The 57,671-nt window shown below is 52.0% G+C and carries 46 protein-coding genes (1 of these 46 running past the window's edge); 11 read left to right on the top strand and 35 right to left on the bottom strand.

Annotation, left to right across the window (positions count from 1 at the left end; translation table 11 throughout):
• Nucleotides 1–989, top strand: partial view of a dicarboxylate/amino acid:cation symporter gene (locus tag HMPREF3201_RS10965; protein ID WP_369794849.1) — the 3' portion only. 277 nt of this gene lie to the left of the window's left edge; only the last 989 of its 1,266 coding nucleotides appear in the window; its start codon lies off the left edge, out of view; the stop codon is at nucleotides 987–989.
• Nucleotides 990–1,102: 113 nt separating this feature from the next.
• Here the strand turns inward: HMPREF3201_RS10965 and HMPREF3201_RS10960 are convergent, their stop codons facing one another.
• From HMPREF3201_RS10960 to HMPREF3201_RS10920, 9 genes are all read right to left on the bottom strand, one after another.
• On the bottom strand, nucleotides 1,103–2,245 hold the full coding sequence (locus HMPREF3201_RS10960; RefSeq protein ID WP_062413099.1) for an acyl-CoA dehydrogenase family protein: 1,143 nt from the start codon (nucleotides 2,243–2,245) through the stop codon (nucleotides 1,103–1,105).
• 259 nt (nucleotides 2,246–2,504) lie between these two features.
• Nucleotides 2,505–3,287 carry a tryptophan synthase subunit alpha gene (gene trpA / locus HMPREF3201_RS10955; RefSeq protein ID WP_062413098.1) on the bottom strand — a complete coding sequence of 261 codons (783 nt, stop codon included), beginning with the start codon at nucleotides 3,285–3,287 and terminating at the stop codon, nucleotides 2,505–2,507.
• Nucleotides 3,280–4,464, bottom strand: a complete 1,185-nt coding sequence (gene trpB, locus HMPREF3201_RS10950) for a tryptophan synthase subunit beta (protein ID WP_062413097.1) — start codon at nucleotides 4,462–4,464, stop codon at nucleotides 3,280–3,282. Before trpB ends, trpA begins: the two co-directional genes overlap by 8 nt.
• Before the next feature lie 4 nt (nucleotides 4,465–4,468).
• Nucleotides 4,469–5,071, bottom strand: coding sequence for a phosphoribosylanthranilate isomerase (locus HMPREF3201_RS10945; protein WP_062413096.1), 603 nt, complete (start codon nucleotides 5,069–5,071; stop codon nucleotides 4,469–4,471).
• The gene (trpC, locus tag HMPREF3201_RS10940) at nucleotides 5,064–5,852 is read right to left on the bottom strand and encodes an indole-3-glycerol phosphate synthase TrpC (RefSeq protein WP_062413095.1); all 789 of its coding nucleotides are present in this window, start codon (nucleotides 5,850–5,852) and stop codon (nucleotides 5,064–5,066) included. Before trpC ends, HMPREF3201_RS10945 begins: the two co-directional genes overlap by 8 nt.
• A gap of 12 nt (nucleotides 5,853–5,864) precedes the next feature.
• Entirely contained in the window at nucleotides 5,865–6,887 is a 1,023-nt protein-coding gene (gene trpD / locus HMPREF3201_RS10935; RefSeq protein ID WP_062413094.1) for an anthranilate phosphoribosyltransferase, read from the bottom strand.
• Nucleotides 6,888–6,918: 31 nt separating this feature from the next.
• Complete coding sequence (locus HMPREF3201_RS10930; RefSeq protein ID WP_062413093.1) at nucleotides 6,919–7,485, bottom strand: anthranilate synthase component II; 567 nt, start codon at nucleotides 7,483–7,485, stop codon at nucleotides 6,919–6,921.
• Entirely contained in the window at nucleotides 7,482–8,951 is a 1,470-nt protein-coding gene (locus tag HMPREF3201_RS10925; RefSeq protein WP_062413092.1) for an anthranilate synthase component I family protein, read from the bottom strand. Before HMPREF3201_RS10925 ends, HMPREF3201_RS10930 begins: the two co-directional genes overlap by 4 nt.
• A 417-nt stretch (nucleotides 8,952–9,368) precedes the next feature.
• On the bottom strand, nucleotides 9,369–10,664 hold the full coding sequence (locus HMPREF3201_RS10920; protein ID WP_172980560.1) for an SLC5/6 family protein: 1,296 nt from the start codon (nucleotides 10,662–10,664) through the stop codon (nucleotides 9,369–9,371).
• Between the two features lie 598 nt (nucleotides 10,665–11,262).
• On the opposite strand from HMPREF3201_RS10920, the gene HMPREF3201_RS10915 reads away from it, so the two are divergent.
• Nucleotides 11,263–12,183: a LysR family transcriptional regulator gene (locus HMPREF3201_RS10915; protein WP_072272091.1), complete on the top strand. Its 921-nt coding sequence runs from the start codon at nucleotides 11,263–11,265 to the stop codon at nucleotides 12,181–12,183.
• A gap of 476 nt (nucleotides 12,184–12,659) precedes the next feature.
• Here HMPREF3201_RS10915 and nifJ read toward each other — a convergent pair whose 3' ends face one another.
• From nifJ to clcA, 9 genes are all read right to left on the bottom strand, one after another.
• The gene (nifJ, locus tag HMPREF3201_RS10910) at nucleotides 12,660–16,169 is read right to left on the bottom strand and encodes a pyruvate:ferredoxin (flavodoxin) oxidoreductase (protein WP_062413091.1); all 3,510 of its coding nucleotides are present in this window, start codon (nucleotides 16,167–16,169) and stop codon (nucleotides 12,660–12,662) included.
• A 436-nt stretch (nucleotides 16,170–16,605) separates the two neighbouring features.
• Nucleotides 16,606–17,151 (bottom strand): glutathione peroxidase, encoded by a 546-nt coding sequence (locus tag HMPREF3201_RS10905; RefSeq protein WP_044505394.1) that lies wholly within the window; start codon nucleotides 17,149–17,151, stop codon nucleotides 16,606–16,608.
• Nucleotides 17,152–17,173: 22 nt separating this feature from the next.
• On the bottom strand, nucleotides 17,174–17,626 hold the full coding sequence (locus HMPREF3201_RS10900; protein ID WP_062413090.1) for a desulfoferrodoxin family protein: 453 nt from the start codon (nucleotides 17,624–17,626) through the stop codon (nucleotides 17,174–17,176).
• Nucleotides 17,627–18,079: 453 nt separating this feature from the next.
• Entirely contained in the window at nucleotides 18,080–19,099 is a 1,020-nt protein-coding gene (locus tag HMPREF3201_RS10895) for an MBL fold metallo-hydrolase (RefSeq protein ID WP_062413089.1), read from the bottom strand.
• 61 nt (nucleotides 19,100–19,160) lie between these two features.
• The gene (gene pth, locus HMPREF3201_RS10890) at nucleotides 19,161–19,727 is read right to left on the bottom strand and encodes an aminoacyl-tRNA hydrolase (RefSeq protein WP_062413088.1); all 567 of its coding nucleotides are present in this window, start codon (nucleotides 19,725–19,727) and stop codon (nucleotides 19,161–19,163) included.
• Nucleotides 19,728–19,745: 18 nt separating this feature from the next.
• On the bottom strand, nucleotides 19,746–20,711 hold the full coding sequence (locus HMPREF3201_RS10885) for a ribose-phosphate diphosphokinase (protein ID WP_062413087.1): 966 nt from the start codon (nucleotides 20,709–20,711) through the stop codon (nucleotides 19,746–19,748).
• A gap of 75 nt (nucleotides 20,712–20,786) precedes the next feature.
• Nucleotides 20,787–22,160 (bottom strand): bifunctional UDP-N-acetylglucosamine diphosphorylase/glucosamine-1-phosphate N-acetyltransferase GlmU, encoded by a 1,374-nt coding sequence (glmU, locus tag HMPREF3201_RS10880; RefSeq protein WP_062413086.1) that lies wholly within the window; start codon nucleotides 22,158–22,160, stop codon nucleotides 20,787–20,789.
• Between the two features lie 142 nt (nucleotides 22,161–22,302).
• Nucleotides 22,303–22,866 carry a peptidoglycan-binding protein gene (locus HMPREF3201_RS10875; protein ID WP_082709441.1) on the bottom strand — a complete coding sequence of 188 codons (564 nt, stop codon included), beginning with the start codon at nucleotides 22,864–22,866 and terminating at the stop codon, nucleotides 22,303–22,305.
• A gap of 259 nt (nucleotides 22,867–23,125) precedes the next feature.
• The gene (gene clcA, locus HMPREF3201_RS10870) at nucleotides 23,126–24,709 is read right to left on the bottom strand and encodes a H(+)/Cl(-) exchange transporter ClcA (RefSeq protein ID WP_062413084.1); all 1,584 of its coding nucleotides are present in this window, start codon (nucleotides 24,707–24,709) and stop codon (nucleotides 23,126–23,128) included.
• A gap of 199 nt (nucleotides 24,710–24,908) precedes the next feature.
• Between clcA and HMPREF3201_RS10865 the strand changes: the two genes are divergently transcribed.
• The 5 genes from HMPREF3201_RS10865 to HMPREF3201_RS10845 all read left to right on the top strand — a co-directional run bounded on the left by HMPREF3201_RS10865 (nucleotide 24,909) and on the right by HMPREF3201_RS10845 (nucleotide 30,738).
• Complete coding sequence (locus tag HMPREF3201_RS10865; RefSeq protein WP_062413083.1) at nucleotides 24,909–26,099, top strand: M20 metallopeptidase family protein; 1,191 nt, start codon at nucleotides 24,909–24,911, stop codon at nucleotides 26,097–26,099.
• Between the two features lie 70 nt (nucleotides 26,100–26,169).
• Entirely contained in the window at nucleotides 26,170–27,144 is a 975-nt protein-coding gene (locus tag HMPREF3201_RS10860; protein ID WP_062413082.1) for an AEC family transporter, read from the top strand.
• Nucleotides 27,145–27,417: 273 nt separating this feature from the next.
• Nucleotides 27,418–28,830, top strand: a complete 1,413-nt coding sequence (locus tag HMPREF3201_RS10855; RefSeq protein ID WP_062413081.1) for an ammonium transporter — start codon at nucleotides 27,418–27,420, stop codon at nucleotides 28,828–28,830.
• Nucleotides 28,831–28,841: 11 nt separating this feature from the next.
• Complete coding sequence (locus HMPREF3201_RS10850; RefSeq protein ID WP_062413080.1) at nucleotides 28,842–29,207, top strand: P-II family nitrogen regulator; 366 nt, start codon at nucleotides 28,842–28,844, stop codon at nucleotides 29,205–29,207.
• 250 nt (nucleotides 29,208–29,457) lie between these two features.
• Nucleotides 29,458–30,738, top strand: coding sequence for an MFS transporter (locus HMPREF3201_RS10845; RefSeq protein WP_062413079.1), 1,281 nt, complete (start codon nucleotides 29,458–29,460; stop codon nucleotides 30,736–30,738).
• Nucleotide 30,739: 1 nt separating this feature from the next.
• On the opposite strand, the gene HMPREF3201_RS10840 is transcribed toward HMPREF3201_RS10845, so the two are convergent.
• Complete coding sequence (locus HMPREF3201_RS10840; protein ID WP_062413078.1) at nucleotides 30,740–31,633, bottom strand: LysR family transcriptional regulator; 894 nt, start codon at nucleotides 31,631–31,633, stop codon at nucleotides 30,740–30,742.
• Nucleotides 31,634–32,026: 393 nt separating this feature from the next.
• On the opposite strand from HMPREF3201_RS10840, the gene HMPREF3201_RS10835 reads away from it, so the two are divergent.
• From HMPREF3201_RS10835 to aroD, 4 genes are all read left to right on the top strand, one after another.
• On the top strand, nucleotides 32,027–34,033 hold the full coding sequence (locus HMPREF3201_RS10835) for an oxidoreductase (protein ID WP_062413077.1): 2,007 nt from the start codon (nucleotides 32,027–32,029) through the stop codon (nucleotides 34,031–34,033).
• A 143-nt stretch (nucleotides 34,034–34,176) separates the two neighbouring features.
• Nucleotides 34,177–35,055, top strand: coding sequence for a shikimate dehydrogenase (locus HMPREF3201_RS10830; protein ID WP_062413076.1), 879 nt, complete (start codon nucleotides 34,177–34,179; stop codon nucleotides 35,053–35,055).
• Nucleotides 35,056–35,081: 26 nt separating this feature from the next.
• Nucleotides 35,082–36,290, top strand: a complete 1,209-nt coding sequence (locus HMPREF3201_RS10825; RefSeq protein ID WP_062413075.1) for an MFS transporter — start codon at nucleotides 35,082–35,084, stop codon at nucleotides 36,288–36,290.
• Nucleotides 36,291–36,302: 12 nt separating this feature from the next.
• Complete coding sequence (gene aroD / locus HMPREF3201_RS10820; protein WP_062413074.1) at nucleotides 36,303–37,049, top strand: type I 3-dehydroquinate dehydratase; 747 nt, start codon at nucleotides 36,303–36,305, stop codon at nucleotides 37,047–37,049.
• 90 nt (nucleotides 37,050–37,139) lie between these two features.
• On the opposite strand, the gene HMPREF3201_RS10815 is transcribed toward aroD, so the two are convergent.
• The 16 genes from HMPREF3201_RS10815 to HMPREF3201_RS10735 form a co-directional block, all read right to left on the bottom strand.
• Nucleotides 37,140–37,643 (bottom strand): shikimate kinase, encoded by a 504-nt coding sequence (locus tag HMPREF3201_RS10815; protein WP_062413073.1) that lies wholly within the window; start codon nucleotides 37,641–37,643, stop codon nucleotides 37,140–37,142.
• Nucleotides 37,633–38,466: a shikimate dehydrogenase family protein gene (locus HMPREF3201_RS10810; RefSeq protein WP_062413072.1), complete on the bottom strand. Its 834-nt coding sequence runs from the start codon at nucleotides 38,464–38,466 to the stop codon at nucleotides 37,633–37,635. The genes HMPREF3201_RS10815 and HMPREF3201_RS10810 overlap by 11 nt, the downstream gene beginning before the upstream one ends.
• Nucleotides 38,467–39,318, bottom strand: a complete 852-nt coding sequence (pheA, locus tag HMPREF3201_RS10805; RefSeq protein ID WP_062413071.1) for a prephenate dehydratase — start codon at nucleotides 39,316–39,318, stop codon at nucleotides 38,467–38,469. It abuts the gene before it with no gap.
• Entirely contained in the window at nucleotides 39,318–40,409 is a 1,092-nt protein-coding gene (aroC, locus tag HMPREF3201_RS10800) for a chorismate synthase (RefSeq protein WP_062413070.1), read from the bottom strand. Before aroC ends, pheA begins: the two co-directional genes overlap by 1 nt.
• A gap of 1 nt (nucleotide 40,410) precedes the next feature.
• On the bottom strand, nucleotides 40,411–41,697 hold the full coding sequence (aroA, locus tag HMPREF3201_RS10795; protein WP_062413069.1) for a 3-phosphoshikimate 1-carboxyvinyltransferase: 1,287 nt from the start codon (nucleotides 41,695–41,697) through the stop codon (nucleotides 40,411–40,413).
• Nucleotides 41,694–42,767 (bottom strand): 3-dehydroquinate synthase, encoded by a 1,074-nt coding sequence (aroB, locus tag HMPREF3201_RS10790; RefSeq protein ID WP_062413068.1) that lies wholly within the window; start codon nucleotides 42,765–42,767, stop codon nucleotides 41,694–41,696. Before aroB ends, aroA begins: the two co-directional genes overlap by 4 nt.
• Nucleotides 42,748–43,635 (bottom strand): prephenate dehydrogenase, encoded by an 888-nt coding sequence (locus HMPREF3201_RS10785; RefSeq protein WP_062413067.1) that lies wholly within the window; start codon nucleotides 43,633–43,635, stop codon nucleotides 42,748–42,750. The genes aroB and HMPREF3201_RS10785 overlap by 20 nt, the downstream gene beginning before the upstream one ends.
• Before the next feature lie 17 nt (nucleotides 43,636–43,652).
• Nucleotides 43,653–44,675, bottom strand: coding sequence for a 3-deoxy-7-phosphoheptulonate synthase (gene aroF / locus HMPREF3201_RS10780; RefSeq protein ID WP_062413066.1), 1,023 nt, complete (start codon nucleotides 44,673–44,675; stop codon nucleotides 43,653–43,655).
• A 424-nt stretch (nucleotides 44,676–45,099) separates the two neighbouring features.
• Nucleotides 45,100–46,005, bottom strand: a complete 906-nt coding sequence (locus HMPREF3201_RS10775; protein WP_062413065.1) for a polysaccharide deacetylase family protein — start codon at nucleotides 46,003–46,005, stop codon at nucleotides 45,100–45,102.
• A gap of 4 nt (nucleotides 46,006–46,009) precedes the next feature.
• Nucleotides 46,010–46,798: a selenium cofactor biosynthesis protein YqeC gene (yqeC, locus tag HMPREF3201_RS10770; protein ID WP_062413064.1), complete on the bottom strand. Its 789-nt coding sequence runs from the start codon at nucleotides 46,796–46,798 to the stop codon at nucleotides 46,010–46,012.
• Nucleotides 46,799–46,820: 22 nt separating this feature from the next.
• Nucleotides 46,821–47,630, bottom strand: a complete 810-nt coding sequence (locus HMPREF3201_RS10765; RefSeq protein ID WP_062413113.1) for an FAD binding domain-containing protein — start codon at nucleotides 47,628–47,630, stop codon at nucleotides 46,821–46,823.
• A gap of 20 nt (nucleotides 47,631–47,650) precedes the next feature.
• Entirely contained in the window at nucleotides 47,651–48,379 is a 729-nt protein-coding gene (locus tag HMPREF3201_RS10760; RefSeq protein ID WP_062413063.1) for a suppressor of fused domain protein, read from the bottom strand.
• A gap of 568 nt (nucleotides 48,380–48,947) precedes the next feature.
• Nucleotides 48,948–49,832 carry an L-serine ammonia-lyase, iron-sulfur-dependent, subunit alpha gene (gene sdaAA, locus HMPREF3201_RS10750; protein ID WP_062413061.1) on the bottom strand — a complete coding sequence of 295 codons (885 nt, stop codon included), beginning with the start codon at nucleotides 49,830–49,832 and terminating at the stop codon, nucleotides 48,948–48,950.
• 10 nt (nucleotides 49,833–49,842) lie between these two features.
• The gene (sdaAB, locus tag HMPREF3201_RS10745; RefSeq protein ID WP_062413060.1) at nucleotides 49,843–50,502 is read right to left on the bottom strand and encodes an L-serine ammonia-lyase, iron-sulfur-dependent subunit beta; all 660 of its coding nucleotides are present in this window, start codon (nucleotides 50,500–50,502) and stop codon (nucleotides 49,843–49,845) included.
• Between the two features lie 14 nt (nucleotides 50,503–50,516).
• The gene (addA, locus tag HMPREF3201_RS10740; protein ID WP_062413059.1) at nucleotides 50,517–54,158 is read right to left on the bottom strand and encodes a helicase-exonuclease AddAB subunit AddA; all 3,642 of its coding nucleotides are present in this window, start codon (nucleotides 54,156–54,158) and stop codon (nucleotides 50,517–50,519) included.
• Nucleotides 54,145–57,552, bottom strand: a complete 3,408-nt coding sequence (locus HMPREF3201_RS10735) for a PD-(D/E)XK nuclease family protein (protein WP_062413058.1) — start codon at nucleotides 57,550–57,552, stop codon at nucleotides 54,145–54,147. The genes addA and HMPREF3201_RS10735 overlap by 14 nt, the downstream gene beginning before the upstream one ends.
• Between the last annotated feature and the right edge of the window lie 119 nt (nucleotides 57,553–57,671).

Raw genomic sequence — 57,671 nt, 5'->3', positions numbered from 1 at the left:
CCGCCATCGGTTTGGCACTCTACATCTGGATCGCTCCGGGCAATCTGCCCATGGAAATGATCAGCTCCGGCGTTTCCAGCGTTCCGCAGAAACTCGAATCGGTCACCTACTACGATCATTTCCTGTCGGTTATCCCGAATAATATACTCCAGCCCTTCTTATCGGGCAACGTCCTTTCGGTCATGCTCATCGCAGCTGCTGTGGGCCTCGCTTTAGCCTTCATGCCCAAGACCGAAAACCGCGCCGTCCTGCTCAAAGGCCTCTTAGGCCTGCAGGAAGTCCTCTTCGCCCTGATTCGGGCCCTGCTTTGGATCTTACCGCTCGGCATCCTGGCCTTTTCGGCTCAGCTGTCCGCACAGATTGAAGCCGGCATCATCGTCAGTGCCTTGGGGAAATACACCTTGGTCATCCTCGGCGGCAATCTCATTCAGTTCTTCATCGTCCTGCCGATTTTCTTGGCCGTCCGCGGTTTAAACCCCATTCACGTCTTCCGCAAAATGGCTCCGGCCATTGCCGTCGCCTTGTTCACCAAGAGCTCTGCCGGCACCCTGCCGGTCACCCTGGCCTCGGCTGAACAGCGCCTCAACGTTCATCCTCAGGTATCGCGCTTCGTCCTGCCGATCTGCACGACAATCAACATGAATGGCTGCGCAGCCTTCATCCTGGTCACGTCCCTGTTCCTCATGCAAAACGGTGGTACGGAATTGACCATGGGTACGATGATTGCCTGGCTCTTCATCGCCGTTTTGGCAGCCATCGGCAACGCCGGTGTTCCTATGGGATGCTACTTCCTGACCTTGTCCCTCATGTCCAGTATCGGAGCTCCGATCGGCATCATGGGCATTATCCTGCCGATTTACACCATCATCGATATGGTCGAAACGGCAGAAAACGTTTGGTCTGATGCAGCTGTCTGCGCCATGACTGACCATGACCTGGCACACACTCTCGACGCCAACGCCAAAGAAAGCGTCGTTGCCGGTCACTAAGATTCTTTAAAAACCTTATATAGTACCTAAAAAGGGAGACTGATCCGATAGCCGTGCTATCGGTCAGCCTCCCTTTTCCTATGATGGTTTCATAACTTTTCAAAAAACGTATCTTATCGGAATAAGCCGCCGGAAATGACGAGTTTTTGAATTTCATTGGTCCCTTCGTAAATCTGGGTAATCTTGGCATCGCGCATCATGCGTTCAACATGGTATTCTTTCATATAGCCGTTGCCGCCCAGCATCTGAACGCATTCCGTCGTCACTTTCATGGCCACATCGGTGCAGGTCAGTTTCGCCACAGCCGCTTCCATCGTAAAGGGTTTGCCTGCTTCTTTGAGGCAGGCTGCCTTATAAAGGACCAGGCGTGCCTTTTCAATGTCGGCGTAGAGTTCGGCCATCTTAAAGGCCAGGTACTGCTGCTTATACAGCGGTTTACCGAACTGTTCGCGTTTTTTCAAGTGTTCGACAGCGATGTCAAAGGCCCCTTCTGCCAGGCCCAAAGCCTGAGCGCCGACGCCGATACGGCCACCGTCGAGGGTCTTCATGGCCAGTTTAAAACCTTCGCCGGGCTTAGCAATCATGCGGTCGGCTGAAACGCGAACGTTCTCTAAGACCATTTCCGAAACCTGGGCCGAACGGATGCCCATCTTATTTTCCAGTCGGCCGATGTGGAAGCCTTCCATCCCCTTTTCCAAGACGAAGGCGCACATGCCCTTGATGCCGAGTGCCGGGTCAGTCAGGGCATAGATGACCGTATAATCGGCAATAGGGCCGTTGGTATTAAAGATCTTAGTGCCGTTTAAGATATAGCCGTCACCGTCTTTGGTGGCAATCGTCTGCTGGCCGGCAGCATCAGAGCCGGCGGTTTCTTCAGTAAGTCCAAAGGAACCGATAGCCTGACCCGATGCAATGGGGGCTAAAAAGCGTTTTTTCTGTTCATCCGTCGCCGACGAATACATGACGCTGCCACCGTAGAGAGACGTGTTGACGGAAAAACCGATGCCAAAGGAGGCATCTACCTTGGAGACTTCTTCGACAGCCAGGATATAGGGCAGATAACCGACGTCGCTGCCGCCGAATGCTTTCGGATAGCAGAGGCCGAACATGCCCATCTTACCAAATTCTTTAAAGGCTTCGAGGGGGAATTCCGAAGCTTCATCGCGTTCTACCACACCGGGCCGTAATCGTTTGGCTGTAAAATCGCGTACTTGGTCGACAATTGCTTGCTGTTGTTTCGTGATTTCAAAATCCATGGTCGTCACTCCTTCTGTTAAACTGAAAATCCCCATAGGGGTTACTATATGTCTTAGTCATATAAACATTTCGTTAAGAGAAATATCTTTCCAACATAATATCATGAAAAAAAGTCTAAAGTCAACCAAATAGGTATATTATTATAGACCAATTCTTCATACCCCTATTCGCAATAAATAACGATTCTTTATAATAAAAAATCCGAATGACAGACCTGAGTTGTCATTCGGATTTTATGTAATAGATAGATTTTTCGTTTTAGGAAAGGCTGCGCATGGCCGCTTCTTTCATGCCTTTGACGTAGTCAAAAATAGCCTGTCCTGCATCGTCGCCGTACTTGGCAATCAGTTTGACGATGGCACTGCCGACGATGACCCCATCGGCGTCGCGGCCAATGGCTTCGGCCTGTTCCGTCGTATTGATGCCAAAGCCGACGGCGCAGGGAACGTCGGTCACCGCTTTAGCCGTATCGATGATATCCTTGAGGTCGGTCTTGATTTCCGTACGCGTCCCGGTAACGCCTAAAGAAGATACGATGTATAAGAAGCCTTCGCCAGCCTTGGCAATGGTCTGGATCCGGTCTTTTGAAGTCGGGGCGATCATGGAAATGATGTCGATGCCGTGAGCCTTGGCGGCAGCTGCGCATTCCCCCCGTTCTTCAAAGGGCATGTCAGGAATGATGATGCCGTCGAGACCGGCTTCCTGGCAACGAGTAAAGAAGGCGTCGACACCATAATGGAAGACGGGATTGAGGTAGGTCAAAAAGACCAAGGGAATCTGCGTTTCCTTACGAACGCGCTTTACCAGATCAAAGACGTCATCAATGCGTGTCCCTTGTTTCAAGGCTCGCAGATCCGCTTCCTGGATGACGATGCCTTCGGCAATGGGATCGGAAAAGGGAATTCCGATTTCAATCAAATCGGCACCGGCTTTTTCCATCGTCAGAATGTATTCATAGGTCTTTTCCATCGACGGGTCACCTGCCGTCAAAAATCCGATAAAGGCTTTGCCCTTTTTAAAGGCCTGGCCAATCTTACTCATGTAAATCCCTCCCCTTATATCTTGCAATAGCGGCGACGTCTTTATCGCCGCGGCCGGATAAGCAAACGATGATGCTGTCATCATGACTCAGCGTCGGTGCCAGCTGCATGGCTTCATAGACAGCATGGGCGCTTTCAATGGCGCAGATGATGCCTTCCGTACGAGCCAAATATTCAAAGGCTTCTACGGCTTCATCGTCTTTGACCGGAACGTATTGAGCCCGGCCCGTTTCGTTCAAGTAGGCGTGTTCCGGCCCGATACCGGGATAGTCAAGGCCGGCTGAAATGGAATAGACTTCGTCGATCTGACCGTCTTCATTCTGGCAGAAGATCGACTTCATGCCATGGAAGATACCGACTTCGCCCTTGGCAATCGTTGCCGCATGGAGTTTGGTATCGATGCCCTTGCCGGCAGCTTCGCAGCCGATGAGGCGGACATCCGTATCGTCGATGAAATTATAAAACATACCCATGGCATTGCTGCCACCGCCAACACAGGCCAGGACCGCTGCCGGTAATTTACCTTCTTTATCGAGGATCTGCTGACGAGCTTCCTTACTGATGACGGCCTGGAAATCGCGAACCATCATCGGGAAGGGATGGGGACCCATGGTCGAACCGATGACGTAATGCGTATCGTCGACGCGGCTGACCCATTCGCGCATGGCTTCGTTGACAGCGTCTTTAAGGACCCGGGAACCGGAGGTAACGGCGTGGACCTTAGCCCCTAAGAGTTCCATGCGGTATACGTTCAAAGCCTGACGGATCGTATCTTCTTCCCCCATGAAGACTTCACATTCAAGGCCTAAAAAGGCGGCTGCCGTCGCCGTCGCTACGCCGTGCTGACCGGCACCGGTTTCGGCAATGACCCGGGTCTTGCCCATCTTTTTAGCCAGCAGGCACTGCCCTAAGGCGTTGTTGATCTTATGAGCCCCGGTGTGGTTCAAATCTTCGCGCTTCAAATAGACTTTCGCACCGCCCAAATCTTTCGTCATCCGTTCAGCATAGTAAAGGAGCGACGGCCGATTGGCATAGTTATCGAGGAGTTCTTTTAATTCTGCCTGAAAGGCCGGGTCATGCTTATAATGGTCGTAGGCTTTTTCCAAGCGCTGAATTTCATTCATCAGCGTTTCCGGTATATATTGGCCGCCAAAGGAGCCGAATCTTCCTGTACTCATCTGTTTACCTCCTGTAAACACCTAGTGTGGTCATAAATAATGTCATCTTGTCTCTATCTTTCACCCCATCCGTTTCGATGCCGCTGCTGACATCGAGGGCGTAGGGTCGGAGTTTTGCCGCTTGGGCTGCATTTTGCGGCGTAAGGCCGCCTGCTAAAAAATACGGCCTGTCGATTTCTTTTAATAAGGACCAGTCAAAGGCCTTCCCCGTACCGCCTTTCCCCTGATCGAGGAGGATGTAGTCAGCACGGCTTTCCAAGGCCCGTTTTATATCGTCTTGATTGGCGATAGAAAAGGCCTTGATGACGGGAACGCCCAACTCGGTCTGAAGCTGCTGGACAAGGGCGTCTTCTTCCTGTCCGTGGAGCTGAATGAGTTGGATGACGCCTTTTTTTACCAGCGACGCCATGTGCGGCAGCTCGTCGTCGACGAAGACGCCGACGGCCGGTATCGACGGATCCAACTCGCGTCGAAGGGCGGCTGCCGTCTCGTCAGACACGCGGCGTTTCGTCCCGGCAAAGACGAAGCCCGCGTAGTCGGGATGTAGTTCATTGGCCCAGGCGATGTCACAAGGCCGCTTGAGGCCGCAGAACTTTACCTTAACCACGAGTTCCGGCAGCCAGGGCTTCCAGGGCCGCCTTCTTGTCGGGGCTGCGCATCAGCGTCTCGCCGATCAGGACGGCGTCGGCGCCATGATCATAGAGGCTCTGCGTATGATCGCTCGTCTTGATGCCGCTTTCAGCCACAAAGAGGATGTCTTCGGGAACGAGGGTACGCAGGCGAAAGCTGGTATCGAGGGAGACCGTAAAATCCTTTAAATTCCGGTTGTTGACGCCGATGATACGGGCGCCGACCTTGATGGCCCGAAGGACCTCCGTTTCATCGTGAGCTTCGACCAGTGCCGAGAGCCCCAAGGAATCGGCCAGTTCAAAGAATCGTTTCAATTGCGCATCATCGAGGATGGCGCAGATCAACAGGATGGCCGAAGCGCCGATGGCCCTAGCTTCATAGATCTGATATTCATCGATGATGAAATCCTTACGCAGGACCGGCGTCGTAACAGCCGCTGCAATGTCCTGTAAATACTGGGGACTCCCTAAGAAGTAATCCCGCTCGGTCAAGACGGAAATGGCAGCCGCACCGGCCTGTTCATATTCCTTGGCAATGGCCACATAGGGAAAATCCGGAGCAATCAGGCCTTTAGACGGCGATGCTTTCTTTACTTCGCAGATAAAGGAAAGGCCCGGTTGTTTGAGGTTCTTTTCAAAAGGGAAATCTTCTTTTTTCGGCGCAGCCAGGGCTCGCTCTTTCATGTCCGATATGGAAACCCGTTCCTTATCTTCGACGAGCCGTTTCGCCACTGCCGCCGTTAAATCGTCGAGTATCATGGGTCCACCTTCTTACGCGTTGCTGACGGCAATGCAGCGGTTCAGTGTTTCCATGGCCTTGCCGCTGTCGATGAGGTCGGCTGCCATCTTAATACCGTCGCCGATGGAATCAGCTTTTCCGGCAATGAACAAAGCGGTCCCGGCGTTTAAGAGAACGGCGTTTCGTTTAGGTCCCTGAACCTTACCGTTCAGGATGCCTCGCGTGATGTCGGCATTTTCTTCCGGCGTGCCGCCGACGAGGTCTTCTTTTGTCCCCGGTACCATGCCGAAGTCTTCCGGACGCAGGATGGAGGTCCGATAATAGCCGTCGCGGAGTTCACAAATCGTCGTCGGTCCGTTCGGCGAAATTTCGTCGAGTTTTTCCTGGCCATAGGCGACGACGCCGCGTTTGACGCCGAGCGTCGACAGGACTTTGGCCAGGGGTTCAACCAAGTATTCATCGTAGACACCGAGGAGAATCATGGTCGGCTTCGCCGGGCTGGTCAAAGGGCCGAGGATGTTGAATACCGTCCGGAAGCCCAGTTCCTTGCGAATGGGTCCGATATATTTCATGGCGGCGTGATATTTCTGGGCAAAGAGGAAGCAGAAGTTCGTTTCTTCTAACATTTTAAGGGCCAATTTCGGATCCTGTTCGATATTGACGCCCAGTGTTTCCAGGCAGTCTGCCGTACCGCACAGGGACGAAGCAGCGCGGTTACCGTGCTTGGCTACTTTCACGCCGGCCGAGGCGATGACCATGGCCGACGTCGTCGAGATATTGAAGGAATGAGCGCCGTCACCGCCGGTCCCTACGACTTCCAGGACCTCCATGCCCGGATGAGGAACGGGTGTCGCCATGGAGCGCATGGCTTCGGCACAGCCTGAGATTTCATCGATCGTTTCGGCTTTGGTGCTCTTTGTCGAAAGGGCTGCCAAAAAAGCGGCATTCTGGGTCGGCGTCGTCTGGCCGTTCATGATTTCCAGCATGACCGTCTTGGCTTCGTCATAGGTCAAATCACCTTTATTTACAATCTTAATAATCGCATCTTTAATCATCGTCGTTACCTCCTCGTAAGCAGTCTGTCTATTATAATTTCAAGAAATTTTCGACCATCATCGGTCCCGTCGGCGTCAGTATCGATTCCGGATGGAACTGCAGGCCGTAGATCGGATAGTCTTTATGGGCGACGGCCATGATTTCGCCGTCATCGGTCCGAGCCAGGACGCGGAGCGCATCGGGCAGGGTATCGGGGTCCAGGGCCAGCGAATGGTAGCGGCCGACGTCAACCGTTTCGGGAAGGCCCTTAAAGAGCGGATTGTCCCGGTCGAGGGTGACGACGGACTGTTTGCCGTGCATCAATTCCTTGGCGTAGGTAATGGTACCGCCGTAGACTTCACAAATGGCCTGATGGCCCAGGCAGACGCCGAGGATAGGAACTTTTCCTTCAAAATAACGGATGGCCTGTTCGCAAATTCCGGCTTCCGACGGCCGGCCCGGTCCCGGCGAAATGATCAGGTGATCCGGATGCAAGGCTTCGAGGCTTTCCACCGTCATTTCATCGTTGCGGATGACCTTAATGTCCGGATTCAGCTGCCCGATGAGCTGGTAGAGATTATAGGAAAAACTGTCGTAATTATCGATGAGTACAATCATTTGTCAATCCCTCCATTGGCCCGCTTCAAGGCGATGACGACGGCCTTGGCTTTATTCAGGCATTCCTGGTGTTCCTGCTGCGGTACGCTGTCGGCGACGATGCCGGCACCGGAGCAGGCGAAGACGTGATTTCCTTTCTTATAGGCCAGGCGGATGCCGATGCAGCAATCCATATTGCCGGTAAAATCGATGTAGCCGATGGCGCCGCCGTAAACGCCGCGCTTGTGGCCTTCCAATTCGTCGATGATTTCACAGGCCCGGATCTTAGGAGCCCCGGACAAGGTGCCGGCCGGCAAAGCGGCGGCAATGGCATCGACGGCCGTCTTATCTTCCCGGATCGTACTGTGTACGGTGGAACCGATATGCATGATGTGGGAAAAGCGCAGGACGTTGAGATAGCGTTCGACGTGAACGCTGCCAAATTCGCTGATGCGTCCCAAGTCGTTTCGGCCTAAGTCGACGAGCATATTGTGCTCGGCCAGTTCCTTCGTATTGTGAAGGAGTTCATCTTCCAACTGGTGATCTTCTTCCACCGTCTTTCCCCGCGGCCGCGAGCCTGCCAACGGAAAGGTGAAGAGGTCCCGCCCTTCGAGGCGGATCAGCGTTTCCGGTGAAGAACCGGCCAATTCGATATCGTCTCCGGAGAAGAAGAACATGTACGGCGACGGGTTGATCGTCCGCAGCACGCGGTACGTATCGAGGAGGCTGCCTTCGGCCTCAGCCTGAAGGCGATTGGCTAAGACGACTTGAAAGATATCCCCTTCGCGGATGTAATGTTTCCCCTTTTCAACCATTTCACAGTATTCCTGTTCATTAAAGAGGGGCTTGAAATCGCTTTTTAACTGGAGGGGCTGAGCCGGTGCCTTTTCGCCATAGCGGATCAAATCTTCCATGCGCTGTAATTCCAACATAGCCCGATGATAGTTTTCTTCTACCCCATCGAGGCGGACGTTGACGATGAGGTACATCTGCTGCTTTAAATTGTCGAAGACGATGACCTTGTCAAAGAGCATGAGGTCGAAATCGTTAAAGCCATCGTCATCGGCGGCGTTGAGTTTCAGGGACGGTTCGGCATATTTAATGAAGTCGTACGAGAAGTAGCCTACCAACCCGCCCGTAAAGGGCGGTAAGTCTTCAAGGCGGGGCGCCTTGTTGTCGGCTAAAATCTGGGAAATGAGTTGTTCCGGATGATCCGTATGGATTTTAACTTCAGCGCCGGTTTTGAGAGTAACCGTCCCGTCTTTGCAGAAAATTCCCATCTGCGGATCGTAGCCGATGAAGGTGTATCGGCCCCAACGCTGGGAGTCTTCCATACTTTCCAAGATATAGCAGTGAGAGCTGATATGCTTGACCGTTCGCAAGACTTCAATGGGCGTACAACTGTCGGCATACAAGCTGACGCCGACAGGAACGACCTTATATTGATCCTGGTAGGCTTTTACCTGTTCTAAGCTGAGCGTTTCCATACAAACCTCCTAAAAAAAAATAATCCGTCCATGACAATACGATTTGTCAAGGACGGATTTAAGTTCCGCGGTGCCACCTTGTTTTAGGGTTTGATCCCTACTCTCGACGGAATACCAACATATTCCCGGTAACTGACGTATACCAACACGTCGCAGGATACTCAGCCTTGCGGCCTTTGACTGCGCCCTCAGCGGTCCATTTAACGAGCTGCGTCGGCCGGCTCTCAGCCCCCCGGCTCTCTGTACGTGCACGTCATCGTTTTTACTTCCGCCTCAATGGTTTCATGGACGATGTTCAATTGATGTTTGTATGATACACCGCATGATTTAAACTGTCAAGGTAGTTTTTGTATAATTTTTAAGATAATCGTTTTACTTACTTTTAAGCACAGACTTTTTTGTTGAGAAAGTTTCGTCTTACATCATGGCGATGATCGGCGAGATGATCAAGAGGATACCGGCGAAGACGATGAGGACCAGCGAAATTCCCTTGTATTTGTGAAGGGCATTGACTTTGTAGACCAAGTACGCCGGGATAAGGCAGGCGATGATACCGAAGATCGGACCGAGGAGGGTCAGGAGCTTCAAGACCGGTGCATTGAGGACGATAGCGCCCCAGGCAACGGCAACGGCGAAGATGAGGATGCCGAAGCTGACCATTTTCTTATTGATCTTGTCTTCCGGCATGAAGCGGTGCAGGATGTTCATGGCGATACCCTGGCAGGCTTCGCGGAAGCCGAGGAAAACGCTGAAGAAAGCAGTCATAACGGCGAATACGTTGAGTACCAGGCTGAAGATTTTAACAGCGCTGCCGTCAAAACCTCTGGCGACGATGGCCAAGGCAGAAATGTTCTGGGAATAAGCGAGAACGGCTTGGTCGTGGCCGAGTGCCAGGTTAAAGGACATCGCATACGAGAAGATCGTAATGAACAAGACCGAGAAAGCGATTTTCATAGCCCGCATGGCTTTGTAGCGAGCGACGTGGATCGATTTGTTATGAGAGCGGTAAGAAATGACCATGGGGCTGATGCTGGGGATAAACAGGATCGAGGTCAAGGTTACAGGCAGCATGGCAATCGTGTTTTTCACGAGGTAGCCTAAATCGGGGAATACACCGATATTGGCGATGTTCCAGTGCTGGATCATGATGCCGCCCAAGCAGATGACGACTAACAATTTCGTCAGGACCATCAGCGTCGAAATCCGGAACAAGAGCTGTTCGCCGCGAGACGCGAGAACGACCATGGCACAGATGATAGCCAGTCCATAGAAGGGGTTGTCGGACAGGAGCGTATCGGTGACGCCGAAGGAATAGAGGAAGGATGCACTGTCATTAGTCAGTGCCGTCGAATACATGAAAACACAGATGAGAATACTGAGGAAGTAAAGGATGCCCAGCAGGAAGCCCCAGTTTTTACCGAGGTAACCGCTGATAACGCTGGGATAGTCTTCACACCGCGGCGAATCGGCCAGGGTATTGATGAACAAGCGCTGCAGAAGATAAATGGCAGGGTAAGCGATGATAGCGGAGAATAAGTAGACCCATACGCCGACTAAGCCGACCTGAACCGGTAAGAACACGATACCGGCACCGATAGCCATGCCGATACTCATAATAATCCAGCCCCAGTCCGTACTGTCGAACTTGACGGCTGCTTTCCATTGTGCATCTGTCATTCCCGCTTGGCGGGCCAGTGCTGCTGATGAATTCATATCAAAGACCTCCTATGGTGAATAGATTGAATGAATGATGTCCCCTCGACACTTACATTTTATCCCCTGATGCGGCTCTCCTTTCTCAACTTCAGTGTATATACTTTTTACCTATGTCGTTTTTTATCATTTTTCTTAAAACCGTAAATTTTAATGTACACGTCGGGGTTTTACCTTTTACTTAAACGTTCTATTCTATGGTTAAAGTATATCATGAAAGGTATTGGCTGTAAAATATTCATTGTGCAATTTGCATTCATAGTATTTATCTATGGAATAGGTCGTTATTCCTTACTTTTTTGTCAGGCAAACAGGAAATATATCGGATTTAAAAATGAATCATTATCACTGTAGGCCAAATTTCACGAACATTTGTCTTTTTCAAAAAGCCAAATTTGGTTAACTTTTCTTTATAATTTAAATTTTTAAGTGGGATTTTTCTTTTTTCATTTTTGCTGTTTCGAGATCAAAATTTTCATTTTAAAACTTTCTTTACTGTGTCAAAAAATCATAACTTTCCCAACTTTGCTTATTTTGATACAATAAAGACAATAAGGGCGTCTCTATAGGTACGGTTTATATTTGAGGTGGTTTTACTATGACTTTACAACAATTACGTTATATCCTCGAGTTATCTAAGCACAATTCCATTTCCGCCGCCGCCCAAGCCCTGAACATCGCTCAGCCCAGTCTCAGTGCGGCTATCAAAGATTTGGAAACGGAATTTGCCCTAACCCTGGTCAAGCGAAACCGTCACGGCATCACCTTCACGTCCGCCGGATTAGAGTTCTTGCACTATGCCGACCACATCTTGACTCATGCCGACGAAATGCATGACCATTTTCACCCTGAAATCGGCCAGGAAGCCTCGCATACCCTGACCATTTCATCCCAGCACTACCCCTTTGCCGACGAAGCCTTCATCCATGCCCTGCAGCGTATTTCTCCGACATCGGCTTACACCTTCACCCTGCGTGAGGGGCGGACATCGCAGGTCATCCACGACGTCGTCACCCGCGAAAGTCAACTGGGCATCCTCTTTTTATCGCACATGAACGAAAATTTTTTGCAGGACCTGTTCCAAAAAAACAAGCTGGAATTTACGTCTCTCTGCACCTTCACGCCCTGTCTCTACGTCCGCCTGGACCATCCCCTGGCAGAGAGTCAAAGCATCGCTCCCAGTAAGCTGAAGGACTACCCCTGCGTCCGCTTCGAACAAGGTCACGACCGCTCGCAGTTTTCCGAAGAGCTGCTCCTGTCGGACCCATCGAGCCGTCAAAGTATCTACGTCACCGACCGGTCGACGCTGTTCAGCGTCATCCGCGCTACCGATGCCTACACCATCGGCACGGGCCATATCGCCCCAGCCATCATCGGCCGCCACATTACGGCCATTCCCATTGCCAATCCCTTAGATACGATGACCGTCGGCTGGATCAAGATAAAAGAGGAATCCCTGCCGCCGGAAGCCCTCCTGTACATCGACATCCTGTCGGGACTGCTTACGGGCCGCGAGTAAGGCTATCCGGACAAAAACAAAGACTCGGAGTTCACGAAAAAGATTCGTGAACTCCGAGTCTTTGTTACGTTTATCCCCGTTCCTCCAAAAGAAGGCCGAGGGCGTACAGGATGTCTTCTGATGACGAAAAAAGGCGGCTCTGCTTCGATATACATCTCCGGGCAACATAAAGTCTCAAGGGATAAAAAGCCTTTACAGCGACGATCAAGGCCCATTTCCGTCCTGATAGACGTTTCGGTCACCACCAGCCTCCCAATCGCCCTACATCGATACACGGCCGCCCAGGAGCCTTGGTGACCGACAAGTCCCCTCCTCTGCCAAATCTTATGGGGTCAATAAATAGCCTGTGAGTCGCCAGGCCGCAGGACTCTTATTTCTGATAGCATACAAAAAAACGGACTGCCATAGATACCTATGGTAGTCCGTTTTTTTCATGAGGCCGTCCTCCCGGGACAGCCCCGCCTAACAGTCAAATCTTACTTATCGTATGCTTTTTCTAAGCGTACATAGCCTTCATAACGATCCTTAGCGTCTTCTTCGGTCTTTTCAAAGAGAGCTTCGGCAATTTCCGGGAAGGTGCGCTGCAAGGACGAGAAGCGAGTTTCGCCCATGAGGAATTCGCGGAAGTTATCTTTCGGCGGCTTGGAATCGAGGATGAACGGATTCTTACCCTGTTTCTTCAATTCCGGATTGTAGCGCCAGAGATGCCAGTAACCTGCATCGACAGCACGTTTTTCTTCGAGCTGGCTCTGACCCTGACCGATCTTGAGGCCGTGGTTGATGCACGGTGCATAACCGATGATGAGGGACGGGCCATCGTATTCTTCAGCTTCTTTGAGGGCTTTCATGAACTGGTTCTTATCGGCGCCCATAGCGACCTGTGCGACGTAGATGTAGCCGTACTGAGCCTGCATCATGCCGAGGTCTTTCTTACGGGTCTTCTTACCAGCTGCGGCGAACTGAGCAACGGCTGCCGTCGGCGTAGCTTTGGAAGCCTGGCCGCCCGTGTTGGAGTAAACTTCGGTATCGAATACGAGGACGTTGATATCTTCACCCTGAGCGAGGACATGGTCCAAGCCGCCGTAACCGATATCATAAGCCCAGCCGTCACCGCCGAAGATCCACTGGCTGCGTTTAACGAGGAACTGTTTCATATCGTAAACCTGTTCCAATTCAGGTTTGCCGTCTTTTTCAGCTTCGAGGAGGGCGATGACCTTATCGGACCGTTCGCGCGTGCCTTCACTCTTAGCCATGTTGTCTTTCCATTCTTTCAATGCAGCCTGAAGTTCAGGGCTGGCAACTTCCATAGCAGCGTCAACGTACTGAGCCAGGAGTTTCCGTTCCGTCTTTTCAGCCAGCATCATGCCAAAGCCGTATTCAGCATTGTCTTCGAAGAGGGACGTCGACCAAGCTGGGCCGTGACCCTGTTCGTTCTTGGTGTAGCCGCAGTCCGGTGCACTGCCGCCCCAAACGCTGGAGCAGCCATGAGCATTGGCAATGATCATGCGGTCGCCATAGAGCTGGGTAATGACTTTACAATACGGGGTTTCAGCACAGCCTGCGCAAGCGCCGGTGAATTCGAGCAAGGGCTGTTCGAACTGGCTGCCGATGACGGTGTTCTTATCCATCGGATTCGGTTTAATCGGCAGGTTGATGACGTAATCCCAGAGATCTGCTCTGTATTCTTCTTCGTCGAAGGGTTTCATCGTCAAGGCCTGTTTCGGGCAGACATGAGTACAGCTTCCGCAGCCGAGGCAGTCCATGACCGATACGACGATATTGTATTTGTATTCTGGAGCTGCTTTGATTTCCTTGTCCTGATAGCCTTTCGGAGCTTTAGCAGCTTCTTCCGGCGTCATGAGGAAGGGACGGATAGCAGCGTGAGGACATACGAAGGAACACTGGTTACAGCCGATACATTTTTCAGCATCCCAGCTTGGTACGAACATGGCAACACCGCGTTTTTCTTCAGCAGCCGTGCCCGTCGGCCAACGGCCGTCTTCAAAGCCGTCATAAGCGCTGACCGGGAGGTCGTCGCCTTCGAGAGCGTTGACAGGAATGGAGAAGTCACGGAAGAATTGCGTGTGTTTCGACATGTCGACCGGTTCGTCAACAGCATCAGCCCAAGCGGCCGGAACATTAACTTTGACGATAGCAGACAAGCCCTGGTCAATGGCTTCGTTGTTCATATCAACGATGTTCTGACCTTTTTTGCCGTACGATTCGACAACGGATTCTTTCAATTTAGAGATAGCCAAGTCAAGGGGAATGACGTCAGCCAGTTTAAAGAAGGCCGACTGCATGATCATGTTGATGCGGCCGCCAAGACCGATTTTCTGTGCAATGCCGACGGCGTCGATGATGTAGAACTGGACGTCGTTGCGGGCGATGGAGCGTTTAATTTTAGCCGGTAATTTTTCATCGAGTTCTTCCGGTTTCCATACGGTGTTCAGCAGGAAAGTACCGCCCTTCTTGATGCCCCGCAGGAGGTCGAAGCCGTGCGTATAGGACTGACGATGACATGCGATGAAGTCTGCGTCATTGATGAGGTACGGCATCTTGATCGGCGTATCGCCAAAGCGCAGGTGCGATACGGTAACGCCGCCGGATTTTTTCGAGTCATAAGCAAAGTATGCCTGAGCGTACATATCGGTGTTATCGCCGATGATCTTGATAGCGCTCTTGTTAGCGCCAACCGTACCGTCGGAACCGAAGCCCCAGAACTTACAAGCTTTCAGGCCTTCACCAGCCGTATCGACGTTCTGGACGCGCGGCAGGGATTTATGGGTAACATCGTCGACGATGCTCAAGGTGAAGTCGTTCTTCGGTTCGAAGGCTTTCAAGTTGTCAAAAGCAGCAACGACGTCGCCCGGTAAGAATTCTTTCGAAGCGATGCCATAACGGCCGTGGTAAACTTTCGGAGCTACGTCAGCAGCCGCGAAGGAAGCAGCTACGCTGTGGTACAGAGGTTCGCCGTTAGCGCCCGTTTCTTTCGTACGGTCTAAGACGGCAATTTTCTTAACGGTATCGGGAACGGCTGCCAAGAAGTGTTTTTCCGACCAGGGACGGAACATGTGAACGTTGATACAGCCGACTTTTTCGCCTTTTTCGACAAGCAGTTTAACCGTTTCTTCAATGGTCTGTGCGCCGGAACCCATAGCGACGAGAACGAGTTCAGCATCGGGAGCGCCAGTGTAGTTGAAGAGGTGGTATTCACGGCCCGTGATTTCGCTGATCTGCTTCATGTAGCCTTCAGCAACTTCAGGAACGCGGTCATAGAATTTGTTCAAAGATTCACGATGCTGCATAAAGACTTCAGCCGGTTCGCAGAAGGAAATAGCTTCCGGATTGTCCGGGTTCATGCCGCGTTTACGGAATTCGCGAACGGCATCCATATCGAGCATCGGACGGAGTTTTTCATAAGGAATAACTTCGATTTTCTGGATTTCGTGAGACGTACGGAAACCATCGAAGAAGTTGATAATAGGAATACGACAGGTAATGGCCGTCGCATGGACGACAGCAGCCAGGTCCATGATTTCCTGAACACTGGATTCACACATCATGCTGATGCCCGTGCCGCGCATAGCCATCGCATCGTCGTGGCCGGCAAAAATCGTGTAGCCGTTGGTAGCAACCGTACGAGAAGCGACGTGGAAAACGCCCGGCAGCAATTCGCTGGAAATCTTGAACATATTGCTGAGCATGATCATCATGCCCTGGGAGGACGTGAAAGTCGTCGTGAGGGCACCGGTATTCAAAGCACCGTGCATCGCGCCGACAGCACCTTTTTCAGACTGCATTTCCTGAACCTGTACGGTAGCGCCAAACAGGTTTTTACGGCCATGAGCAGCCCATTCATCAACGTGTTCAGCCATCGGCGACGACGGCGTGATCGGGAAGATGGATGCCAGTTCCGTAAAGGCATAGGCGATATGGGCGGCTGCCTCGTTGCCATCCATTGTCTTAAAAACTTTCTGTGTCATAATACTGTTCCCCTTTCTGTAAAACATCGTAACTTGAAAGAATCCGTGTACACATTGGAGTCATCCCATTACATTGCAAGGACAAAATAATCACTATAAGCTATGTAGCTATGGTATTAACTAGATGACTATTTGTTATCCTCATTGTACTATTTATAAAAATTTTACGCAAGAGCTTTCCAGTAAAACGTTCATCTTATGCCGATTCTGTCTAAACGCATACATATTTATGTAATCGTCGCATGGCCTTTTCAAGGAGCAAAGATTCATCGTGACGACGATTACATTTTATAAAGAAAAGAATCCGTAAAGGTTCTGAAAAACAAGACTGTCTTAAATTTGTGAAAGTTTTCCCATCAAAAGTCAATACAACAAACAAAAAAAGAAGCCCTGCATTACAACACAAAGTGTAATGTAGGGCTTCGATTCTTAGAGATTAGAGAGCCTTTTCGATAATGGGATCTAATTCTTCCGGAGTCGTGCTCGGTTCAAAACGCTGAACCTGGCTGCCGTCACGGCTGACGAGGAATTTCGTGAAATTCCATTTAATGCCGTTGCCTTCGGCATTGTCCGGATAGTGTTCAGCTACGACCTGCTGAATCAGGCGGCCGCTGTCTTTATCCGTTTCATAACCTTTGAAGGGAGCTGCTTCGGTGAGATATTTGTAAAGGGGATCTGCTTTTTCGCCGCGAACGTCGATCTTAGCGAAGAGCGGGAAGGTAACGCCGTGGTTCAGGCGGCAGAAATCTTCGATATGTTTATTATCTTCCGGATCCTGTTCCAAGAACTGATTGCACGGGAAACCGAGGATGACTAAGCCTTTGTCTTTATATTTTTTATAAAGGGCTTCCAGGCCGTCGTACTGCGGCGTAAATCCGCATTTGCTGGCCGTGTTGACGATGAGCAGCAATTTGCCTTCGTACTGGCTCAGGGCAACGTCACCGCCGCGGATATCTTTAACGGTAAAATCAAATACTTTCATGGTGTTATTCCTCCTGTTTCTCTTAGACGTCGTGAATTACGCAGCCACCAAATTCCGGTGAACACATTGCGCTGTCAAGGGCCGGAGCTTCTTTAACGGAGAAAGTTTCTTTCCACAGGCCGTGGAGGTTGCAGTATGCATAAACTTCGCCATTATCACCAGTTTCGAAATGAGCCTTCGGTTCTTCACCCGGTTTGAGATAACGGATATCTACGCCTTTATCATCGACCAGGGCAATCCATTCAATATAGTGTTTTTCTTCCATCGGATGAATGACAGAGCCGACCTGAACTTCCAAATGGTTGTCAATCTTCTGGATACACGGTACGTGTTTTTCCTGTGCTGCATCAACAGAGCCAGCGACGAGATGCGTCAATTTTTGGCCTGCATAAATGACTTCTTCCGGTGCCTGTGCGCCGACGACGACCAAAACTTTACCATCTGCATCATTGCGGTAAAATTCAACATGCTTCATATCAATTCCTCCTCCAGGGGATTGTACCCCTCAATCAAAAATAAAAATAAGCTATATAATCTAAATAAATTATAAGCATTTGCTTCCTAATTAATACTTTTTCTTATGTGACTATTATAGGTCAAATTGTCATATTTGTCAATAACGGAGAATTATTATTCTTTATATAAGTAAATGAAGGAAGACCTTACATAGTTCCAGTTTGTATGATTTTATGCAGTATTTACGGGCTTTGCCGCCCTTTACAAAAAGACAAATCAGTTCCATAATTTTTTCATCCGCTCGGATTACGCCGCGTTCATCACAAATCGTTCTCCATCAGGTTAGACAACATGAGCTTTTTAGGGGCCACCTGTCTTGCCAAAAAAACGGCCCGTAAAACGAAAAAGGGTAAAAAAACGCACTGCGAAGGTGAAATATCGCAGTGCGTTTCGATAAACAAAAGATAATTAATTACACGCCGTCAACGAGATGAGCGACGTCCATCCCGGGGACGACGTCATACCGGCGGACGCCCCCTTCTTCCGTGCATCGGAGAAGGCCCTTATCCATGAGGTATTCGATATGAGACAAGGTTTCCCCTAAGGCAAACCACTTCTGCGTCGGCGGGAATTCATGCCAGGGCTTGCCGCGCATGGACCAGGTCATATGAGGGGCAATTTCATAGGCCGTGCTGTGAGGATAGTCTCCGGCCAAACGCAGGACTTCCCGCAGGCGTCGGTCATGATGAGCCAAGAGTTCATCAATGCGGCCGGTAATAGCAGTATCCCCTTCCCGGTGAGCTGGCAGGGCCAGGCGGACGGGAAGTTTCTTCACTTTTTGCAAACTTTCCAAGTACCGCCGCAGGGCATGCTTCATATGATACCAGACTTGGATGTTGGGCGTAATATCGAAGAGAATATGGTCACTCGTAAAGAAAAGGCCTTCACAGGGCATATAGAGGCAGCACAGGCCCGGTGTATGGCCCGGCGTATGGATGACCGTGAGTTCACAATCTGCCAGGTGCAGGACGTCCCCATCGCCGACGGCTTGAATCGGGAAGTGCGGATCCGGCGAAAAGGTCCGGGCCTGGTTGGAAAATTGGCTTTTAATTTCTTCCGGCGGCATCCCTTCACGCATGAAATTATCTTCGGCCGCCTTCCAGGTCGAGCCGTCTTCAGAGTCGACGAGGTATTGATAGTCGACGGGGTGCATGTAAATCGGGCAGCCTTCTTTGGCAAACAGGCCGACAAGGCCCGTGTGATCGGCATGGAGATGGGTCAAAAAGAGGGACGTGTGTCGGAACTCGATGCCCAGTTCTTCCAAACCACGGCACAGGGCATCCTGACATTCCGGACGATTGAAGCCCGTATCGATGACCAAATTCTCGGTCTTGCCCTTGATGACATAGGCATTTAAATATTGGAGCGGATTATCCGGTAACACGACGCGGATACGGTATACGTCCGGCGACGTATGCAGTTTCTCAATCATAGGGTTCCTCCTGAAAGGTACGTAGAAAAAAAGACTGCCGCAGACGCGGCAGCCTCTTATCTCATTGTTTCTTTTTCCGCGGGTTATAGCGGTTCATGCCTTTATCGACACCGAGGCGCAGGCAGCCTTCAATGGCCGTCGCCGCGTCTTCGATTCCCTGATGATACTTTTCGCGAAGTTCTTCCGGAAACGGCGTCAAGACATGGTCGATGACATCGTGATGAGGCAGCGGGCGGCCAATGCCGACGCGGAATCGGGTAAAATCGGTACAGCCGTTGGCAAACAGGCTCTTAATGCCATTGTGCCCGCCGTCACTACCGTTTTTGCGAATGCGCAGGCGGCCGACAGCCAGATCCATGTCGTCATAAGCGACGTAGACGTCAGGCTGCTCTACCTTATACCAACGCATCAAAGGGCCGACAGCCCGGCCGCTGTCATTCATGAAGGTCTGGGGCTTGACCAGGATGATTTTTTCATCGTCAACGGTCACCTGGGCGACGAGAGCGTCCATCCGCTCCTGCCAGGACGTAACTTCCCAGCGCTTGGCCAGTTCATCGATGACATCGAATCCCGTATTATGTTTTGATTGTTCATATTGGCGGCCCGGATTGCCCAGGCCTACGATCATATGCACGGTGCAGTTTCCTTATTTATCGAAAAGACGGCTGACAGAGACGTCATGGAAGATGCGCATGATAGCTTCCCCTAAGAGAGGTGCTACGGAAAGGACTTTGATCTTGTCGCTCTTCTTTTCCGGCGGCAAGGGAATCGTATTGGTAATGATCAATTCGGAGATGACCGATTTCTGAATCCGTTCGACAGCCGGATCGGTGAGGACGGCATGAGCGCAGGCAGCAAAGACGCGGGAAGCTCCCATTTCTTTCAAGGCCTTAGCACCGCCGCACAAGGAACCTGCCGTATCGACGATGTCGTCGACGAGGATACAAGTCTTGCCTTTGATGTCGCCAATGATATTCATGACTTCAGCGACGCCCGGACGAGGACGGCGTTTTTCAATGATGGCGATAGGTGCACTGACCCGGTCAGCCAAGTCACGGGCACGGGTTACGCCACCGAGATCCGGAGATACGACGACGAGGTCGCCCAAATCCGTTTCTTCTTTTTTCTGGTTAATATACCGAGCAATGATGGAAGCCGAGCCGAGGTGATCGACAGGGATGTCAAAGAAGCCCTGGATCTGACCGGCATGGAGGTCCATCGTAACGACGCGGGTAATGCCCGCTCTGGTCATTAAATCAGCGACCAATTTAGACGTAATCGGTTCACGGCCGCGGGTCTTGCGGTCCTGACGAGCGTAACCATAGTACGGAACAACGGCGGTGATGTGTTTTGCCGAAGCGCGTTTCAAGGCATCTGCCATGATCAGCAGTTCCATAAGGGTATCGTTAGCCGGTTGGCAGGTCGGCTGAATGACGAATACATCCTTACCGCGAACGCTTTCATCGATCATGACCTGAATTTCACCATTATTGAACTTGCCGACAAAGGCCTTGCCTAATTCTAAGCCAAGGTACTCAACAATTTCTTTGGCCAATTCCGGATTGGCGTTCCCCGTAAAAATCTTCAGCTTTTTCCCGTCTTCGTAACTCATAGTGAGCCTCCCTGATATGAATATTGTAATATATGATTCGATATAAAAACCGATAAACGCTAGGTGGAGAAAGTATTATTTCTTATATGTATCGTCTTTAACCCAGCCTTCGATATTGCGCTGCCGTGCACGGGCAACGGATAAGGATTTTGCCGGTACGTCTTTGGTAATCGTAGATCCGGCACCGACATAGGCATAATCACCGACCGTAACCGGGGCCACGAGGTTGCTGTTGCAGCCGACAAAGGCATGGTCGCCGATGGTCGTACGGTGTTTGATCTTGCCGTCGTAATTGACGGTAATCGTCCCACAGCCGATATTGACGTTCTGACCGACATCGCTGTCCCCGATATAGCTGAGATGGGGCAGTTTCGTGCCGTCACCGATCGTCGAGTTTTTGACTTCCATATAATTTCCGACTTTTACGTGATTGCCGATGACCGTATCGGGTCGGAAGTGGACGAAGGGTCCGACTTCACAGCCATTTTTGATCTGGCAGTCGTGGGCGTACATGAATTGGACATGGTCATCGTCGCCCATCTGTACATTGGTCATGCGGACATAGGGTCCGATGTGGCAGTCTTCGCCGATGACCGTATGGCCCTCGAGGATCGTCCCCGGATAAAGTACCGTATCGCGGCCGATGGTAACGGTCGTATCGACATAGGTATTATTGGGATCGATGATCGAAACGCCGTCAGCCATGAGCTGCTGAAGCTTGCGACGGCGCAAAATCTGTTCGGCTTCGGCCATTTGCTGGCGGGAATTGACGCCCAGCGTTTCGTCATAAGACGGTGCCGCAAAGGCGCTGACAATGTGGCCCGACGATACGAGCATGCCGATGATATCGGTCAGATAATACTCGCCCTGGGCATTGTCATTGGTAACGTTATGCAGCATATCCCACAAAAGGGGCATATCAAAGCAGTAAATGCCGGCGTTTACTTCGTCGACAAGGAGTTCTTCCGGCGTGCCGTCTTTCTGTTCGACAATTTTGACGACCTGCCCTTTATCATCGCGGATGACACGGCCATACCCCGTAGGATCCGGCATATGCGCCGTCAGTACCGTTGCCGCAGCACCGCTTTTTTCATGGCAGTCGACGAGGGCCGTAAAGGTCTCTGTCGTTACCAGCGGCGTATCACCGCAAGTGACTAAAAGGGTACCGGAAACGCCGTTTAACAGCGGTTCTGCCTGAAGTACGGCATGACCCGTACCGAGCTGTTCCTGCTGTACGACCGTTTCGGCCTGATCACCGAGGTAATCGCGGACCGTTTCCCCGCCAAAACCGACAACAACAATTTGGCGCGTCGTTCCGGCTGTCTTAACAGCCCGAAGCACCTGTTCCACCATCGGAACGCCGCCGACTTTGTGCAAAACCTTGGGGAGCTTCGATTTCATCCGAGTCCCTTTGCCGGCAGCGAGGATAAGTGCAATAGTATTTTTCATTCAGCAATAGCCTCCCTGAATTACATCACTATATAAATCCTTTTAAGGATACCACAAAACGGGGCGAAAAAAAAGGCTGTTGCACAACTTACTGTACAACAGCCCCTTTTCAGCTAATTGATATCCTAGCATCAACTTGAGATTAACCTAATACATAAACGACGACGTCTTGACGGCCAAAATTGAGGGCTTCACTCGTGGAGTCCATAGCCAAGTCAATACGGTCACCTACGATAGCTCCACCGGTATCGGCAGCCACGGCATAGCCGTAACCTTCGATGTAAAGCTGTGAGCCAAGGGGAATAACCGACGGGTCAACGGCAACCATCCCACGCTGGAGATACTGGCCGGTAGCCGTATAACCGCTGCCACCGCCATCTTGAGCCGTATAAGCCGTAGCTTCCATAACCAACCGACGCTGATGACCTTCCGTCGCCGACGCAGCTTCTTCCGGAACCGGACGGCCACTGGCTTCAGAGAGCGCTTCCATCGTCTGCGAGCCGACGATACCGTCGGCAGACAGACCATGGTCTGTCTGGAATTGTACGACAGCCTGCTGCGTCTGAGCACCAAAATCACCATCTGCACTACCGGACAAGTAGCCCGCATCTTGAAGCATATATTGAACGCTCTGAACAAGAGAGCCCTTCATTCCCATTTGTACACTTGCACAAGCCAAAGACGAAAATGCAAATACAAAGATCATTGTCACTAAGATTAACATACGATGTTTCAAAATACGATTTCGCAAAAAACCACCTCTTCGAATGAATACAATCTCAAGTACGTCCTGAATTATAGCAAACTCATCACCATAAGTCAAAAAAATGGATAGTTAAACCTACTTTTTGATTGTTTTATTCTCTGTTCTGATTACTTTCGAAACATCATATATGCCTTAATACTCAAGTATGACAGATATTTTTTAGCACCTAGTCTTATTTTTCTATAATTATTATACAATTTTACATGTTCTCGTCGCCTGTTCTCTCCACAATATTTCTTATCGCTTCGGCCCCTTCAATGGAGTCGGTCAGTACATAGAGGTAGTCTCCCGCTCGAAGACAAGTCTCATCATCAGGGATGATGTCGCCACTGCCGCGTTTTACGTCAACGATGGCCGTATGAGAGGGCCAGGCAATGCGTCCGATATACTTGCCGTCAGCCTGACTTCCACTGACGACGGTCAATTCTAAGAGGTTTCGCCGTTCACTCGACGATAAGGCAGGTTTATGCTTGGCCAGACTGCGCTGGAGCAGTACTTCATAAATCGGTTCGCCCCGAAAGAGCTGGGCCACGACGAGGGCTACCAAAGAGACCGTACACAAAGCCAACAGGTGTTCATAGGAACCGGTCATTTCCATAATGAGGATGGTCCCCGTAACCGGAGATTGAACGGAAGCGGCAAAAAAAGCGGCCATGGAAAGGACGACGATATTCGATAGATAATACGATGAAATAAGGCCCATCTGAATGAAAATAATTCCCACCATGCCGCCAGTCAGCGCCCCTAGTACCAGCATGGGCAAAAAGAAGCCGCCAGGAACGCCGCAGCCGTAACTGATAAGAGTGAAGAGAAATTTTCCGACCAACAAGAGGGCAAACAGCTGAAGGGACAGCGGCAGGGTGTACAAAGCGTTAACCAGCTCATTGCCACCGCCTAGGACGTCGGGAAAAACATAGCCTAAGACGCCGGCCATGCTCATGGCAAAGGCGATGGGCATATAGCGATTGCGAAATACCGGAAGCTCATAGAAATAATGTATATTTAGCAATCCTTTATTAAAAATCACCCCGGCAATTCCGACAATGATTCCCAAAATTACGGCCAGCCACATATACCGCAGAGGAAAGTGCGGCAAGATGCCGAAATGAAAAACCGGTTCCCGTCCAAAAAGGTAACGACTGACCATGGTCGCCATCAAAGCCGCTGCCATGGCCGGTGCCAGGACGACACCGGAAAAATTGCGGTGCAGCTCTTCCAAGGCAAACATGACGCCTGCCAGGGGCGCGTTAAATGCCGCCGCTAACCCGGCACTGGCCCCGGCTGTGATAAGGTATCGCTCCTCCATCCGCGTCCGTCCGAACAGACGACTCATCCCTTGAGCCGCGACGGCACCGATCTGAATCGACGGCCCTTCCCGACCTAAGGATAAGCCTAATCCGATGCCGAGTATCCCACCGACTAACTTGACCCAAAGGACGCGAAACCAGCGGAGGCGAATGGCCCCCAAGATGACCCCTTTGATCTGAGGTATCCCGCTGCCGCCGGCCTGCGGCTCATAACGACCGAGAAGCCATAGAATAAGGGCTGCCGCCAGTAACAGGGCAAACCATAAGCCATTTACAACGAGGCTGCCACCACTCAAGACGTTGGCATAAAACCACTGGCGCCAAACAGATCCTGTTTCGAGTCCCCAGCGAAAAAAGCTGATGACCGTTCCCGACAACAAACCGACTAAGATGCCTTCCAAAAAAAGCTGCAGCCGAAATCGAGGCCAATGGTTCAAAACGCGAAGAACCGCTTCCAACCGTGTATCACCATGCATATGCTCACATTCCTTTCTGACTCACTGTGAAAATTATACCACAGGAGTCGGTTGTTTCGTATAATAAGGATATATATAATATATATAAAGAGACCCTTCGAAACAGAATGAGCCAAAAAATCGGCCCCAATGGCAGGATTTCAAGCTTTATTATAGAATTATATACATATATATAGAAAACCGGAAGGAGGAGCGGCTTATGAACGACAGCTATAGACCGACATTCAATATTCACGAAGCAGTACGCAAAACCTTGCCTTATATGATGGAAATGAGAGAATATTTCCATGCCCATCCGGAATTGAGCGAAAAAGAATTTGATACCTGCAAGACCATTTTCCAAGAATTATCCCTGATGGGGATTGAAGACGTGCGAATCATCGCCGGCACCGGGGTAACAGGCCTGATACACGGGGCCCTTCCCGGTCCGGTCGTCCTCTTACGAGCCGATATCGATGCCCTGCCGCTGACCGAAAATTATGACTGCCCTTATTCATCCCTCGTCGAAGGGGTCATGCACGCCTGCGGCCACGACGGCCATGCAGCCAACTTATTGGGCGTCGCCAAGATTCTCAATAAGCACAAGGACTGCCTGCGCGGCACCATTCGCCTGGCCTTTCAGCCGGCCGAAGAGGGAAACGGCGGCGCAGCCCGCATGATCGACGCTGGCATCCTCAACCTGCCGCCCGTTGATTACGCCCTGGGACTTCATGTCGCTGGCAGCCTCCCCAAGGGCTACGTCGGGATCGGCCGCGGCGAAATCGCCTCCTCTTGCGATGATTTCACTATCACCCTCCACGGCCGAGGCGGTCACGGATCCCAGCCTTCAGCCTGCATCAGCCCGATCCAGATGGGCGTCGATATCATCCAATTGATCCAAAACTTCGTCTACAACCGCTATGCCGACGGCGATGGCATCGTCCTGACCTTCGGCCAATTCCAAGCTGGGCATAATCCCAACGTCATCCCCGAAACAGCCGTGTTAAAAGGAACGCTGCGGACGTATCACGAAGAAAAACGGCGCATCATCCTCGACGCCTTGGAACAGATTTTAAAAAATGTGACCACGACTTATGGCGGTTTCTTCGATTTAGACGTCGTCCCCTTCTCACCGGTCTGCGTCAATGACGACGGTGTAACCGACAAAGTCACCCAGATTCTGCAGCAGCATTGTGCCGATCGAGTCAAATTAATAGCCTTGAAGCGCGGCGCCGGATCCGAAGACTTTGCCTATTTCAGCGAAGCCGTCCCCAGTTCCTTTTATTACGTCGGCGTCTACGGTGACGCCCCGGTCAGCGGCCACTCTCCGGACTTCCACTGGGACAGCAACGCCTTGAAATATATGTGCGAAACCTTGCTGCACATCGTCTATTACTTCGAAAGCTATTGAGTGGCATTGTATAATTGCATATCCATAGTATAATGAGGGAGTATCCATATAATAAGGAGTGATATGACTCATGGTCTTCTGGTTCATCATTGAACATACGATGCTTCCGATTTTCGCCCTCGTCCTCTTAGGATATTTTCTCGATAAGAAATTCCATCTCGACGTAAAAACCTTATCGAAACTGATGTTCTACTTGGTCATTCCCAGCTTCCTTTTTACCAATATCTATACGACCCAGTTTCCCGAAACAAGCGTTAATATCATCGCGGCCATCGCCATCTTCATGGTGCTCTGTTTCGTCATCGCCAATATCGTCGGCCGTATCCGTCACTATGATGCCGCCATGCTGGAATCATGCCGCAACGCCTTTATGTTCAATAATACTGGCAATCTCGGCGTCGCCTTGATTATCCTCGTCTTTTCTCACGATCCCTTCGTCGTAAACGGGCAGACACCCTACCTTGCCGAAGCCATGGTCGTACAAATCATCATCTTTATGATTCAAAGCGTCGCCCTCAATACCCTTGGTCTCTATCAGGCCGGCCGCGGCAAATTAGCGGCGAGGGACACCTTGGCCGTCATGCTTCGCATGCCCTTACTGTACGTCTTAGCCGCTTCCCTGTTAGCCCGAAACGTGGGCTGGGATGCAGAAAACTTCTTCTTATGGCCCATCATGGGCATGGCCAGCAAAGCCCTTCTCCCCTTGGCCATGGTCAGCATCGGTGCCCAGCTGTCACAGACGAAGATCCACTGGCTCGATAAGGACGTCTGGATCGTCAGCATCCTAAAGATGACCCTTCTCCCCTTATTGGGGCTGGCCATGATTTACGGAGCCAACGCCTTTCGCCCGGGCACGTTTACAGCCGTCAGTGCGACGGTCTTTCTCATTTATTGCGCCATTCCGACAGCCGTCAATACAGCCTTGTTTGCCATCGAATTCGACAACAATCCCGACTATGCGACACAGATTGTCATGAACACGACGGCCCTCAGCGCCATATCACTGACCTTTTATATTTTCCTGGGCCATATTTTATTTGTTTAGGATGATTCCCATTATAATATTATATATTTTAGGTAAATTATGAGTTTTGTAAAATAAATTACCTCCATTCTGTTGACAACTTAACGTTTTGCTTTTATAATAAATTCATCAACAGAATAGACGCCGGCAATGAAGCCCAAGGTGATAGTCTTTCTATCCCTTGGGCTTTTCATATTCTGAGGATAATCACAATCGAACGATAGACAATGATGTCTCTCTTGATAGTATCTATCAGGACAGGCATCTTTTTTTATGGGTCAGGAGGCTACGAATATGAAACAATTAGGATCTCGTTTATCGGTCCTGCTGCCTTGTCTTTTCGCAGCAGCGCCTTCCGTTTTTGCGTCTTCCCCGGGAACGATAGATCCAGGCGATACCGCCTGGGTGCTCATCAGTGCGGCCTTGGTATTTCTCATGACACCGGGACTGGGCTTCTTCTACGGCGGCATGGTCCGCAATAAAAACGTATTGGCAACGATTATGCAGAGCTTCTTCATCGTCGCCATGATTTCCGTCGAATGGATTCTCATCGGCTATGCCATGACCTTCGGTACCGACATTCACGGTTTCATCGGGTCTCTTGATAAAATAGGCCTTACCGGTGTCGGCATGGCCGTCCTCGACAACGGAACGATTCCGGAACTGGCCTTCGTCGCCTTCCAGTGCATGTTTGCCGTCATCACGCCGGCCCTGATTACCGGCGCCTTTGCCGAACGCATGAAGTTTCATGCCTTTGTCACCTTCATCCTTATTTGGGCGCTCTTTATTTATAATCCCATGGCCCACTGGGTCTGGGGCGGCGGCTTCTTGGCCAAGCTCGGCGCCCTCGACTTTGCCGGCGGCCTGGTCATTCATATCCTATCTGGCGTTTCCGGTCTGACCCTCTGCGTCCTCTTAGGCCGTCGCTACGGATACGGAAAGAGTCCCATGGTCCCTCATAATCTTCCCATGACCGTCCTCGGCGCCGCCCTGCTTTGGTTTGGCTGGTTCGGTTTCAACGCCGGCAGCGCTCTCGGCGCCAATGAACTGGCTGCCAGTGCCTTTATCGCCTCTCAGGCCGCCGCTGCCGCCGCCACCGTCTCCTGGGTCGTCGTAGAATGGAAGGTTCAAGGCAAACCGACTATCCTCGGAGCCGCTTCCGGCTGTATTGCAGGCTTAGTCGCCATTACCCCGGCAGCAGGCTTCGTCACACCCCTTCCGGCCCTTCTCATCGGCGCCATCGGCGGTGTCATCTGCTACGTCGCCGTCGCCGTCGTCAAGACCAAGATCGGCTATGACGATTCTCTCGACGCCTTCGGGATTCACGGCATCGGCGGTACCTGGGGATCCATCGCCACCGGCCTCTGGGCGACGACCGACGTCAATCCCGCCGGTGCCAACGGCCTCTTCTACGGCAGCAGCCACCTCCTCGTCGCTCAGCTCATTTCTACGGCCGTCGCCTATATGCTGGCCATCGTCGGTACCTTCATCATCTTTAAAGTCATCAGCCTGTTCATGACGGTCCGCACCGATAGGGACGAAGAAATCACCGGACTCGACATTGGAGAACACGGCGAACAGGGGTACAATTACGCCATCACTGCCGGCAGTCCCCTTGAAGAAACGGCAGCCTTACCCTTAGAAAATACGGCCTTGAACCATGCTGCCGTCATCCATCAAACCGACATGAACAGTCACACGATATAGAGGTGATCGAGATGGAAGAACATACACTTACCAAAATAGAAATCATTACCCGTCCCAGTAAACTGGAAGAATTGAAGGAAGCCCTGAACAAGATCGGCGTCATGGGCATGACTGTCAGCCAGGTCTTTGGCTGCGGCCTCCAAAAGGGCTACGTCGAAGTCTATCGCGGCCAGCGATACAACATCAATTTGCTGCCGGGCATCAAGGTAGAAACCGTCGTCTGCGAAGTCCCCGTCGATCAGGTCGTCGAAGTCGCCGAAAAGGTCTGCCAAACAGGCCGTCCCGGTGATGGCAAGATTTTCATCTACCCCTTATCAGACGCCGTCCGTATTCGTACCGGTGACCGCGGTCCCGAAGCCATTATGGATGAAAAATAAAGAGATTCAAAAAAACAGGTATGCGAAGCGTAATCCTTCGTATACCTGTTTTTTTTGGATGCAAATTATAACGATCCATCGCCACAGAGAGAAATGCTTTTAAAAGATCAATAAAAAATACGTATCGATTTATGCGAAATAGGTAATAGTATCTATCTATAATCTTAGTTACAATAAAATTATTCATCCATATTATAAAGCTATCATTGCATGTGAATATTAGAACAAGTCAGGAAAGGAAGATGAACATATGATTCGTTCAAGTGCTAAGAAAACGAAGAAGCGGTGGTTTATGCTGTTTCTCTTATTTATCCTCACGGCCATCAACTACCTGGACCGGACCAACATGGCCGTTGCCGCCTCCAGTATGAGTGACGAACTCGGATTCAGCGCAGCCACGATGGGACTCTTATTTTCAGCCTTTTCCTGGTCCTACGGACTGATGCAGATCCCCGGCGGCTGGTTCATCGAACGCTTCGGTTCTCGTATCGTCTATACGGCCTCCTTATTCCTATGGTCCTTATTCACAATGTTCATGGGCCTTGGGAAGTCCTTCGCTTCCCTCTTCGGCATCCGAATGGCTATCGGGGCCGCCGAAGCTCCCGCCTTTCCTACCAACAGCCGCGTCGTTGCCGCCTGGTTCCCGTCTCACGAAAGGGCGACTGCCACGTCCATCTACACGGCCGGCGAATTCATCGGACTGGCATTTTTAACGCCTGTTTTATTTTGGATTTTAGAAACCTACGGTTGGCGGGAAATTTTCTATATCACCGGCTTTATCGGCATCGTCGCCAGCCTCTTTTGGTTCTTTCTCTACCGTGAACCCGGTCCCGAATCTGGTGCCAACCAAGCCGAACTGGACTACATCCGCCAAGGAGGCGGCTTAGGTGGCCAAACAGCGGAAAAACAAAAGATCACCTGGTCTCAAATTGCAGAATTATTTAAACATCGCCAACTGTTAGGCATTTACTTAGGTCAATTCGCAAATACGAGTACGATGTTTTTCTTCCTGACCTGGTTTCCGACGTATCTGGTCATGTCCAAAAATCTTCCCTTATTAAAGGCCGGCATCTACGCCATCATCCCCTATGTCGGCGCCTTAATCGGCGTCCTCCTCGGCGGCTATTGGTCCGACTTGATGCTGCGCCGCGGCAGTTCCCTTTCCAAAGCCCGTAAGCTGCCCATCATCTGTGGTCTCCTCTGTTCGATGACCATTATGGCAGCCAACTACTTCGATTCCCTGAACGCCATCATCGCCGTCATGGCCTTAGCCTTTTTAGGTCAAGGCATGGCCGCCATCGTTTGGAGTACCGTCGGCGACGTCGCTCCGGCTCATTCCGTCGGTCTTGCCGGCGGCGTCTTCAACTTCATCGGCAACTTAGCCGGCATCATCACCCCCATTGCCATCGGCGTTATCGTCCAAGCCACAGGCTCTTTCGTAGGTGCCATGATTTTTGTCGGCTGCATCGCCGCCATCGGCGTCTTCTCTTTCATCTTTATCGTCGGCGATCTTCACCGCATCGAAGAATAACTTATAAGGAACCCCTTTGCCATCGGGACAAGAGGAAATTCCGGAATCGTTCTACCACCGGCAATACTTGGGATTGACGAAGGAGCGCCAAAAACAGATAGCGGCGTTCAAAGGAATCGGCAATGGGAATCCGATCGAGATTATAGTATTGAAGTGTATAAAAATCAGGTAAAATGGCAACGCCATAGCCGGCCGCAACAAAGCCGGCCATGGCGTTGTCTTCTTCTACATGGCAGGCCGTCTTCAAGTGAACCTGAGCCTGTTCGAGGAGCTTATTGATCATCTCGTTTAAACCACTGCTCTTATCGAAGGCAATGATGGGGTACGGTTCAAGTTCCTTTAAGGAGACGGAGCCGCGGTTGCTCAAGGGGTGTCCCTTAGGGACGGCGACGACCAGTTCTTCTTCGGCAACAGGATAAAAGAGAACGTCCGGTTCATTCTCAACAGACGAGCAGAGGGCCGCGTCGATTTTCTCTTCTTTTAACTCCTTTATCAAAGCCGCTGTCGTCCCTTGGTGAAAGTCAAAGGTAATGCGGTCGTTGCCTTCAGCGGCCTGAAACTGGGTGATCATCTCCGGCACCAAAGTGTATCCCATGGTATAGATAAACCCCAAGGTGATCTTGCCCTGATCGGGACGCGTATAGGCTTTCATCAAGTCAACACCGCGTTCTAGCTCCTGCAGGGACCGTTTCACATAAGGCAAAAAAAGATGGCCATACTTATTCAAATAAATATTTCGTCCCCGTTTCTCAAAGAGCTGGATTCCCAGCTCTTTTTCCATTTCCCGAACGGCACGGTTAAGACTCGGCTCGGTAATGAACAAGGCTTCTGCCGCCTTTCGATAATGCTCGGTTTCAGCTAGTTTCAAAAAATATTGAAGTTGCTTTAAGTTCATAATACACTCCTTACGTATACCTTTTGCTCAAATCACGTGGCAAAAGCCAATAGATCGATAGCTTATTATTTATCACTCTCATCTCATTTTCTATCAATAAGATGCAATCGTTTATAAATCATAACGTTTGTAAAAAGCCGCATCGAATCCTGTATAGTCGCATAGTTATGCCGAAATTACATTCTTTTCAAGGATATTTCTTTTTGTTTTGACCTCCTTTTCTCGACATATCCTAGGCTTATTATATCATTTTCAATAGCTTTTTTGAATTGTTTCTCCGTATTTTAAGAAATTGTGTTATCAGTATTTTGTTCGTATAATAAGGGCGTATCAAAAATATAGTTCTATGTTTCACATAGATTTCAGTCCTATATAGAAGGAGGGTCTCTCTTTATGAGCCAGCAGTATCCACATATTTTTGAACCCTTCACGGTCAAGCGGACCACCTTCCGCAACCGCGTCATCATGCCCCCGATGGGTTCTAACCTCGCTACATTCACCGGCGAAGTATCGGAAGAAATGAAGAATTACTACGGTCTTCGCGCCCGCGGCGGCACGGCCTTGATCACCGTCGAAAACGCCTGTATCGACTATCCCTTAGCAACCAACGGGACGAAACAGCTGCGCATCGACAAGAAGCAGTTCATCCCCGGCCTCTATGAATTGACCGAACGGATTCACAAATACGGTGCTTTGGCATCGATCCAGCTCAATCATGCCGGCGCTTCGGCCTACCCGGAACGGCTGAATGGACTCCAGTCGGTATCGTCCTCGTCGATTCCTTCAAAAGAAGGCAACCCGGCACCGCGTCCACTCGACAAATGTGAAATTCTCAACATTGTCCAGAAATATGCCATCGCCGCTCAGCACGCCATTCAGGCCGGCTTCGACATGGTAGAAATCCACGGTGGCCATTCGTATCTGCTGGACCAGTTCTTATCTCCTCTGTATAATAAACGTACCGATGAATTCGGCGGTTCCTATGAAAACCGCGCCCGCTTTGCCCGTCTCGTCGTCGAAGCCGTCCGCAAAGCTGTCGGTCCTTGGGTTCCCATTTCCTTCCGTATTTCGGCCGATGAATTCATCGAAGGTGGCAACACCTTAGAAGATACGCTGAAACTCCTCGAATACATCGAACCGGAAGTCGACATTATCAACGTCTCGGCTGCCGTCAACGATTCCATCCAGTACCAGATTGACAAATGCGACATGCCCGATGCTTGGCGTGTCTACTTGGCCGAAGCCGTTAAAAAGAAATTCAACAAACCAGTCATCGCCTCCGGCAACATCCGCAATCCGCAGATTGCCGACCAGGTCATCGCTGAAGGCAAGACCGACTTCATCGCTATCGGCCGCGGCCTCATCGCCGATCCCGACTGGGCTCGCAAAGCGCAATACGGCCGTACGGACTGTATCCGTCAGTGTATTTCCTGCAACATCGGCTGTGCCGATCACCGCATTTCAAAATCACAGCCCATCCGTTGCACCGTCAATCCCGACGTCACCGGCGGCGATCAGTATAAGAAACAGCAGGTCACCCGCGACATTCACGTTGTCGTCATTGGCGGCGGTACGTCTGGTTTAGAAGCAGCTTGCTCGGCAGCAGAAGTCGGCTGTCGGGTCACCCTTCTCGAACGAGAAGATAAACTGGGCGGCTTGACCCGTAAGATTGCCTTGTTCCCGGAAAAGAGCCGTATCGAAGATTTCCCGGCTTACCTCGAACACCGCGCAGCCAAACTGCCGAACCTTACGATTCGCTTGAACACGACGGCAACGAAAGAACTCCTGGCAGAATTAAAGCCGGATATCCTCTATGCCGCAACAGGCTCTCGTCCGATGCTTCCGCCTATCGAAGGACTTCGTGAACTGACCGATGCCGAAGGTTCCAACATCCGTTCCATCTATGGCTTCATGGACAACATTCCTTACTACGAAGCCAATGCAGAAGGCAAAAAAGTCGTCGTCATCGGCTGTGGTGCCGTCGGTCTGGACGTCATGGAATTCTTTACCCTGCGAAAAGCTGAAGTCACGATGATCGAAATGATGCCTTCCTTCGGGAAAGACGCCGATATCGTTTCCAAGTCGACATTCAAAGAACTCTTAGAAAAACACCCCGTCGACATGCACCTCAGCACGGCGTTAGAAAAGGTTTGCCCGGATAAATTCATCGCATCCCACAACGGTGAATCTGCCGAGTACCCCTTCGATTATGGTTTCATCTGCATGGGCCTCGTTCCCGACATCCCGGCGGACAATCCCTTTGAAACCTATGCCAAAGAACAGGGAATTCCTTTCTGCAACTTCGGCAACAGCCGTAAGACGGGCCAAATTATTCACGGCACGGAACTCGGCCGCGACATCGTCGCTACGATCGACATGATCGGTGGTTTTGATGATTAAATGAGCAGAAAAACAGGATACTGCCGCCTTTTCAAGTGACAGTATCCTGCTGCTTATCTTTTTATACAACTACATGTGAAAATAAACACATGTGTTTTAAATACCTTATTCCATTATCTATAAACAACAGGAGGATTTTTATCATGGGTAAAATTGCAGTTACAGAACGAGTTACAGGTCATACGGAATTAATCGGTCTCATCGCTTATCCGATTCGCCACAGCATGTCGCCGACAATGCATAATGAAGCTTTCAAAAAATTGGGCCTCGATTATGTCTATGTCTGCTTTGAAGTCGACAACTCGACGCTGGAAGATACGGTAAAAGGCCTTCGTGCCATGAAAGTCCGCGGCTGGAACGTTTCCATGCCCAACAAGGGACCGATCACGAAGTACCTCGACAAATTGTCGCCGGCTTCACAGATCATCGGTGCCTGCAATACCGTCGTCAACGATAACGGCGTCCTGACCGGTACCATCACCGACGGTATCGGCGCTATGCAGGCCCTCAAAGATGAAGGCGTTGAATACGTCGGCAAAAAAATGGTCGTCATCGGTGCCGGCGGCGCTGCAACGGCTATCCAGGTTCAGGCAGCCCTCGACGGCGTTCGTGAACTGACGATTTTCAACCTCGACGATGAATTCTTTGCCCGCGGCGAAGAAACGGTCAAAAAACTCCGCGAACGGACGGACTGCATCGTCAACATTTACCACCTCGAAGACCATGCGAAATTGAAAGAAGAATTGGACAGCGCCGACATCCTCATCGACAGCTCTTCGTGCGGCATGAAACCCCTCGAAGACGTCGTCGCTCTTCCGGATAAATCCTACCTCCGCCCGGATCTGGTCGTCATGGATACGGTCTATGCTCCGCGTCAGACGAAATTGATGAGATGGTGCGACGAAGTCGGCTGCAAAAACTTCAACGGCCTGGGCATGATGCTTTATCAGGGCGCCGCTGCCTTCAAACTTTGGACAGGCAAAGAAATGCCGGTAGACTTCATTAAAGACGTTCTTTTCTAATCATCAGGTAAAGGAGACATCTATTCATGGAACAGACACATTCCTATCGCCCCTTATGCCTTAGCCTGTATCTGAACTACTTTGTACACGGCATTGGCGTCATCGTACTCGCCCAAAATATGGATGCCCTGGCAGCTCGCTGGGGCAGCATTGCCGACGTCGCCTGGGTCATTTCTATGCTCGGCATCGGCCGCCTCATCGTCTTATTCGTATCGGGCAAATTATCGGATAAATACGGCCGCAAGCCCTTTGTCCTCTTGGGCATGGTTACCTACGCTGCCTTCTTCGTCGGCATCCTGCTCAGTCCGACATCGGCTGTCGCCTGCGTCTTCGGCATTCTCGCCGGGATCGCCAACTCCTTCCTCGATGCCGGGACCTATCCAGCCCTCATCGAATCCTATCCGGAAAGCGCCAGCACGGTTACGGTTCTCTTGAAAGCCTTCATTTCGGCAGGCCAATTCCTCCTGCCCCTGTTCATCGGCATCTTAGTTTCTATGCACGCTTGGTACGGCTGGTCCTTCATTGTCGCCGCCGTTATCTTGGCCCTCAACATCCCGGTCATGATGAAACTGAGCTTTCCGTCTATGAATCCTGTAAAAGAAGCACAGGAAGAAGGCAAGGATACGGCAGCTGCTTCTTGGATTCCTAAATCCAAGTGGTACCTCGAAGGCATTTGCTTCGTCCTCTACGGTTATATCTCGCAGGCTACGTTCTACCTCATCAGCCAGTGGCTCACCAAATACGGCGCCGCTGTTGCTCAGATGTCGGACATGGCTGCCCGTTCGCTCATGAGTTATTATTCCGTCGGCTCCCTGGCCTGCGTCTTCTTCACGGCCATCATCACCAAGAAAGGGATTCGTCCGATTACCCTGCTCGTCGCCTATACCTTCATTTCTACCCTTTCCATCAGCGGTCTCTACTTCATGCCTTCGAGCACGTTAGCTCCGATTCTGTCGTTCATCGTCGGCTTTTCGGCTGCTGGCGGCGTCATGCAGCTCGGCCTGGTCATGATGACCGAAATGTTCCCCAAGGGAAAAGGCACGATGACCGGTATCTTCTACACCACAGGCTCCATTGCTTCCTTTACGATTCCCGTCATCACCGGCTATATGGCTGACAGCGGCATCAACAGCATCATGGGCCTCGATGCCGCCATCGCTCTGGCAGGCTTCATCATTGCCTGCATCATCTACGTACGCTACAATAGTGTCATGAAAGAAAAAGCCACTGCATAGGAGGATTTAAATATGGTTAAAATTGGCAATGTCAACCTCGATAACGGAATGCCTAAAATCTGCGTTCCCATCGTCGGCCACACCGTCGACGAACTCGTTCAAGAATGCCGCTATCTCCAAGATAAAATTTACGACGTCGTCGAACTCCGTATCGACTTCTTAAAGGACGTAACGTCCCTCGACGCCGTCGGCGAAGCACTTTCCGCTGTCCGTCGGGAACTTCCCAACGGCGCCATCCTGTTCACCTTCCGTACCAAGGAGGAAGGCGGTGAAACAGCCGTTCCGGAAGCGTACTACTTCGACCTCATCAACTACGCCATCGAAAGCGGTAAAGTCGATGCCGTCGACATCGAATACTTCCGCAGCCGCGAAAGCATCGAAAAAACGTTGGCCGTCGCCAAAGCCCACAGCGTCACGGTCGTCATGAGCAACCATGACTTCGACAAGACGCCGTCCTTCGATGAAATCACCGAACGTTTAATCGGCATGAAAAAGATCGGCGCCGACGTCGCAAAATTGGCCTGCATGCCGAATTCTGCAAAAGACGTCCTGACCCTTTTGTCGGCAACGGAAGCCGTAAAATCGCAGTATCCGGATGAACCGATCATCACCATGTCCATGGGTAAACTCGGTGCCGTCAGCCGTATTAGCGGTGAAATCTTCGGCTCAGCCCTGACCTTTGGCTCTGCCAAAAAAGCATCGGCTCCGGGCCAGATTGAAGTCACCATGCTGCAGCAAATCTTACGGACGCTTCACTAATAGCGGTATCGTAAACAAAATTTCCAACAACCTCTATAAACAGCGGTCCCTCATGAATCAGATTCATGAGGGACCGCTGTTTTCTATTTATTAAATATTTTCGATCAAGGCTTCAAAATCATCGAGAACTTCTTCGATCGTCCTATCGTTGGCAATGTGATAGTCAGCCGCCTGTCGGTATAAGGAAATGCGTTCGTCGTAGAGGTCGTACACTTTCTTCTTGCCGTCTTTTAAGAGGGGTCTCGTCGAGACATCAACGTCGCTGACGATGTCATCGGGAGAACGATCGAGAAAAAAGACGATCCCCGTCTGTTTAAATATCTCAATATTTTCCGAGCGCTTGATGACGCCGCCGCCGCAGGCGACGACCGTCCCTTCTTTGGCTGCTAAAGCTTTGCTGGCCCGTACTTCGGCATCGCGGAAGCAGTCTTCACTGACAGCAAAGAGTTCGGGAATCGTTTTTCCTTCTTGGGCCACGATGACGTCGTCGGCATCGTAAAATTTCCGCCCCAGCCGCTGGGCTAAGGCCTGTCCGAAAGTCGTCTTGCCGCTGCCGGGCATGCCGATGATAATGATGTTCTGTTTATTTTTCATAATAATGTTCCATCTCCCTTGCAATTTGTTCAATCACGTTCGATGCAATATCCTGATCCATCCAAATTTCTTCAGAACCAATGGCCTGAGCGACGAGCATGTACATGCCGTTCAAGGTCCTGGCCCCGTGGCGTTTGGCAGCCTGCAGGATGCAGGTATCTTTCGGGTTGTACACGATATCGACGACGGCCGGGAATCGGGCGATAGCCCCTTCCGATATGGGACAGCCGTCAATATTGGGAAACATGCCGACAGGCGTACAGTTGACCAGGAGATCACCGCGACCAGACAGTTCAAAGGTATGATAATCGATGATGTTGACCCCGATGTGTTTCGTAAAAGCCTCGAATTCCGACTTCGAGTGGGGATGCCTCGATACGACGACGATGGATTTCGCCCCGTAATCGAAGAGATACTGAATGATGGCCCGGGCCCCTCCGCCGGACCCGAGGACGACACAGTCCTTATCTTTTACGGAGATGCCGGCATGAGCCAACGACCGGCCGAAACCGCAGTAATCTGTATTGTATCCGAAGGTACCGTGGTCCGTAAAATGAATCGTATTGACGGCGCCGATGATGCGGGCTTCCCGAGAAATATCCGTCAAATAAGGCATGACGTCGAGTTTATACGGAATGGTGACATTGGCCCCGGTATAACCTTCACGGCGAAGGCGCTGCAGTTCATTGGGGATGTCGTTGCGGTCCATTTCTAAGACGCCGTAGCGAGATCGGTCCTGAACTTGTAAGATGCGAAACAGTTTGTCGTGGATTGCCGGAGAAGCCGTATGGCCCAGCTTGGCTCCGATGACGCCTAACTTCATCTAAATCCCTCCTCGGTCGGATACATAATTCCCTAGAATTTTAAAGTAGTTACAGTTTTCTGCCAGATTGCGAAGCACCCGAGCCGTTGCCGGATCGCTTAGATTTCCCATGACATCGATATGGAAAAAGTATTCAAAGGGCCTGCCTTTAAGGGGCCGCGACTCCAAGTGCGTCATATTCATGCCGTTGTAGAAAAAGTAGCCCAAGACGTGATACAAGGCCCCGGGGCGGTGCTGGGTCGTCAGGACCAAAGTGATTTTATCGGCGCCCGGCACTTCTTCCCGGTCAGAAGTAATGATGAAAAAACGAGTATAGTTCTGCCTATTGTCATTGATCGATTCGGCCAGCACGTCGAGGCCGTACATCCCGGCTGCCGTCCGATTGGCAATGGCCCCAATGTGGGGATTTTTCATTTCCCGGACCTTTTCGGCACTCTCTGACGTGCTGAAATAAGGGTGAAGCTGCCAATCTTCATGGCGCTTTAGATAATTCCGACACTGATGAAAGCCCTGGATATGGGAGTAAACCTCGCGGAGCTCGTCAATGGATGTCCCCGGCAATCCGAGCAGGCAATGGTCTATCTTGACGTATTTTTCTCCGACGATACAGCAGTCATAGCGATGGATAAAATCATAGACATCGGTGATGCCGCCCGTCGAGGAATTTTCAATGGGCAAGACGCCGTAGCGGACCTTCCTCGAGGACACGGCTTGGACGACGTCTTCAAAATGAGGGTAATAGGCCGCCTCAAACTCCCGGTCATGGAAATAGAGATTCATGGCTTCATCCGTATAGGATCCGGGCCTTCCGAAACAAGCGATACCCAGCTTCTCCTCCCCTGCATCCTCCATTACAGACACCGCCCTTTCGCCGACAGCCAGACGTCGAGAATGGCCCAGGCCGCAGCCGCTTCGACGACGGGAACGGCCCGTTGGACGATGCACGGATCGTGGCGCCCTTTGATGACCAATTGGCAGTTTTCCTGCGTATCCGTATCGATGGTATCCTGGCTCTGACTGATGGACGACGTCGGTTTAACGGCCAGGCGGAAGATAAGGGGCATGCCGTTGGTAATGCCGCCGTTAATGCCGCCGTTGTGATTGGTCTTGGTCTTTACGACGCCATCATCGTAATAGAAAGCATCGTTGGCCTGTGAGCCTCGAAGGCCGGTCAAAGCAAAACCGTCGCCAAACTCGATGCCTTTTACGGCCGGAACGGAGAACATCATGTGACTGATACAGCTTTCGACAGAATCGAAAAAGGGATCGCCGAGGCCCGCCGGAAGGCCGGTGACCATGCATTCGATGACGCCGCCGACGGAATCGAGGTCGTTTTTCGCAGCCACGATTCGTTCCTCCATCTTCGCCGCCTGTTCCTTATCGAGGACGGGAAGGGTTTCCCCTTTTAAGGCCTGCAGGGTAGCCGTCGATTCCCCGAGAGGCGAAAAGCCCTTGTCGGTGACGTCGGCCAGGTGCAGGATATGGGATCCGATGACGACACCTTGACTGGCCAGAATCTGGGAGGCGATGGCACCAGCAAAGACCAAGGGCGCCGTCAAGCGACCGGAAAAGTGACCGCCGCCACGGTAGTCATTGAAGCCGCCATAGCGGATTTTTCCGGAATAATCGGCATGGCCGGGGCGCATGATGTGGCGCAGCTGATCGTAATCCTGGGAATGCTGGTCGCCGTTGCGGATCATGGCACATAAAGGCGTCCCCGTCGTATGACCGTTAAAAAATCCGCTTTGGATTTCAAAGGCATCTTTTTCCGAACGCGTCGTCGACAGTTTATTCTTCCCCGGTGCCCGCCGGGCCATTTCCTGGTTGACGGCATCCCAGTCGATGGCGACGCCCGCCGGAAGTCCGTCCAGGACGGCTCCGATAGAGACGCCATGGGATTCCCCGAAAATCGTAAGTCCGAGGGTCTGTCCAAAGGTATTCATCTTATCCTTCCTCCTTTTCAATCATACCGCCCAAGGTCTCGAAATCCTTCCAGAAGTCAGGATAAGATTTACGGACGCATTCGGCGCCTTCAATACGCAGGGGCTGACGGCAGCGCTGGGAGGCCACGGCCAGGGCCATGGCGATGCGGTGGTCATTCCAGCCGCTGACGGTGCCGCCGGTAAAGCCGTCGACGCCGTGAATGATGAGGCCTTCTGCTTCTTCTTCGACGTCGCCGCCGATTTTATTAAGCTCTGTGGCCATGGCGTGCAGGCGGTCACATTCTTTAAGGCGAACCCGGCCGGCGTGAACGATGCGGGTAATCCCTTTGGCACAAGAGGCCAGTACGGTCAGGACCGGCACCAGATCCGGGCAGTCCTGGACGTCGATGACCCGGCCGACGAGGTCCGACGGGCAGGCCGTCAATTCCGTCTTGCCCTCGATTTGGCCGCCCATGTCGCGGATGAGGGATACGATGACTTCATCGCCCTGAGAAGAGTGCTGGCGAAGGCCGGTGCAGCAGACGGCCCTGCCCAAGGTCCCTGCCGAGAGCCAGAAGGCGGCTTGAGAGTAATCCCCTTCGACGGTGTACGTTCCCGGCCGGTAGGACTGATTGCCGGCGATGCGGTACGAACCGTCCCATTCTTTATCGATGACGACGCCGTGCTGGCGCAGGCAATCGATGGTCATGTCGACGTAGCTCGCCGATTCCAGCGGCGTCGTGCTGCGAAGGCGCGAATCGCCGTCGAGGAGGGGCAAGGTCATGAGCAGGCCCGAAAAAAACTGAGAGCTCACATCGCCTTGCAGGGCGTAGGTTCCAGCTTCAAGGCGACCTTCTACGGTGAGGGGTAGGCCGCCTTCGGTCGTCTCATAGGCAATGCTCTTTTCATCAAAGAGGTTGTAATACGGGGTCAGCGGCCGTTTGGCTAATCGGCCTCGCCCGGAAAAAGTACAGCGGTTACCACTTAATACAGCGACGGGAACCAGGAATCGCAGGGTCGACCCCGATTCGTTGGCGTCGACGGCTAAGGTTCCGGGCCGTTTCTGTAATCCCCCCTGCACGAGGTACGCCGATCTTCCGGGATGGGCCGAAGGCGCTGGTGTAATCTTGGCGCCGAGGGCGTTCAAGATATGGCACGTCGCTTCGATATCCTGAGATAAGGAGATATTGTCGACCAGGCTCTCACCGTCTGCCAGGGCTGCGCAAATGAGGTCGCGATGACCGATGCTCTTGGAAGACGGAGCTTCTACCGTCCCTTGCAAGGCCTGTGGTTTAATGGTTACATTCATGGAGCGACCTTCTTTCGGATGTATTTCGGCAGTTCTTCTGCCTCGAGGGGAAGCAGTCTTCCCTTGCCGATTTCTTTCAAAATGATGAGCGTCATGTGATTGCCCCGCATCTTCTTGTCATTACTGATATAGGGGATGAGGTCTTCTGCCGAGGCATCGACGTCGACGGGCAGGCCGTAGCGGATAAGGAGCTTGCGCAGCCGTGCCGTCGTACCCTCTTTCGTAAGGCCCATCGCTTCGGTGACGCCGGTCAGCATCGACATGCCAGCAGCGACGCCTTCGCCGTGAGTATAACGGCCAAAACCGTAACAGCCTTCGATGGCATGGCCAATGGTATGGCCGAAGTTTAAAATCATGCGTTCCCCCATGTCGAGGACGTCTCGTTCGACGAGGTCGGCTTTACTCTTACAGCAACGTTCGATGATTTCTTCCCAGTGGTCAAAAATCCCTTCATCATCGAGACCTTCGAGGAGTTCGAAGAGTTCTAAATCGCGGATGCAGCCGTATTTAATGACTTCCCCCATGCCGTCGTGGATAAATCGTTTCGGCAGCGTCTGCAGCAGGGTCGGGTCGATGAGAACGCCTTTGGGCTGATAAAAGTTACCGGCCTGGTTCTTGCCGCTCGGCAAGTCGATGCCGACCTTCCCGCCGACGCTGCTGTCGACCTGGGAAATGATGGTCGTCGGAATCTGGATGAAAGGAATGCCCCGCAAAAAGGTCGCTGCCGCAAAGCCTCCTAAGTCGCCGACGACGCCGCCGCCAAAGGCGATGACATAGTCGCTGCGGGTAATCCCCGAATCGGACAGGGACTGATATAAGTCGAGGAGCGAAGAGGCACATTTATGTTCTTCTCCAGCCGGAAATACCAAGCGATGGACCCGAAAGCCTGCCGTCTGCAGGGAATTTTCCAGGCGCTTTCCATAGAGGGCGTCGACGTGAGAATCGGTAATGACCGCCAAGGTCTTTGACTTGGTCAGGCTGCGGATGTAATCACCGGCCCGGTCGAGGAGTCCATTTTCAATATGAATATCATACGAATCTTTTCCTAATTCAACGTGAATGTGTTTCATAAACTAAGTCCCTTCTCCGCGCAGCGGCTTGCTGTAAAAATCGGGTCATCCCTTCGGCATCTTCATCGGACAACATCGTCGAAAAATCAGTTAAGGCCTTCCGGAAGCAATCGATTTCATGTACGAGGTTCTCTTTATTGGCCAAGAACAGGCTGGTCCACAAGGCGGCATTGATATCGGCTACGCGGGTGCCGTCGCGAAAACTGCCGGCCACGAAGTATTTGGTCATCGGATCCATCGATTCGCTGTTGACCAGGGCCGTCGCCAAGACGTGGGGCAGGCAGCTGGTATAGGCAATGAATCGATCGTGTTTTTCCGGCGATACGCGAACGACATGGGCACAGCCAAGGGCCATGGCCATACTGGTAACGGCCAGAAGGTGGTTTTCCTTGTTCTCCGGCATAGGCACGAGGATATAATTGGCATTATTAAAAATATCGGCACTGGCCATGGCATAGCCTTTCCCTTCCCGACCGGCCATGGGATGACCGGGAATGAAGTCGACGCCTTCCGGTAACAGCGCCTTAATGGCATCGGCCGTATCGCCCTTGATGCCAGCCACGTCGGTTACGATCGTCCCGGGAGCAAAGCAAGTCTTATGCTCCGCCAAAAAGCGAATCATGACGGCTGTCGCCGTACAGAAAATAATCATCCTGGCCCGCCGCAAAGCTGTACTCCCCGTCGTATACACCTCGTCGACCATCCCTTCCTGCTTGGCTTTTTGAAGGGCCTTTTCATCGGTATCGACAGCGATGATATGCTTCGTTCCGATGCGCCGCAGGCCCCGGGCGAAGGAGCCGCCCATGAGGCCCAGTCCGATGATGGCCACCGTCTCGTTCGTATTAAAACCACTAGCTTCCGTATCCATTACACTCCCTGCTTTCCTTATAATTCTCGTCCGACAATGGGCGCTAATTTACGAAGCGAATCCATCAGATCCGTAAACATGGCCGGCGTAATCGACTGAGCCCCGTCACACAACGCCTTGTCGGGATTATTGTGTACTTCAATCATCAGTCCGTCAGCACCAGCAGCCACGGCCGCTCTGGCTAAATCAGCCACCATCCAGCGTTTCCCTGTCGCATGACTGGGATCGACGACGATAGGCAAATGGCTTTGCCGCTTGACGGCAAGGACGGCGCTTAAATCCAGCGTATTGCGGGTGTAGGTCTCAAAGGTCCGAATGCCGCGTTCACAGAGGATGACGTTGCGGTTGCCTTCAGCCATGATGTATTCCGCGGACATGAGCCATTCTTCGATGGTCGCGCTGAGTCCTCTTTTTAATAAGACCGGTTTTCTCGTCTTGCCGACTTCCCGAAGGAGGTCGAAGTTCTGCATATTGCGGGCCCCGATCTGGATGATATCGACGCCGTCTTCCAGGAATACCGGCAGTTTGTCGGCCGACATGATTTCGGTAATGACCGGAAGTTTAGCCTTACGACCGGCATTTCTCAGCATATCGAGGCCCTTGTTGCCCAGCCCCTGGAAAGAGTACGGCGACGTCCGCGGTTTAAAAGCGCCGCCGCGAAGGACAGCGGCTCCGGATTTAGCTACGTCACAAGCGACGCCTTCGATCTGTTCCGGCGTTTCAATCGAGCAGGGACCGGCAATGACGGCCAGTTTTTTACCACCAATGGTCACGCCGCTATTGCCGATCGGGATAACCGAATCTTGAGGATGGAAGGCACGGCTGGCTCTTTTATATGGGACTTCGACACGCATGACTTTATCAACGAATTCATAGCTTTGGACTTGTTCCACATCGATGACGGCCGTATTGCCGACAAGGCCCATCACCGTCTGTCGGGTGCCTTTACTGATATCGATCTGCATTCCCTTGGCTTTCAGACTGTCCATTAATGGTTTTACTTCTTCTTTTGTCGTATTTGCTTTCAACACAATAATCATTGGCGTGTCTCCTCCCTTTCCATAAAAAAAAGCAGGCTCCCATGAGCCTGCTTCTAAAAAGCTTTATTTCTCGCCTGTTATCCGCGCCTTGCTTATCCGGCTAGAGCCGGCTTTAACGGAACAGATGGAAGTCTCCTCATGTCTACATCGGTCATATTGAATTCGTTGTACCAAAAATAGCCAGCGCTAAAATACAGGTAGCCCCAGCCAAAATAAGTAAAGACGTATTCAATTGCCTGACGTAAGCATGGCATGTTCATAATGATCTCCTCATTTAAAAATTCGTTGTCGTCATTGTATACCTCAACGAGATAGTTGTCAAGGCTAAAAAAACAAGGATTCTCTGTATAGATATGAGAATCCTTGTAGATAATCGTTTAACTAGCCGTTATTTTACATACTTTATACACATACCTTGCATGCTCTACCAAGATGGCGGGATGGCTGTCGTGACGACGCGGAAGGTATAACCGCGGTCTTTTAAAAGCTTAATGATAGCCGGCAGGGCGTCAACGGTTGCACCGTGGCCGGAGGCATCATGCATGAGGATGACCAGATGGCGGTGAAGGTACGGCCGCAGTTCGAGCTGCTGTTTAATGTTCTCAACGGCTTTGCCGGCAGATTTTCCGGTCCCGTCGGCATCGCCGGTCAAGGCATTCCAACCGACTTCAACGTAGCCCAGCTGTTCAATGGCCGGCCAGAAAGCATCGGTAAAGTGACCTTTCGTTCCGCCCGGCGCGCGGGAAATAATCGGCCGGACGCCGATGACGTTATAAATCGCCTCTTCGGTCTGCATCATTTCATCGATGTACGCCGTCGGAGACTGGTATAATTTTTTATAATCATGGGTATAAGAATGAAGGCCCATGGCATTTCCTGATTGATAGATCTGCTTGACCACATCGGGATAGCGAGCGACATTTTGACCGGTCAGGAAAAAAGTAGCCTTTATATTTTCCTTTTTCAGGATTTCCAGGATACGAGGTGTATTCTTATCGTTCGGTCCGTCATCAAAGGTCAGATACACGACGTTGTCGCCATAGTAATAATCCCGCGTCCCACCGTACGTCGTCGGCAGGCCTTTTTCCTGGCGCTGGCGAGTCGTATATTTATCATAAACCGGTTTATCATTATCGACAGAGGGCAACGAAAAATCGTCGCCGACAAAGGCCACGTCGGGTTTAGAAGAAAAGACTTCTTTTACCGGAGGAACGTGACTTTCTTCCGCCGCAGCAATGACTTCATCGCGGTCGACATTCAATAGAAAGCCCAGGGTAACCAGGGCAGCACACAAAACACAACCAAAAAATAATCTTCCTTTTTGTTTCATTCGTTTACATCCGTTTCTTTCTTACATTATCGTAATTGATATACTGTCGTATCGTGCAGGTTTCTCGATAGCCGTCAGCCAGGACACTGGCCGTAAGGTCGAAGTCTTCGAGATCGTCGAGGAGGGCTTCGGTCATGCGGTGTTGAACGGAATTATAGCCTGTGCAGAAGAGGATGCGCGTACAGCGCGTCCCACGGAATAAGCCGCGCGGGTGCTGGATGAGCTTGGCCAGCATGGCCGGCGTAATGACGGCACCGCAGGGACGTCCCATGATAGCCGCCGCCGTTTCGACGCCTTCTATTTTTTCACCACTGATGACATTGCCTAACATTTGCAGATTGAGGACACCGATGACCGTATCGCAGCTGTCCGGAAGGGGGATATCGTCAGCCAGAGGCGCCTTGAGCCATTTATCGCGGCCGGCATCGCCTTCGATGAGGATATACCAAGCCGGATGGCGCTGCTTGATTTCATCGATGACCTTAGGATCAAGACCGATATAGCAGTCCTGGTCATCAAGGCCGGCAAACCAAGCCGGAACGTGGCCGGACGCAATTCGTTCAGCACAAAAAGCCTCGCCCTTTTCTACATCTTCGGTGCAGATGACGTCAAACGGTTCGACATTGTCGACGCGCGTGCTGTCCATGGGCACGATGCTGCTGACCATCATAGGCAGATGGCCGCCGTGGCCATACGTACCGAGACGCTCTAATACCGTCGTCTTTCCACCGGCGCCTACAATGGCCGTAATGCCAGGCTGCAGCATACGCCGCCAACGATTATCTTTAAACATGAATGAACCCCCTTTTATACGCCTAATTTGCAATATGACGGCTGTATCCCTTCGAAGCCGCTTTAATAAGACCGCGAACCATTTCAATCGTCAAACTCCGCCGTTCGGCTTCCGAGCAGGTTCCGAAATTTCCAAAATCCAATTCTTCACTGGCTAAATGAGCTACATTTTCCTTAACAGCCATGCCCTTTTCCGTCAATTCATCACTGGCTGACCAGGCAATGGCCGCTGCCCCGGGACGACCGCCGACGACGATGCGCCAGGAATCATCCCGCAAAGACGCCGCACCGACCAAATAAGGTTCGTCCGACGGCAGCCGGCGATAGGCCTTATAAGCAGTATACACTTCTTCCCGGGCAATGGAAATACCCGTAACCAATTCTCCCATCGGCGGGCACTGCAGGTAGTCTTCCAAACTCATACGCCCCTTATCCTGAAGCAGGACGTCGACGTGCAGCGACAGGAAAATCGGCAGCAGCACGGAAAAAGCCCCTTTCCCTGAAATGACGCCGCCAAGGGTACCGTAACGCTGAACATCCTTATCGGCAATATCACTGATGGCTCGACTGACGGCTCCACCGGCCAATTTTTGAATGACCGAAGAAATCTTAAGCTGCCATAAGGGCGTCATGGCACCGATGACGATTTCATCGCCTTCATCTTCAATGTAGCTGAGCCCGGCTTTTGATAAATCAACGACCAGCTCATAATGCTCTTTTCTATATTTCAACCCCTGCGCTCCCGCCAGAAAAACAGCGGACGCAGCCTGACGATAGGCATCATAGGCAGCAGCCGGACTGTCGGGAACGAGCGTCGTCGTACTGGTAATCAAATCGTCCAATCCACCTTTCTTTAAGGCCCCCAATCGTCCTCAAGGGCGATATTCGGCCGATCTTTATTGAGCAGGAAAGAACCGCCGCATTCATCGAGCACAGCATCGACTAAACTATCGATACCAATGTCGCTGCACAGGTCCATTTCCTCTTTGTATAAAAGGATGGGCATGAGAAGTTCCACAGTCGTCCCATCGGGCATCTTCACGCCTCCCAGCTGTCCTTCAAACTGAACGATGACCACGCCGGACAGCGCCGTATCCTCAGCAAAAGACTCCGGTTTTTCCCGATTGGGCAATAAAAAGCCATACCCCATCCACACGTCGTGAACGTGGGGAAAGCGCCCCAATTCCATGAGCAGCCAAATCGGCCAGGCCGCCTTATCGTTCAGTGACAGTCCCCGCTCTCGTCGAAACGGCCACCGGGCCGGCAAGATGAGACACAGTTCACTATAGCCTTCGTTCGCCGAAAAAGCTCCCGACGGATAGCGCATGGGCGACGCACTCATGCCCATGGTATGAAGCAGGTAAAAAGGCTCTTCCTCCGTCGGATACAAGATTTCTACATCGATGGCCAGCGGCGTGCCGACGGGATCTCGGAAAACCTGCCAGCGACGGTGAGGAAAAAGGCGGTGGAAATACTGCTGGACGGCCTGTCCGTATTCATGGTGCAGCCCTTTGATCTTTTTCGTATCCGTTAAGGAAAAAAAGCGGGGCCGACAGGCTGTCTGTAACGGTAAGGTATTCATGGAATCTCCCCCCTTTGCGTTATACTCAACTTCATTATAACATAAATATTCCGTCTTTTGGCAACCAAAAAAGGGGCCCCGCAAATGCGAAGCCCCTCTTTCACGATTATGACGATAACCGTTTCAGAGTCGCCAGTCTCCTTGTCGGAGAGATTCCCTGCGGACCGTATCGCCTGTTCAATTGACGGCATATATCATAGCAATAAACCTCAAAATTGTCAACTCAGAGGGACGCAAACTGTCTTGTAAAAGGCTGGACGGTATAGTAAAATAGGAAGTAACGAACCGAACTATATTAACCGCAAAGGGATGACTTACATTGAAGGTACGCTGGGTAGAACTGAATCGTTTCGAAGCTGAATTGATCGTTGAATTTACCTGTCAGCCTAAGGATGCTCCCATTTCTGCCAGCCTATGCCGTATGATTTACCGCCGTCTCGAGGGACAGCCGGCACTTGCACAAAACCGAGCAGATATCAGGGAAAAGGAGTAGTACAGGGAGGGCCGGAAAGACTGCCGTATGGGCAGTCTTTTTTCATTGCCCAAAAATCCCTGCCAACACTCTTTTTTATGCTTCCATGGCCTTTTCCAGCCGGGCCGCAATAGCTTTTCCCGTTTCCGTCCGAGCCAGGCCGCCGTCGGACGTTTCTTTTAAGGCCACCGGCATGATCCGGCCGATTTCAGCCATCGCCGAAATGACTTCATCCGGAGGAATGACGCTCTTGATACCGGCCAAGGCCATTTCAGCAGCCGCCAGGGCTTCCACGGCAAAGACGGCATTTCGCTTGACGCAGGGAACCTCTACGAGCCCGGCAACGGGGTCACAGGCCAGGCCCAAGGTATTTTTCAAGCAGAGGGCGAAGGCCTGTAAAATCATGTCGTTGCTGCCGCCGGCCATCGAGGTCACGGCCGCAGCGGCCATGCCTGCTGCCGTACCGCATTCAGCCTGACAGCCGCCGACGGCGCCGGCAACAGTCGCATTATGAGAGACGACGGCGCCGATACCCGACGCGATAAACAAGGCATTTACCATGGCTTCGCGCGATACGTCGAGGGTCTCAGCGGCAGCCATCATGACCGCCGGAACGATGCCGCAGGAACCGGCCGTCGGGCAGGCGACGATTTTAAACATCTTGGCATTGGCTTCACTGACCGCCAGGGCATAGATAGCCGCCTTGTGGGCCAAGGGCCCCAAGAGGGTCGGCGTGCTTTCAGCCAGCTTATGGGCATCGCCGCCGACGAGGCCGCTGACCGATTTTCCCGGATCACTCATGCCGGCATCGATGGACTCTTGAAAGACATCGAGGCGGCTGTCCATCATAGCCCGTACTTTTTCTTCCACTACTTCCGATGATTCCACTTCATGGCGGACGACGATGTCCGACAGCGTCGTCTGTTCCTTTTCAGCCAGGGACAGCAGGTCATGAAGGCTGTTGTATTCATATTTATACATCTTATCCCTCCTAAATAGGCCGCAAGGTCACGACGCTTTCAATGGCCGTAATGTTTTCAATCATATGCACGATTTCCGGCGGTACGGCACTATCGGTGCAGACAATCATGACCGCCGTTGCATTCTTGGCACTGCGGAACACGCGCATATTCGATACGTTGATATGGCCGATGGCCAGGACCGTCGTCGCCTGGGCGATGATGCCCGGCTGGTCGCGATGGACCGTAATCAAGGTATGTTCTTCCCCATTTAAAGCGACGTCGGCTCTGTTTATTTCACGAATTTCGATTTTGCCGCCGCCGAGAGAGACGCCAAGGACTTCGACCTGTCGTCCCGAGGCCCCGGTCATGGCAATGCGCACCGTATTCGGGTGGTGGACCTCTTCATCGGAACGATGAAAATCGATATCGAGTCCCGCTTCTTTGGCCAGTTCGAAGGACGTACGCAAGCGAACATCGTCTGCCGAAAAGCCGAGCAGGCCGGCGACGAGGGCCCTATCCGTGCCATGGCCTTTGTAGGTTTTGGCAAAGGAACCGTAGACGGTAATGACGGCTTTTTTCGGCTCGTCTTTCAAAATCTCCCGGGCCATGAGACCGATGCGGGCAGCCCCGGCCGTATGGGAGCTGGAGGGTCCGATCATAACCGGCCCGACAACATCAAAAACACCCATGAAAAAACCTCCTTTTAAATCATAATTTCACGCTGTAAATGAAAACTATAGATATAGGTTTCCCGGACGGGAATCCCGGTAATCTGCTCCACAGCTTGTTTATACAAATCCAGCTGGATGGCATAGCGTTCTTTAAAGTCACGATCGCTTTCCAACCGGTCCGACTTATAGTCGACGAGAACCCAGCCGTCGTCTTCACGGAATAAACAGTCGATGATGCCTTGAATCAAAAAGCGTTCCCCGTCTTCGATGTCCGGCAGGGCGCCGCCGGCTAACAGGACCGTAAAGGGATATTCACGATGCAGCTCCGGTGAAGCCGCCATCCGTCGTCCCAGTTCAGACCGCCAAAAAGAAGCTAAGACTGGAATATATATCAGTGACGATTCTTCCGGACTGAAGGTCCCTCGCTGCACAAAGGCCGCCAGTTCCCGGCGAAGGGACCCTTCCGTATGATCGGCAGCCGGCGTGATGTACTGCATCGCTTTATGAAGGGCCGTACCACGCTGAGCTCCGCTGACGTGATCTTCATCGGAGGCCAGCCATGGCGGCAGGTCTTCAAAGGGATTCTCGACCGCTGTCTCCGGCGGAAGAATGGCTTCCGGCGGAAGAATGGCTTCCGGTGAAAGGGCCAAGCCCTTTTCTTCCGCCAGTTCTTCGCTCTGCAGTTCGTGGTACTTGCGCTTTACTTCAGATACTGAAAACTTGGCAGCTGTCGTGACGGCCTTTGGGAAGGCATACTGCCAGGATAACTGGCGATCGAGCCAATCGGGAATGGCCGTATCGGTCATATCACCGCGCCGCAGAGCTTCTAACCTAGGTTCCCCGGACAGCACTTCTGCTGTCAGTCCAGGAGCCGGTTCCGGCGAGACGATGCGAAGCTTCCAGCGGTCGCCCTGCCAGGACGCGCCGGCTCGGATCGTTTCGGCATTGACCTCATTTCCAAAGTAGGCTGCCACCGTCGGCATGACCCAGTCAAAGTATGAATTCCCCTGGGCCGGATCGAGTCCGTCAGCCCAGCGGCTCCAATGATCGGCCGCTTTGGAATCGTGACCGATCAAGATCAGTTGATCCCGAGCCCGGGTCATGGCTACATAGAGCACCCGTTCTTCCTCGGCCGTTCCTTCCCAGCGGAGTTTGGCTTCGATACCGCTCCAGATGAGGGTCGGATAAAACATTCGCCACGCCGAATCGTACTGTTTAAGGCCGATGCCCAGCTCATTGTGAAAGAGGATCGGTTCATGAAGATCCATGCGGTTGAATTCTTTCCCCATATCGGCGACGATGACGACGGGAAACTCGAGGCCTTTGCTCTGATGAATGCTCATGATGCGGACGACGTCTTCTTTTTCACTGACTACCTTGGCCGGTGCCAGGTCGAGGCCGTCTTCCATCATCTTATCGATGAGCTGTAAGTAGCGGAACAGGCCGCGGAACCCGGCATCTTCATATTGCTGCGCCCGATCATAGAGGGCTTTCAGGTTAGCCTGACGAAGGTCACCGCCGGGCATGGCCGCGACGAAGTCGACGTAAGCCGTATCGGCATAGAGCCGCTGAATGAGTTCCGCCACGCCTTGACGGCGGCTGTACGTGCGCCATTCTTCAAAATGACTTATAAAATCGTCGATATCTTCTTTTAAGGGATCCGAATCGTCAAGGGAATCGGAAAAGACCGGCAGATTCTGCCACAGTGTCCCGTCGCCACAGAGGCGCAGTTCGGCTAAGGCCGTCTCATCGAGACCGACCAGAGGTGAACGCAGGACGGCGGCCATGGGCAAATCCTGCTCCGGATTATCGATGCAGCGCAGAAGGGCCAGCATGACCTGGACTTCAACGGCGGCAAAATAGCCGCCTCGCTGCTCGGCATAGGACGGAATCCCTCGTTCCTGCAAGGCCTGAATCAATTTATCGGCTTTATTTTTCATGGACCGGACGAGGATGACGATATGGCGATAGGATAAGGGTTCCAAGGTCCCGTCTTTTCGGGCGGCCATCTTTCCGCTTTCCAAGAGTTCGCCGATGCGGGAAGCCACAAAACGGGCCTCTTGTTCAAAGGCCGTCAAGCCTTCATTGTCGCCGGATGTATCGACCAGGTCGACTTCCGTCGGGCCGCCCAGCCAGGATGGATCATCGGGTGCCGTCCGACCGGCATAGAGCCTTTCCCTTTCTCCATAATCCATCCCGGCTGCATCCATCGTCATGGCCCGGGAAAAGACGTCGTTTACGGCATCGAGAACAAGTGGTACACTGCGGAAGTTCCGTCCTAAGTCGATACAGCGCTGATGGGCCTCGGCCTCGCGGCTGAAGGTGCGGTATTTATCCATGAACAGCGTCGGATCGGCCAGGCGGAAGCGATAGATACTCTGCTTGATATCGCCTACCATGAAGCGATTGTCGTCGGATGAAACGAGGCGGGCAATCAATTCCTGTACGCCGTTCGTATCCTGATACTCGTCGATGAGGACTTCCTCATACTGGCTTCTCAGTTCTTCGGCTGCCGCCGAACGCACGGGGTTATCCGGCGTTGCCTCGGGGCTGAGGAGGATTTTTAAGCACAGGTGCTCGAGATCACTGAAGTCAATCCAGCCCTTTTCCCGTTTCGCCTTCGAAAAGGCCTGGGCAAAATCTAAAGTCAGGGTGACCAGTCCATCCATGATCGTTTTCATGGCCCGGATTCCATCGAGCCACTCTTCAGACGACGCCGAAAAATAGACGGGCTGCAGCGTTTTCGTAAGGTCTTTCTTGACGCTGTCCCGAAGGGCCTTGCACTGCTCCCAAATGGCCTTGTCGTCGTCATCTAAGCCGCGCAGCGTCTTTAAACGGGAAAATTCAACGGCATTGATGCGGCATCTCAGATCATCCCAACGCTTTTCACCAGCAGCCGCTTTTAACGCTACCTGTTCCGCTGAAAACTGGTCACAAGCCGCCGAAAAATCATCCCGTTGGCGCAGATGATACAAAGCTCTTTCATAGAGGGCGATATCTTTTTTAAGGATTCGCTGCACGAAATCTTTGACCGGCTGTACCCAGGGAAGGTCATCGATCGTCGTGTCAGGCCCCGTTTCATAGGCCATGGCCGACGATTTCAACCAATGTTCCGGCCAGGCCAGGCTCCGGGCATAGGTATACATGCGGCTCACCGTATCCATCAGGACATCATCGCCGCGGTCACTGCCGAACATATCGGCCAAGGGATAGAGGATGGAAGCTTTTTCCTCGTCTTCGTAGTACGACAAAAAGACATCGGACAGTACTTGACGGCGCAGGAGGTTCAATTCTTCCTGACCAGCAATGGAAAAGGTCGGGTCCAGGTCAATGGTATAGAAATATTTGCGAATGACGTACTGACAGAAGGAATGAAGGGTCGAAATGTGAGCCGACGGCAATAAGGCCAGCTGCCGTTCGATACGCGGATCCTTGGTCTCTGACAAAGCCTTCATCAATGCCTGTCCGACACGGTCCCGCATTTCGGCCGCCGCCGCGTTGGTGAAGGTAACGACCAAGAGTTCCGTAATGTCGATGGGATACGTCTTATCCAACAGGCGGCGGATAATGCGCTCGACCAGGACGGCCGTCTTCCCCGAGCCGGCAGCTGCCGACAGGAGCAGCGTTTGTTTTCGGCTGTCAATGGCCTCCTGCTGTTCATCAGTCCATGCCATGGTCCTCACCTCCTCTGTCAAAAATAGTACGTATCATCTCATCCGTATCTTCCTTCTCGGCAGCATCGTAGGTATTGCCGGTCATGGAAAGATCGAAGCGGCAGACGGCCCGATACGGGCAGTACTGGCAAGGCGTCTGCTGTTTCAGCATGACCGGATGAATGGAAATATCGCCATCGCCGATGCCGCCGGCCAGTTCCTGCAGCTTTTGAGAAGCCCAGGTCAGGAGGTGGCTCCAACCGGCTTCGTCGTAAATCGACTTCGACTGATCACTTAAGGTCCCGTCTTTCTTCAATCGTAAGTTCAAAAAGTCCGAAAAGCCCTCCATGGAGCGATCCAACTCTTTCATGACGTCGCCATCATTGAGGTAAAACCCAGTCAGCTTGCCTTTGGCATCGTACTGCTTCTTCTTATCGGCCTCGTCGATGCGGTACGACAACGACACTTTATCATTGCGGACGTAACAGTAGAGTACAGCCGCCGGAACGGCACCGTCGCCAATATTGAGGAGGGCGACGAACATGTAGGTCAAGAGCTGCAGTTCAAGGCCCATAAAAATCTGACTGATATCGAGCTGTTTCCGCCCCGATTTATAATCGATGACGACGACGTAGGTCCGATCGTCCTGACGCAGCATATCGATGCGGTCGATCTGGCCGGTAACGACGACGTCGAGACCACTTTTTAAGGTAAAATGAAGGGCTTCCCAAGGACTTCCGGGCCGGCCGAAGGATTTTTCAAGGCCCGTCATCCGGAATCCCGAAGCGGCACTGAAGGCACAGAGATGGCGGACCGTACGAGTCAGGGTTTGAATGAGCCGTTCTTTAATCTGCGAAAAGTAGGCGTTCGACATCAGGATGTCATGCTGAACCTGCGGCGCCAGCTCATCCGTCGCCTGGCGGCAAATAACCGGCACCTCGTCATCAGGAATATCCTGCCACTGCTTCTTTTCCCGAAGCAGCTTTTCACCGATGATGCGCAGCGCCCCATGGACGAGCATCCCCAGATCAGGCGCCGCAAACTGATATCGGCGCCGTTCTTCCAGATTGAGTCCATAGCGGGAAAAATAAGCAAAGGGACAGTTCCGGTACTGTTCAAATTTCGTAACCGACCCTCGCAGCACGCCGTCGGGTGCAAATAAGCGGCGTACGAGGTTGGCTGGCAGGGTAACCGGTAAATTCGTATGGAAGAGGCCCTGCACAGCCCGTACGGCCTGGTGACGCCAGCCCTTTTGCCAAGCCCAATCGTAGAGGGCCCACCAGGTATCGTCTACGGTCTGACCGTCGAGGGCCGGACGCAGTTGACCGGGCAAGTAATGAAGTCCTGCCGGCAGAGCCAGGACAGGCTTTTCCTCCTTAGAAAAATCCATCGCATCATCGCGACGAAGGATATCCGCCACATAGCCTTTATCACAGAGCTGATGAATCCATGACGATTTTTCCACGGCACTGCCGTCATCGTCGGCGACCATATAGGAAAGGACGAAGCTTTCACTGGCCCGTGTGGCGGCCAAATAGAACAGGAACCGTTCCTGGAAAGAGCGGAACCGGCTGCCCGGCCCGAGAACGATACCGAGGTCCGCCAGACTGCGCCGTTCCTTATCACTGAACAGCCCTTCTTCACTACTGTGCTGGGGAAAAATCCCGTCGTTGACGCCGCATAAAAAGACGACCGGCGCCTGCATCGTATAGCCTCGTTCGACGGACGTAAGGGTTACATGATCCAAGGTCGGCGGGATGAGGCTGAATTTGAGCGTCGCCAACCCGCCTTCAATGATCTGAGAAAATTCGTCGATATCGGTCACATCGTCGCCGCAGAAGTCGACGATTTCCGTGAGAAAGTCCATGATGCGCTTCCACACCTGTTCGTGTTCTTTTCCGGCTTCGGTCTGCCCTGCGGCTTCATCGTCTTCCTGCCAGCGGGCCAGGGCCTCCGGAACACCGAGCGTCCGCAGCCATTGGTACAGCAAGGTACACCAGTCGCGAAGACTATGTACGTCTTGGGCTTCCTCCCAGGCCGGCATCAAAATATCCCGAACAGCTTGGCAAATATCCTGGATCCGTTGCAGCTGAGCTTCTTCCCGCTCTTCAATGATGGCCTGACCTTCATGGCGGCGGCCATAATTCCACGTCTTTCCACTCAGCCAATGATAGCCCTGAATGCCGTAGGCCAGACAATAGTTTTCCAAATCATCGACGTCGTGACGGCTGATGGGAAAGAGGTCGCTTTTGAGCAGGCGGAACAAGGCCTCATGAGACCAGCGTGTACGAAAGACACTGAGCAGGGCCGAAATGGCTTCCGCTGCGGGATGACTTGTCATCGGTCTCCGATAATCGCTGAAACAGGGAATCCCGTAGCGGCGAAAGATGCGTTCCATCCGATTATGGTACATTTCACTCGACCGGGCCAGGATGAGAAAATCACGGAACCGCCGCCCTTTACGGCACTGGCGGAGGATTTCCCAGGCGATACTTTCGATTTCGCCGTCCTTATCCTGACATTCCCACACAGAGAGGGCCGATACCGGGTGCGACTGTTCCGCTGGGACAACCTGGAAGAAATCACGCTGGAAGGCCGTCAAAGCCGTCGGCGGCGGCTCGGGAACGACGGCCGTTTCCAAGTGCGGAAAGAGGCGCTGTAAATCACGGTATACCTCATACGCCCGATGGAAGAGTGCCGTTTCCCGCCGCTGCTGCAACAGGTGGTCGGCATCAATAGTCAGGGTAATCGTTAAATGATCGGTCACCGCCTCGATTTGTTGTAAGATATTCATCTGCTGCGGCGTAAACCATTGAAAACCATCAACCCAAACGCGGGCTCCCTGTAAAAAAGGATCCTTGTCAACGGCCTTGGCCAACAGGGTCATGGTATCATCGGCCGAGCCAAAATGGTCGCTTAAAAAGGCCTGATACATATCATATAATAAGGCCATATCCTGCAATTTATGGGACAAGGTCGTACTAGAAACAGCGTCAGCCGCCTTGCGAAGCGTATCGGAAGACACACAGAAAGAACGGCATTCCCCTAGAAACCGGCCAGCCGTATCGGCAAAATTCGGCTGTCTGGCTGCCGTCTGCAGCAGGGAAAAATCCTTTTCGCCCTTATGGAGCAGGCGCTGTAAAATAATCTTCCGGGCCAATTCCGACAACGAGGCATGAGAAAGTCCCTGCTCTTGGAACACATTATAGGCCAGGCGGGAAAAACCGACGACCTGCGTTCCGACAAAACCACGGCCTTTAGCGTGTTCTGCCAACCGCCGTTCAGCGCCGTATGTCGCCTGGTCCGGGACCAGGAGCATCGCCTTGCCGCCGGCCGCTTCCCAAGCCTGCAGTTCATTAAAACATTGGGATGACTTACCGTTTCCGGCCTTGCCCATTAAAATGGTAACTGCCATAAAAGTGCCTCCTTACGCCAATCTGATCTACCCTTATTATACCCGATTTCCACTGGAAAAGAACAGATAAAGTATCTGTCCCGCGCCTGACAAATCAAAACCACCAGTTTAACTGGTGG

Origin of the sequence: Megasphaera sp. MJR8396C (assembly GCF_001546855.1) — a bacterium.
In the GTDB taxonomy this organism is placed as follows: domain Bacteria; phylum Bacillota; class Negativicutes; order Veillonellales; family Megasphaeraceae; genus Megasphaera.
Note: the sequence above shows the minus strand (reverse complement) of the source record. Positions and strands in the feature narration are given on the sequence as shown.

Bases quoted from the DNA above. Each gene is read 5' to 3' on its own strand.
- HMPREF3201_RS10960 (WP_062413099.1), bottom strand. From the start codon at position 2,245: ATGGATTTTGAAATCACGAAACAACAGCAAGCAATTGTCGACCAAGTA.
- trpA (WP_062413098.1), bottom strand. From the start codon at position 3,287: ATGAGTAAGATTGGCCAGGCCTTTAAAAAGGGCAAAGCCTTTATCGGA.
- trpB (WP_062413097.1), bottom strand. From the start codon at position 4,464: ATGAGTACAGGAAGATTCGGCTCCTTTGGCGGCCAATATATACCGGAA.
- trpC (WP_062413095.1), bottom strand. From the start codon at position 5,852: ATGATACTCGACGATTTAACGGCGGCAGTGGCGAAACGGCTCGTCGAA.
- trpD (WP_062413094.1), bottom strand. From the start codon at position 6,887: ATGATTAAAGATGCGATTATTAAGATTGTAAATAAAGGTGATTTGACC.
- HMPREF3201_RS10930 (WP_062413093.1), bottom strand. From the start codon at position 7,485: ATGATTGTACTCATCGATAATTACGACAGTTTTTCCTATAATCTCTAC.
- HMPREF3201_RS10925 (WP_062413092.1), bottom strand. From the start codon at position 8,951: ATGGAAACGCTCAGCTTAGAACAGGTAAAAGCCTACCAGGATCAATAT.
- HMPREF3201_RS10920 (WP_172980560.1), bottom strand. From the start codon at position 10,664: ATGAATTCATCAGCAGCACTGGCCCGCCAAGCGGGAATGACAGATGCA.
- HMPREF3201_RS10915 (WP_072272091.1), top strand. From the start codon at position 11,263: ATGACTTTACAACAATTACGTTATATCCTCGAGTTATCTAAGCACAAT.
- nifJ (WP_062413091.1), bottom strand. From the start codon at position 16,169: ATGACACAGAAAGTTTTTAAGACAATGGATGGCAACGAGGCAGCCGCC.
- HMPREF3201_RS10905 (WP_044505394.1), bottom strand. From the start codon at position 17,151: ATGAAAGTATTTGATTTTACCGTTAAAGATATCCGCGGCGGTGACGTT.
- HMPREF3201_RS10900 (WP_062413090.1), bottom strand. From the start codon at position 17,626: ATGAAGCATGTTGAATTTTACCGCAATGATGCAGATGGTAAAGTTTTG.
- HMPREF3201_RS10895 (WP_062413089.1), bottom strand. From the start codon at position 19,099: ATGATTGAGAAACTGCATACGTCGCCGGACGTATACCGTATCCGCGTC.
- pth (WP_062413088.1), bottom strand. From the start codon at position 19,727: ATGATCGTAGGCCTGGGCAATCCGGGCCGCCAATATGAACAATCAAAA.
- HMPREF3201_RS10885 (WP_062413087.1), bottom strand. From the start codon at position 20,711: ATGAGTTACGAAGACGGGAAAAAGCTGAAGATTTTTACGGGGAACGCC.
- glmU (WP_062413086.1), bottom strand. From the start codon at position 22,160: ATGAAAAATACTATTGCACTTATCCTCGCTGCCGGCAAAGGGACTCGG.
- HMPREF3201_RS10875 (WP_082709441.1), bottom strand. From the start codon at position 22,866: ATGATCTTTGTATTTGCATTTTCGTCTTTGGCTTGTGCAAGTGTACAA.
- clcA (WP_062413084.1), bottom strand. From the start codon at position 24,709: ATGCATGGTGATACACGGTTGGAAGCGGTTCTTCGCGTTTTGAACCAT.
- HMPREF3201_RS10865 (WP_062413083.1), top strand. From the start codon at position 24,909: ATGAACGACAGCTATAGACCGACATTCAATATTCACGAAGCAGTACGC.
- HMPREF3201_RS10860 (WP_062413082.1), top strand. From the start codon at position 26,170: ATGGTCTTCTGGTTCATCATTGAACATACGATGCTTCCGATTTTCGCC.
- HMPREF3201_RS10855 (WP_062413081.1), top strand. From the start codon at position 27,418: ATGAAACAATTAGGATCTCGTTTATCGGTCCTGCTGCCTTGTCTTTTC.
- HMPREF3201_RS10850 (WP_062413080.1), top strand. From the start codon at position 28,842: ATGGAAGAACATACACTTACCAAAATAGAAATCATTACCCGTCCCAGT.
- HMPREF3201_RS10845 (WP_062413079.1), top strand. From the start codon at position 29,458: ATGATTCGTTCAAGTGCTAAGAAAACGAAGAAGCGGTGGTTTATGCTG.
- HMPREF3201_RS10840 (WP_062413078.1), bottom strand. From the start codon at position 31,633: ATGAACTTAAAGCAACTTCAATATTTTTTGAAACTAGCTGAAACCGAG.
- HMPREF3201_RS10835 (WP_062413077.1), top strand. From the start codon at position 32,027: ATGAGCCAGCAGTATCCACATATTTTTGAACCCTTCACGGTCAAGCGG.
- HMPREF3201_RS10830 (WP_062413076.1), top strand. From the start codon at position 34,177: ATGGGTAAAATTGCAGTTACAGAACGAGTTACAGGTCATACGGAATTA.
- HMPREF3201_RS10825 (WP_062413075.1), top strand. From the start codon at position 35,082: ATGGAACAGACACATTCCTATCGCCCCTTATGCCTTAGCCTGTATCTG.
- aroD (WP_062413074.1), top strand. From the start codon at position 36,303: ATGGTTAAAATTGGCAATGTCAACCTCGATAACGGAATGCCTAAAATC.
- HMPREF3201_RS10815 (WP_062413073.1), bottom strand. From the start codon at position 37,643: ATGAAAAATAAACAGAACATCATTATCATCGGCATGCCCGGCAGCGGC.
- HMPREF3201_RS10810 (WP_062413072.1), bottom strand. From the start codon at position 38,466: ATGAAGTTAGGCGTCATCGGAGCCAAGCTGGGCCATACGGCTTCTCCG.
- pheA (WP_062413071.1), bottom strand. From the start codon at position 39,318: ATGGAGGATGCAGGGGAGGAGAAGCTGGGTATCGCTTGTTTCGGAAGG.
- aroC (WP_062413070.1), bottom strand. From the start codon at position 40,409: ATGAATACCTTTGGACAGACCCTCGGACTTACGATTTTCGGGGAATCC.
- aroA (WP_062413069.1), bottom strand. From the start codon at position 41,697: ATGAATGTAACCATTAAACCACAGGCCTTGCAAGGGACGGTAGAAGCT.
- aroB (WP_062413068.1), bottom strand. From the start codon at position 42,767: ATGAAACACATTCACGTTGAATTAGGAAAAGATTCGTATGATATTCAT.
- HMPREF3201_RS10785 (WP_062413067.1), bottom strand. From the start codon at position 43,635: ATGGATACGGAAGCTAGTGGTTTTAATACGAACGAGACGGTGGCCATC.
- aroF (WP_062413066.1), bottom strand. From the start codon at position 44,675: ATGATTATTGTGTTGAAAGCAAATACGACAAAAGAAGAAGTAAAACCA.
- HMPREF3201_RS10775 (WP_062413065.1), bottom strand. From the start codon at position 46,005: ATGAAACAAAAAGGAAGATTATTTTTTGGTTGTGTTTTGTGTGCTGCC.
- yqeC (WP_062413064.1), bottom strand. From the start codon at position 46,798: ATGTTTAAAGATAATCGTTGGCGGCGTATGCTGCAGCCTGGCATTACG.
- HMPREF3201_RS10760 (WP_062413063.1), bottom strand. From the start codon at position 48,379: ATGAATACCTTACCGTTACAGACAGCCTGTCGGCCCCGCTTTTTTTCC.
- sdaAA (WP_062413061.1), bottom strand. From the start codon at position 49,832: ATGTATAAATATGAATACAACAGCCTTCATGACCTGCTGTCCCTGGCT.
- sdaAB (WP_062413060.1), bottom strand. From the start codon at position 50,502: ATGGGTGTTTTTGATGTTGTCGGGCCGGTTATGATCGGACCCTCCAGC.
- addA (WP_062413059.1), bottom strand. From the start codon at position 54,158: ATGGCATGGACTGATGAACAGCAGGAGGCCATTGACAGCCGAAAACAA.
- HMPREF3201_RS10735 (WP_062413058.1), bottom strand. From the start codon at position 57,552: ATGGCAGTTACCATTTTAATGGGCAAGGCCGGAAACGGTAAGTCATCC.